General features: G+C 47.0%; 43 protein-coding genes and 3 pseudogenes (1 of these 46 running past the window's edge). 18 read left to right on the top strand and 28 right to left on the bottom strand.

Going from position 1 to position 52,045, the window contains the following annotated elements; translation table 11 throughout:
- Window positions 1-457 (bottom strand): acyl-CoA dehydrogenase family protein (locus tag FTT63_RS05265; RefSeq protein WP_373684886.1); only part of this gene is annotated, 457 nt, incomplete at its 3' end.
- A gap of 24 nt (window positions 458-481) precedes the next feature.
- The gene (locus FTT63_RS05260) at window positions 482-1,636 is read right to left on the bottom strand and encodes an acyl-CoA dehydrogenase family protein (RefSeq protein ID WP_180192063.1); all 1,155 of its coding nucleotides are present in this window, start codon (window positions 1,634-1,636) and stop codon (window positions 482-484) included.
- A 482-nt stretch (window positions 1,637-2,118) separates the two neighbouring features.
- Here FTT63_RS05260 and FTT63_RS05255 point away from each other — a divergent pair, with 482 nt between their 5' ends.
- Entirely contained in the window at window positions 2,119-2,955 is an 837-nt protein-coding gene (locus tag FTT63_RS05255) for an IclR family transcriptional regulator (RefSeq protein WP_180192062.1), read from the top strand.
- Between the two features lie 225 nt (window positions 2,956-3,180).
- Complete coding sequence (locus tag FTT63_RS05250; protein WP_180192061.1) at window positions 3,181-4,893, top strand: electron transfer flavoprotein-ubiquinone oxidoreductase; 1,713 nt, start codon at window positions 3,181-3,183, stop codon at window positions 4,891-4,893.
- Between the two features lie 235 nt (window positions 4,894-5,128).
- Here FTT63_RS05250 and FTT63_RS05245 read toward each other — a convergent pair whose 3' ends face one another.
- A complete protein-coding gene (locus FTT63_RS05245) occupies window positions 5,129-6,883 on the bottom strand; it encodes a bifunctional protein-serine/threonine kinase/phosphatase (protein WP_180192060.1) in 1,755 nt (584 codons plus the stop codon).
- 62 nt (window positions 6,884-6,945) lie between these two features.
- Complete coding sequence (locus FTT63_RS05240) at window positions 6,946-7,755, bottom strand: formate/nitrite transporter family protein (RefSeq protein ID WP_005178046.1); 810 nt, start codon at window positions 7,753-7,755, stop codon at window positions 6,946-6,948.
- A gap of 292 nt (window positions 7,756-8,047) precedes the next feature.
- Between FTT63_RS05240 and cynS the strand changes: the two genes are divergently transcribed.
- Window positions 8,048-8,497 carry a cyanase gene (gene cynS, locus FTT63_RS05235; protein ID WP_005178047.1) on the top strand — a complete coding sequence of 150 codons (450 nt, stop codon included), beginning with the start codon at window positions 8,048-8,050 and terminating at the stop codon, window positions 8,495-8,497.
- Window positions 8,498-8,706: 209 nt separating this feature from the next.
- On the opposite strand, the pseudogene FTT63_RS05230 reads toward cynS, so the two are convergent.
- Window positions 8,707-8,970: pseudogene (locus FTT63_RS05230) on the bottom strand (KGG domain-containing protein); the annotation flags it as partial.
- A 438-nt stretch (window positions 8,971-9,408) separates the two neighbouring features.
- Entirely contained in the window at window positions 9,409-10,650 is a 1,242-nt protein-coding gene (locus FTT63_RS05225) for an MFS transporter (RefSeq protein WP_168384807.1), read from the bottom strand.
- A gap of 658 nt (window positions 10,651-11,308) precedes the next feature.
- Between FTT63_RS05225 and FTT63_RS05220 the strand changes: the two genes are divergently transcribed.
- The 3 genes from FTT63_RS05220 to FTT63_RS05210 all read left to right on the top strand — a co-directional run bounded on the left by FTT63_RS05220 (window position 11,309) and on the right by FTT63_RS05210 (window position 12,766).
- Window positions 11,309-11,548 (top strand): DUF2171 domain-containing protein, encoded by a 240-nt coding sequence (locus FTT63_RS05220; RefSeq protein WP_104471337.1) that lies wholly within the window; start codon window positions 11,309-11,311, stop codon window positions 11,546-11,548.
- Window positions 11,549-11,638: 90 nt separating this feature from the next.
- Window positions 11,639-12,520 (top strand): SDR family oxidoreductase, encoded by an 882-nt coding sequence (locus FTT63_RS05215; RefSeq protein ID WP_227554653.1) that lies wholly within the window; start codon window positions 11,639-11,641, stop codon window positions 12,518-12,520.
- An 81-nt stretch (window positions 12,521-12,601) separates the two neighbouring features.
- Window positions 12,602-12,766: a hypothetical protein gene (locus FTT63_RS05210; RefSeq protein WP_016658124.1), complete on the top strand. Its 165-nt coding sequence runs from the start codon at window positions 12,602-12,604 to the stop codon at window positions 12,764-12,766.
- A 99-nt stretch (window positions 12,767-12,865) separates the two neighbouring features.
- Here the strand turns inward: FTT63_RS05210 and FTT63_RS05205 are convergent, their stop codons facing one another.
- The 6 genes from FTT63_RS05205 to FTT63_RS05180 form a co-directional block, all read right to left on the bottom strand.
- Window positions 12,866-14,269, bottom strand: a complete 1,404-nt coding sequence (locus tag FTT63_RS05205) for an iron-containing redox enzyme family protein (RefSeq protein ID WP_227554652.1) — start codon at window positions 14,267-14,269, stop codon at window positions 12,866-12,868.
- 316 nt (window positions 14,270-14,585) lie between these two features.
- The gene (locus FTT63_RS05200) at window positions 14,586-15,749 is read right to left on the bottom strand and encodes an acyl-CoA desaturase (RefSeq protein ID WP_005178063.1); all 1,164 of its coding nucleotides are present in this window, start codon (window positions 15,747-15,749) and stop codon (window positions 14,586-14,588) included.
- Between the two features lie 17 nt (window positions 15,750-15,766).
- Complete coding sequence (locus tag FTT63_RS05195) at window positions 15,767-16,789, bottom strand: ferredoxin reductase (protein ID WP_168399243.1); 1,023 nt, start codon at window positions 16,787-16,789, stop codon at window positions 15,767-15,769.
- A 371-nt stretch (window positions 16,790-17,160) separates the two neighbouring features.
- Window positions 17,161-18,480 carry a DcaP family trimeric outer membrane transporter gene (locus FTT63_RS05190; protein ID WP_180192057.1) on the bottom strand — a complete coding sequence of 440 codons (1,320 nt, stop codon included), beginning with the start codon at window positions 18,478-18,480 and terminating at the stop codon, window positions 17,161-17,163.
- Between the two features lie 106 nt (window positions 18,481-18,586).
- On the bottom strand, window positions 18,587-19,969 hold the full coding sequence (locus FTT63_RS05185) for an aromatic acid/H+ symport family MFS transporter (protein ID WP_005178072.1): 1,383 nt from the start codon (window positions 19,967-19,969) through the stop codon (window positions 18,587-18,589).
- 291 nt (window positions 19,970-20,260) lie between these two features.
- The gene (locus FTT63_RS05180; RefSeq protein WP_104473128.1) at window positions 20,261-21,175 is read right to left on the bottom strand and encodes a LysR family transcriptional regulator; all 915 of its coding nucleotides are present in this window, start codon (window positions 21,173-21,175) and stop codon (window positions 20,261-20,263) included.
- 118 nt (window positions 21,176-21,293) lie between these two features.
- Between FTT63_RS05180 and FTT63_RS05175 the strand changes: the two are divergent.
- The 5 genes and pseudogenes from FTT63_RS05175 to pcaD form a co-directional block, all read left to right on the top strand.
- Window positions 21,294-21,638, top strand: a pseudogene (locus FTT63_RS05175) (muconate cycloisomerase); the annotation flags it as partial.
- A 5-nt stretch (window positions 21,639-21,643) separates the two neighbouring features.
- A complete protein-coding gene (locus FTT63_RS05170; RefSeq protein WP_016658116.1) occupies window positions 21,644-22,330 on the top strand; it encodes a 3-oxoacid CoA-transferase subunit A in 687 nt (228 codons plus the stop codon).
- 19 nt (window positions 22,331-22,349) lie between these two features.
- Window positions 22,350-23,003: a 3-oxoacid CoA-transferase subunit B gene (locus FTT63_RS05165; RefSeq protein ID WP_016658115.1), complete on the top strand. Its 654-nt coding sequence runs from the start codon at window positions 22,350-22,352 to the stop codon at window positions 23,001-23,003.
- A 134-nt stretch (window positions 23,004-23,137) separates the two neighbouring features.
- Window positions 23,138-24,343 (top strand): 3-oxoadipyl-CoA thiolase, encoded by a 1,206-nt coding sequence (gene pcaF / locus FTT63_RS05160; protein WP_016658114.1) that lies wholly within the window; start codon window positions 23,138-23,140, stop codon window positions 24,341-24,343.
- A 60-nt stretch (window positions 24,344-24,403) separates the two neighbouring features.
- Window positions 24,404-25,183, top strand: coding sequence for a 3-oxoadipate enol-lactonase (gene pcaD / locus FTT63_RS05155; protein WP_180192056.1), 780 nt, complete (start codon window positions 24,404-24,406; stop codon window positions 25,181-25,183).
- A 120-nt stretch (window positions 25,184-25,303) separates the two neighbouring features.
- Here pcaD and FTT63_RS05150 read toward each other — a convergent pair whose 3' ends face one another.
- A complete protein-coding gene (locus FTT63_RS05150; protein ID WP_180192055.1) occupies window positions 25,304-26,191 on the bottom strand; it encodes a DMT family transporter in 888 nt (295 codons plus the stop codon).
- A gap of 338 nt (window positions 26,192-26,529) precedes the next feature.
- Between FTT63_RS05150 and FTT63_RS05145 the strand changes: the two genes are divergently transcribed.
- Entirely contained in the window at window positions 26,530-27,621 is a 1,092-nt protein-coding gene (locus FTT63_RS05145) for a putative zinc-binding metallopeptidase (protein ID WP_180192054.1), read from the top strand.
- Between the two features lie 40 nt (window positions 27,622-27,661).
- Here the strand turns inward: FTT63_RS05145 and FTT63_RS05140 are convergent, their stop codons facing one another.
- Window positions 27,662-28,717, bottom strand: a complete 1,056-nt coding sequence (locus tag FTT63_RS05140) for an aromatic ring-hydroxylating dioxygenase subunit alpha (protein ID WP_180192053.1) — start codon at window positions 28,715-28,717, stop codon at window positions 27,662-27,664.
- A gap of 238 nt (window positions 28,718-28,955) precedes the next feature.
- Here FTT63_RS05140 and FTT63_RS05135 point away from each other — a divergent pair, with 238 nt between their 5' ends.
- Window positions 28,956-29,879 carry a LysR family transcriptional regulator gene (locus FTT63_RS05135; RefSeq protein ID WP_180192052.1) on the top strand — a complete coding sequence of 308 codons (924 nt, stop codon included), beginning with the start codon at window positions 28,956-28,958 and terminating at the stop codon, window positions 29,877-29,879.
- Here FTT63_RS05135 and FTT63_RS05130 read toward each other — a convergent pair.
- From FTT63_RS05130 to FTT63_RS05070, 13 genes and pseudogenes are all read right to left on the bottom strand, one after another.
- Window positions 29,876-30,559, bottom strand: a complete 684-nt coding sequence (locus tag FTT63_RS05130) for an ATP-binding cassette domain-containing protein (RefSeq protein WP_180192051.1) — start codon at window positions 30,557-30,559, stop codon at window positions 29,876-29,878. The genes FTT63_RS05135 and FTT63_RS05130 overlap by 4 nt on opposite strands.
- Window positions 30,559-31,245, bottom strand: a complete 687-nt coding sequence (gene modB / locus FTT63_RS05125) for a molybdate ABC transporter permease subunit (protein ID WP_180192050.1) — start codon at window positions 31,243-31,245, stop codon at window positions 30,559-30,561. The genes FTT63_RS05130 and modB overlap by 1 nt, the downstream gene beginning before the upstream one ends.
- A 12-nt stretch (window positions 31,246-31,257) precedes the next feature.
- The gene (gene modA / locus FTT63_RS05120; RefSeq protein WP_180192049.1) at window positions 31,258-32,013 is read right to left on the bottom strand and encodes a molybdate ABC transporter substrate-binding protein; all 756 of its coding nucleotides are present in this window, start codon (window positions 32,011-32,013) and stop codon (window positions 31,258-31,260) included.
- 11 nt (window positions 32,014-32,024) lie between these two features.
- Window positions 32,025-33,257 (bottom strand): annotated as a pseudogene (locus FTT63_RS05115) (molybdopterin molybdotransferase MoeA).
- Complete coding sequence (moaCB, locus tag FTT63_RS05110) at window positions 33,257-34,180, bottom strand: bifunctional molybdenum cofactor biosynthesis protein MoaC/MoaB (RefSeq protein WP_180192048.1); 924 nt, start codon at window positions 34,178-34,180, stop codon at window positions 33,257-33,259. The pseudogene FTT63_RS05115 and the gene moaCB overlap by 1 nt, the downstream one beginning before the upstream one ends.
- Before the next feature lie 49 nt (window positions 34,181-34,229).
- Window positions 34,230-34,754: a molybdenum cofactor biosynthesis protein MoaE gene (locus FTT63_RS05105; RefSeq protein ID WP_160243143.1), complete on the bottom strand. Its 525-nt coding sequence runs from the start codon at window positions 34,752-34,754 to the stop codon at window positions 34,230-34,232.
- Window positions 34,755-34,757: 3 nt separating this feature from the next.
- Window positions 34,758-35,009 carry a MoaD/ThiS family protein gene (locus tag FTT63_RS05100; RefSeq protein ID WP_180192047.1) on the bottom strand — a complete coding sequence of 84 codons (252 nt, stop codon included), beginning with the start codon at window positions 35,007-35,009 and terminating at the stop codon, window positions 34,758-34,760.
- Window positions 35,010-35,011: 2 nt separating this feature from the next.
- A complete protein-coding gene (gene moaA, locus FTT63_RS05095; RefSeq protein ID WP_373685669.1) occupies window positions 35,012-36,046 on the bottom strand; it encodes a GTP 3',8-cyclase MoaA in 1,035 nt (344 codons plus the stop codon).
- 180 nt (window positions 36,047-36,226) lie between these two features.
- A complete protein-coding gene (locus tag FTT63_RS05090) occupies window positions 36,227-36,856 on the bottom strand; it encodes a molybdenum cofactor guanylyltransferase (RefSeq protein WP_180192045.1) in 630 nt (209 codons plus the stop codon).
- Window positions 36,853-39,618 carry a nitrate reductase gene (locus FTT63_RS05085; RefSeq protein WP_180192044.1) on the bottom strand — a complete coding sequence of 922 codons (2,766 nt, stop codon included), beginning with the start codon at window positions 39,616-39,618 and terminating at the stop codon, window positions 36,853-36,855. The genes FTT63_RS05090 and FTT63_RS05085 overlap by 4 nt, the downstream gene beginning before the upstream one ends.
- Before the next feature lie 274 nt (window positions 39,619-39,892).
- Entirely contained in the window at window positions 39,893-41,503 is a 1,611-nt protein-coding gene (nirD, locus tag FTT63_RS05080) for a nitrite reductase small subunit NirD (protein ID WP_168389978.1), read from the bottom strand.
- 93 nt (window positions 41,504-41,596) lie between these two features.
- On the bottom strand, window positions 41,597-44,140 hold the full coding sequence (gene nirB, locus FTT63_RS05075) for a nitrite reductase large subunit NirB (protein WP_194088143.1): 2,544 nt from the start codon (window positions 44,138-44,140) through the stop codon (window positions 41,597-41,599).
- A gap of 31 nt (window positions 44,141-44,171) precedes the next feature.
- Window positions 44,172-45,512: an MFS transporter gene (locus FTT63_RS05070; RefSeq protein WP_005178146.1), complete on the bottom strand. Its 1,341-nt coding sequence runs from the start codon at window positions 45,510-45,512 to the stop codon at window positions 44,172-44,174.
- 444 nt (window positions 45,513-45,956) lie between these two features.
- Here FTT63_RS05070 and FTT63_RS05065 point away from each other — a divergent pair, with 444 nt between their 5' ends.
- Window positions 45,957-46,544: an ANTAR domain-containing response regulator gene (locus tag FTT63_RS05065; protein ID WP_180036371.1), complete on the top strand. Its 588-nt coding sequence runs from the start codon at window positions 45,957-45,959 to the stop codon at window positions 46,542-46,544.
- A gap of 2 nt (window positions 46,545-46,546) precedes the next feature.
- Window positions 46,547-47,554, top strand: a complete 1,008-nt coding sequence (locus FTT63_RS05060; protein ID WP_180192043.1) for an ABC transporter substrate-binding protein — start codon at window positions 46,547-46,549, stop codon at window positions 47,552-47,554.
- 55 nt (window positions 47,555-47,609) lie between these two features.
- Here the strand turns inward: FTT63_RS05060 and cysK are convergent, their stop codons facing one another.
- Window positions 47,610-48,608 (bottom strand): cysteine synthase A, encoded by a 999-nt coding sequence (gene cysK, locus FTT63_RS05055; RefSeq protein WP_016658093.1) that lies wholly within the window; start codon window positions 48,606-48,608, stop codon window positions 47,610-47,612.
- Between the two features lie 298 nt (window positions 48,609-48,906).
- Between cysK and plsB the strand changes: the two genes are divergently transcribed.
- The 3 genes from plsB to FTT63_RS05040 form a co-directional block, all read left to right on the top strand.
- Entirely contained in the window at window positions 48,907-51,402 is a 2,496-nt protein-coding gene (gene plsB / locus FTT63_RS05050; protein WP_180192042.1) for a glycerol-3-phosphate 1-O-acyltransferase PlsB, read from the top strand.
- Window positions 51,403-51,562: 160 nt separating this feature from the next.
- On the top strand, window positions 51,563-51,880 hold the full coding sequence (locus FTT63_RS05045) for a helix-turn-helix transcriptional regulator (RefSeq protein WP_005178157.1): 318 nt from the start codon (window positions 51,563-51,565) through the stop codon (window positions 51,878-51,880).
- Between the two features lie 73 nt (window positions 51,881-51,953).
- Window positions 51,954-52,045, top strand: the start of a protein-coding gene (locus tag FTT63_RS05040) for a SulP family inorganic anion transporter (protein ID WP_104471368.1). 1,633 nt of this gene lie beyond the right edge of the window; only the first 92 of its 1,725 coding nucleotides appear in the window; it begins with the start codon at window positions 51,954-51,956; its stop codon lies off the right edge, out of view.

Genomic DNA, 52,045 nt, shown 5'->3' with positions numbered 1-52,045 from the left:
GGGTAATCATGCTGCCCGGGTCAGAACCATGATCCGGTTCGGTCAGACCAAAGCAGCCAATATATTCACCCGTAGCTAATTTTGGTAAATACTTCTGTTTTTGTTCTTCCGAGCCAAATTCATTAATCGGTACCATCACCAGCGAACTTTGTACACTGGCCATAGAACGGTAGCCTGAATCAACACGCTCAACTTCACGGGCAATCAGACCATAGCTGACATAATTTAAACCGGCACCGCCGTATTGCTCAGGAATGGTCGGGCCCAGCAAACCGAGCTCGCCCATTTCACGGAAAATGGTCGGATCGGTTTTTTCATGACGGAACTGTTCTAATACACGTGGCATCAGCTTGTCTTGACAATAGGCCGCAGCAGTATCACGGATCATGCGTTCTTCTGCAGTCAGCTGCTGCTCCAGCAGGAATGGGTCTTGCCAGTCAAATCTAATTTTTGTCATGTCTATCATCCTTTCTTATTTCGATTAAGCAGTCGCTTGTTTAATCATTTCACGTGCAATGATAATTTGCTGAATCTGGGTCGTTCCTTCATATAAACGGAATAAACGCACATCACGATAGAAACGTTCAATTGAATATTCGCTGATATAGCCGGCACCACCATGAATCTGCAAGCAGCGGTCAGCAACGCGGCCACACATTTCAGTGGCAAACATTTTGGCACATGAGGCTTCAACCGTGACATTCAGACCGGCATCACGCTTACGTGCTGCATCTAGCACCATACATTTGGCTGCATAAATTTCAGCTTTTGAGTCGGCTAACATACCCTGAATCAGCTGGAAATTTGCAATTGGCTGACCAAACTGTTTACGTTCCACCGCATAATTTAAGGCATCTTCCAGCATACGTTCTGCCATACCGACGCTATAGCCGGCAATATGCAAACGACCTTTGTCGAGTACACGCATGGCTGTCTTAAAGCCAACGCCTTCAACTCCACCAATCAGCTGATCTTTATGAACGCGGCAATTATCAAAAATTACGTCACAGGTATATGAACCATGCTGACCCATTTTTTTATCAATTTTGCCCAGACTTAAACCTGGCGTACCTGCTTCAACCAAGAAAGCTGAAATACCGCTGGCGCCTTTAATTTCCGGATTGGTACGCGCCATGACCGTGAAAGTGGTGGCACGTGGTGCATTGGTAATAAAACGTTTGGTTCCATTTAAAACGTAGTAATCACCATCTTTTACCGCACTGGTTTTTAAAGATGCTGCATCTGAACCAGAATCTGGCTCAGTCAAACAGAACGAGCCAATGATTTCACCCGTTGCATAACGTGGTAAATACTTTTGCTTTTGCTCTTCTGTACCATCAATTACGATACCGCTTGAACCAATACCATTGTTGGTACCAATTAAAGAGCGGAAAGCAGCAGAAGTCCGGCCCAGCTCCATCGCCACCAGAATTTCTTCTTCCATGGTGATGCCTAAACCGCCGTATTCTTCAGGAATGGTCAGACCGAACAGCCCCAGTTCTTTCATCTGATCAACAATGTGTTCAGGAATGGCATTATTTTCTTCTACTTCATGCTCGAGTGGAACGAGCTCGTTTTTCACAAAATCGCGAATCGTTGATAGAAGTTGATCAAGCATTTCTGGATCACGAATCATAGGAATCTCCGTTTTATCTGGTTTGGGTAAATTCCTTCACCCTTATTTTCATTTCGCAATACGAAATAAATAATCACAAAATTAAGATTTCAGCAAGAAATTTTATGAAAAAATTTATTTTTTCTATAAATAAGCAAATTTTTACTGAATTTCTGTTTTGATTAATATAGAATAAAATTTCATAATACGAAATTATTTCTTTAAAAATTTAAATTTAAGGATGAATATTAATCAGAAATGATTAAGGGACCATAAAATTAGGCACTAAACAATAAAATTCATTGCTTTATTGGAGGTTTTACTCTAAAAGTACAAACGTTACTTTTATCGTGTTATAAAAATTTATCGCAACCTGTTTGGCCGCGATACAGAATAAAAATCATTTATTTTTTGTGCAATTTATCAATATTTTATGTGTTTTATTTTGTATCGTGAAACTAAGTTGCTATCATATTCATTAATTTACTCTATTTATGCTGAACATGACAAAAAATAAAACAGGTGAAATCCTTAACTTTGATGAAATTCGCTTGGATCCGATTTCGCATATTCACCGCGAAAATAATCCGCAGTTCATTGCCTCTATTGCACGTGGACTTGAGATTTTAAGATGCTTCTCGGCGACCAATCAGTTGTTAGGTAATCAGGAAATTGCGCAAATGACCAATTTGCCCAAACCGACCGTGGCGCGTATTACCAGCACCCTAGTTTCTCTGGGCTATTTAAAACAGTTGCCAAATACGACCAAATATCTACTTGATGTAGGCGTACTGGCATTGGGTTATTCGGCATTAAGCAATATTTCTGCGCGAACGCAGGCTCATCCGTTCATGGAAGAAATGTCACGCTATGCCCAGGCGCCGGTCGCCATGGCCACCCGTGACCGTCTGAATATGATTTATCTGGAAGTAGTCCATACTGACACGACCCTGACCATGCGCCGTTCGGTCGGTTCAACATTACCGATTCATTCCAGTGCCATGGGACGTGCCTGCCTAGCCGCTATGGACGTGAAAGAACGTGAATATCTGTTTGACGCGATCAAGAAAAGACACGAAGAGCAATGGACGACCATTAAACGTAATCTGGAACGTGCGATCCGCGACTATCAGGATTATGGCTACTGTCTGTCTTTAGGTGATTGGGCCAAAGATGTCAACTCTGTGGCGGTGCCATTGATTCATCCTAAACATGGTATTTTGACCTTTAACTGCGGCGCGCCTAGTTATCTGTTAAATCAGGAAAAACTGGAAAACGAGATTGGCCCGCGTCTGATTCATATGGTCAACAATATTGCGATGAATCTCAATAATATCTAAGCACATCATAATCAGGGCGACACAGGTCGCTCTTTTTATTTCGTTCGATATAACCTAATTCCAACACCGCCCTTCCCATGCAAAGCAGCTTTTCTCCTGCGCAACAAAGCTCACAATTCTAAACGTTGAATACAGTCCTATTTCAAATAAAAAGTTAAAAAATAAACTTCAAAACCGATTTATATAATGATATAAATATCGTATAGCGAAACAGGATTTCTTATTATGGAAGATATTAACCGAGAAGCCATGGAGTTTGATGTCGTTATCGTAGGTGCTGGCCCTGCGGGTCTGTCTGCGGCGATTAAAATCCGTCAACTTGCAATTGAAAATAACCTGAATGATCTGTCCGTTTGTGTCGTAGAAAAAGGCTCCGAAGTCGGTGCGCACATCTTGTCAGGTGCGGTGCTGGAACCACGTGCCATCAATGAGCTGTTCCCGAACTGGAAAGAAGAAGGTGCACCGTTAAATGTACCGGTGACAGAAGATAAAACGTTCTTCCTGCTGTCTGAAACCACTTCGAAAGAAGCGCCACACTGGATGGTACCAAAAACCATGCACAACAATGGCAACTATGTCATTTCACTCGGTAACGTGGTGCGCTGGTTAGGCCAGAAAGCCGAAGAGCTGGAAGTGTCTATTTTCCCGGGCTTTGCGGCGTCTGAAATCCTGTACCATGAAGATGGCACAGTAAAAGGTATTCAAACCGGTGATATGGGCATTGGTAAAGATGGTGAACCGACCCACAACTTTGCCCCAGGTTATGAACTGCATGCCAAATATACCCTGTTTGCTGAAGGCTGTCGTGGTCACTTAGGCAAACGCCTGATCCAGAAATTTAATCTGGATAAAGATGCCGACCCTCAACACTACGGTATCGGCATTAAAGAGCTGTGGGAAATTGATCCGGCCAAACATAAACCAGGTCTGGTGATGCACGGTGCCGGCTGGCCATTGTCTGAAACCGGTTCTTCCGGCGGCTGGTGGCTCTACCACGCGGAAAACAACCAGGTCACGCTGGGGATGATCGTCGATCTGTCTTATGAAAATCCGCATATGTATCCATTTATGGAAATGCAGCGCTGGAAGACTCATCCTCTGATTAAGCAATACTTGGAAGGCGGTAAGCGTATTTCTTATGGTGCACGTGCCGTAACCAAAGGTGGCTTTAACTCGCTGCCTAAATTCACTTTCCCGGGTGGTTCTTTAATTGGTGATGATGCGGGCTTCCTGAACTTTGCCAAAATCAAAGGTTCTCATACCGCAATGAAATCCGGCATGCTCTGTGGTGAGGCAGTCTTTGAAGCAATTGCTGCCGGTGTCGAAAAAGGTGGTGATCTGGCGATTGCCCGCGTGACTGAAGGTGAAGATTTCTTTGCAAAAGAATTAACCTCTTATACCGAGAAGTTCAACAACAGCTGGCTGAAAGAAGAGCTTTACAACGCGCGTAACTTTGGCCCGGCGATGCACAAGTTTGGTCAATGGTTTGGTGGTGCGTTTAACTTTATCGACCAGAACATCTTTAAAGTGCCATTTACCCTGCATGACTTGGTGCCTGACTTCAGCGCACTGAAAACCGTAGATGCGGTAAGCTTTAAGCCGAACTATCCAAAACCGGATGGCAAGCTGACCTTTGACCGTTTGTCTTCGGTGTTTGTATCCAATACCGTACACGAAGAAAACCAGCCAGCGCACCTGAAACTAACCAATGCGTCGATTCCAGTCGATGTGAACTTGCCTAAATGGGATGAGCCGGCACAGCGTTACTGCCCTGCGGGTGTGTATGAAATTATGGAAAATGATGATGGTTCCAAGCGCTTCCAGATTAACGCAGCCAACTGCGTACACTGCAAGACCTGTGACATTAAAGATCCATCACAGAACATCACCTGGGTAACACCGGAAGGTGGTGGTGGTCCGAATTACCCGAATATGTAAGGTAATTCCGATGAGTCAGAACGAAGCTTCTGGCTCATTTACCCAATCCTGAAGACGTTATGAATAACTCTTCACTTTAATTTTGTAGGTAATCCCAGTTCCTTCGGGAGCTGGGATTAATACATTTTAAGCGCGGATTTCATCATCAAAATGGGGCTGTATTGAAACGACAATCGCTGAGCCAAGTGGCTCTGATTTTATAATCAGTCCAGCATTTAAAAATCACTGATTTAATTTAAACACTAAACATCAACGCCAAAGACAACAGCAAGCATAAAAATAACATAGCTGAAACCGCCTGCCAGAATCTAACAGGATTTTTATCCAGCAAGGAAGAATGAACCGGCTTTAAAAAATACCGGTTAGGATGCTTAAGGTCATACAGAAATTCTGACAATACCTCATAACGTTCATTTGGCATCAGGGCCAAGGCCTTATGCAAGGCTCCATCAATCCACACCGGAATATCTGGCCGATATTCTAAAATTGAATGATAACGCACCGTTTTTAGCTGTTTTAACGTCTGACAACGCGCCAGTTCGGTGCCATAGGGTAACTGTTTGCTGAGTACATAATACAGTACCACGGCCAGTGAAAACTGGTCTGAACGGGTGGAAACCGGCCGCGAACAAAAATATTCTGGTGCCATAAAGGCCAAGGTGCCCAAAGCCGCGGCATGTTGCGGCTGTGATTCGGAAATCCCCTTGACCAGGGTCGCACCAAAATCAATCAGTTTTAGCTCTAACTGTGCATTCAGCATGATATTTTCAGGGCGAATATCCTGATGCAGCATGTCCAGCCGGTGAAAAGCCTGCAAACCTTTAATGATCTGTTCCGTAATCTGGATGGCGGTTTCAAGCACAATCGGCTGGCGTTGCTGATGCAGCCAGGTATTTAAGGTCTGGCCAGATAAATATTCATAGGTTTGAAAATAATAAGATTTACTGCGCTGATGCGGATAGGCCGCTAACACCTGTGGATGCTGAATCCTTTTCGCCACCCACTCTTCCAGTAGAAAACGCTCCAGCGCTTGTGCATTCTGAGTTAAGTCCAGTGACGGAATTTTAATGACCAGTTGCTGCTGCCGCGTCTCATCCCAGGCCAGATATAAACGGCTACGATGGTTCTGGTGCAGCACGTTTTGAATCCGGTAGCCTTCAAACTGCTGACCTATGCTTAAATCCGGGGCCAGACTTAGCTGGTTGTGACTTGGCTGAAATTGTGACTGGGCCTGTTGTGGCAGCTGCTGTACCTGCACAATTTGCAGGGTTAAATTGTCAGGACTGCCCTGCGCATCGGCCAGATGGACCAGCATTTCTGCTACCTGGTCAAGATCTAAAGTTTCGGGGCTGTGAAGTGCCTCGATAATTTGGCTGTCCGACAGATATTCATATACACCATCGGTCATCAACAGGAAAATATCATCCTGTGCCAACGGCAGACTTAAATAATCCACCTCTACTTTCTGCGCCACGCCCAAAGCCCGGCTTAAATAGCTTTCCCGGGAAGATAACCAGACCCGATGGTCAACACTGAGCTGTTCCAGCTGCTGCTCACGCAAGCGGTAAATACGGGCATCACCAATATGAAACAGATGTGCGGTCTCATGTTTGAATACCAGCGCGCTAAAAGTGCAGACATAGCCGCGGTCTTTATCGACACGGCTCTGACTTTGCTGGGTCTGGGCATAAAGCCAGGAATTGGTGGCACGAATCACCCGGTCGACCGAAGTTTTGACACTCCAGGAATCGGGCGTCGAAAAGTAATCGGCCAGAAAACTGGACACTGCGGTTTCACTGGCGATATGACTGACATTGCTGCTGCTGATACCATCGGCAATGGCACAGGCAATGCCCTTTTGCTGTGCCAGATAGCCCTCCGGAACGGCCGCGCCGTGAAAATCCTGATTGCTCTCTTTGCGGCCGGCAGCACTATATTGCCCAAGCCGAATTTGAAGTGAAGTCTGGTGTGAAGATGGCAAAGTGGACATGCGCTGTTCTCAACTGGCTGGAATCTTCCCTGATTCCTGAATTCATCCTGTGTGCTTAAAACTTAGAACTCACGTTTTGGTGCAGTGCGGACATGCGTGGTATAAAGCGCAAGACCAGTTAAAGCCAAACCACCTACCAGGTTCCCCAGCGCTACCGGTAACTCATTCCAGATAAAGTAGTCCATCACCGAGAAATCGCCGCCCATCATCATCGCGAACGGGAACAGGAACATATTCACCACCGAATGTTCAAAGCCCATGGCAAAGAACAGCATGATCGGCATCCACATCGCAATAAACTTGCCACTAACGGTGGTCGACATCATCGCGCCAATCACGCCAAGCGACACCATCCAGTTACAGAGCATGCCGCGAATGAAAATTGTGATCCAGCCAGCTACGCCATATTCTTTGTAGCCTAGCGTCCGGTCTTCACCAATATGTGCAATCGCCAGACCGACCTTGTTTGGTTCGGTCGAAAAGCCGTAGGTATAGACCGCTGCCATCATCACCGCCACAATCAGCGCACCAGTGAAGTTACCGACAAAGACCACGCCCCAGTTTTTCAGGATTCTGGCCCAGGTCACGCCCGGACGTTTATCCAGCCAGGCCAATGGCGTCAGGACAAATACCCCGGTCAGCAGGTCATAGCCCAGCAGATACAGCATACAAAAGCCGACCGGGAATAATAATGCACCAATTAAAGGCACGCCGGTTTGCACTGCAATGGTGACCGCAAAAACCGCTGCCAGCGCCAGAATAGCCCCGGCCATGGTGGCGCGGATCAGCACATCACGGTTTGCCATATGTAGTTTCGATTCACCGGCATCCACAACTTTGGTTGCAAATTCGGAAGGTGCAAGATAAGCCATTGCGAGTACCCCTCAACGATTGAAATTTAGCGGTGGGATGATTTGCAAATAAAAAGCGCCCAAGACGACTTTCACGTCTTAGGCGCCATTGCCTGAATCATCCAGCATGTTTTAAAAATTTATGGCGTCGTTGCCATCAGTTCAGTGGAGATACAGCAAGGAACGTACCAACTTTGTGTGAAAGATAAATTTACGCCATGGTCAGATTCAAGATCTGAGCTGATTTTAAGCTGGCATACATTGTGCTTTTCCCTTCTCAGTGTTTTAGCCATAAGCAGTTGAGGAAATAGATATGATTAGCCACCGCCAACAAGTGACAGACATGATTTTATCTGCCAAGGTACTGAACAATATTCAGTGGTCCAGTGTGGCGCAGGAAATTGGTTTATCCAAAGAATGGGTGACGGCAGCCTGTTTGGGGCAAATGGCTTTGAATAAGGAACAGGCCGAAAAAATTGGTCAGATATTTAACCTGAGTGATGAAGCCGTGGCCTGGCTACAGATTGTGCCGTATAAAGGCTCTCTGCCAACCAGCGTTCCGACCGATCCTTTAATTTACCGCTGGTATGAAGTGGTAAATGTCTATGGTTCTACCATTAAAGAGCTGATTCATGAAGAATTTGGCGACGGGATTATGAGCGCAATTGATTTTAGTATGGATATTCAACGGGAAAGCCATGAAAATGGCGACCGGGTAAATGTGGTGCTATCCGGGAAATTTTTGCCCTATAAATCCTATTAAGATGAGTTTGTGTTGAGCTTAAAACTCTAAGCAATCACAAAAATCTGCGCTTACCTTATTCATAAAGATGATCAAGTAAAGAGCAAAACCACATTCATTCCCCCATAAAAATAGGCTTAATCTTCCCGGACAAAAACGATTGCTGTTTTATCCGGTCAGATTAAGCCTATGTTTTTTAGCAAGCTGTACTAGTCCGAGGTAAAGCGTCCATAACGGTCGCGTTTACGCGTGCTGGAAGATGAGCTGCGGCCACGGCGATCGTCATCATCATCGTCGCGGTTGCGACCACGGCGATTGTCATCGTTTATATGACTTCTGGCGCCGGCACGGCGTGCTTCTTCTGACGTAAACTCATGCGCATTGCCGCTGGCATGGGCTGCGCGCCCACCACCACTGGCAATTTCTCTTTGTTCATCTGGATCCATACTCGCAAATCCACGATTTGAAGTACCCTCATTACGTGTATTGGCCATGATTCACCCTTCCTGTTATTTATTTTGATTGTCTATGTTGCGACTCTTTTAAGATAAGAGTGAAAATTAAGATAAACAGCCGCGCTTTGTTTCAGATCATTGGAATGTAGCAGGTCTTTTTTATTTTAAAAAATTAACAGGCTGTATTTAAAATAGTAAAATTTTATTCTTTTAAATATCTTTTTTAATTTTTTACCATCTTTATATTTCAGCTGTTTTTATTTACAAAATGAAAATAATAGACGCGTTAAGATGAAGTGGTTTATTTTCTTAATAATAAAAAATATTTAAATAGAGTCCATAATTTTTAAATATATTCTTTAGTCCCTTGATTTCACTTTCATTGTCTTATGAATTGTGGCTTAAATATAAAAAAAGCCAGTCAGTGAGCGCTGACTGGCGAAAAGGAAGACACAGATAAGTAAGTGAATGTCCGATTTAGTCGACCTGGGTAAAGCGATTTAAGACAGCAATCGACAGCAGCAATAAGGCCACCAGCGCAAAGACGGTGCTCAGGCCAATGGCTTCACTTAGGAAACCGACCAGCGCCGGGCCACTTAATGAACCGCTATAGGCAATGGTCGATACCAGCGATAAAGCAGCCGCTTTAGGCATAATATTCTGACGTCCGACACGAGAGAACATCACTGGTACAATATTGGAACAGCCAAAACCGAGTAAAGCATAGCCCAGCAGGACCACCGCCCAGTGCGGCGCCATCACAATAATGCCTAGACCCAAGGCTGCACATAGCGCGCTATAGGTGATGATGTTTTTCTCGCCCCACATTCTTAATAAGCGACGTCCAGAAAAACGGCCGATGGTCATGGTAATGGCAAAGAAGGTATAGGCCAGACCGGCAAAAGAAGCGTCCATCCCAAAGTTGCTGACCAGATAAATCCCGCTCCAGTCCATTGCCGATCCTTCCGATAAAAAGGCAATAAAACAGACCAGACCAATTAACAGGATCATCGGACTTGGACGAAATTTCTGCTTCGCTGGTGGTGCGGTGTCTTCTGTGGCTGTGTCTGATTTTTTCTCAATTTCAGACAGGCTGTTGGGAACGGCCAGAATGGCAATAAAGGCCAGCACCGCGCTCATGATTAAAGCGCTCATTAGCGGTGAAACACCCAATGACAGCAGCACAGTCACAGTCAGCACACCAAGTAAACCGCCCAGACTGCACATACCATGGAAGCTGGACATCATATTTTTCAGGCTGTTCTTTTCAACAATCACCGCCTGTAAATTAATGGCCACACCAAATGCACCCACCGCGGTCCCAAAGATAAACAGCACAATTGCCATGCTTAAGGCAGTACCAAATACCGTCAGTAACGGCAAAATGATCATCGCTGCAACCAGCGCAATCCCGATTAAAATACGGCAGCCAATACGCTGGATTAACAGACCAGCCGCAGGCATGGCCAGCATCGATCCAATCCCCATACAGAGTAGCAACAGGCCAAAGTCTGCATGGTTTAAAGAAAGACGTTGTTGTGCAAATGGAATGAGCGGTGCCCAAGATGCCGTACTTAAACCCAGACCAAAAAAGCTGAGTTTGGTTGCCAGACCTTGTGCATTGAGCTGGGCAGATGCATCGACGACTGTGGTTTTGGAAAACAACATGTATGTGCCACCTTCTAAAAACAGGGCATCCCATTCCAAAAAATTGTCCATAGAAAAACCCCTGCACACTTATAGGAAAATCTATAAACTTGCAGGGGCTTTTGTTGGCGGAATTATACACAATTCACAGCGCTGTACAGCCCTTTTTTGTCTATTTTACAAACAATTTTGTAATGACAAAAAGTACTTCATTTTTCTCGTTTTTTTGAAAAATTCCAGCTGTAATATTTTTATATAATTATTAAGAAACAAACATTTAATACACTTATTGTTTTATTCAATCAGTTTAATGAGTTTTAGTGATTGCCTGAAAATTAGTTTATATACAGAAACACAGCACTACCCCTTCAGTTTTGATTATTCCGACCACTCAACCATCTAGCTGATGCAGGATTAAGCGTTTAAACCAATAAGTAGCTAGAGATCTTCTGTAGTTTATAATTTTTATTTAAAAATAATAAAATGAGATTTATAAATATATGATTTTTGATTATCTCAACTCATCTATTTCAATATAACAATAGCTTTAATTATTTAAATTTAGCCTCAATCATTTAGATATTTCATAATGTGTAATATATATCGGCATGTAGTGAATTGTTATACTCCATGGCGGAGTTGTTTCGATTTTAAATAAAGCTATTTTTATCTCTTTGAGGCGATTAAATTAAATAGAGATATTTATTTCATCTGAATTGGAGTAATAAAAATGGCTGATATTAATTTAAATAACATTCAGAAACATAGCGAAGTTATTGCCTCATGCGGCACCCATGTCGGTACGGTCGATCATCTGGAAGGCAGCGATAAAATCAAACTGACCAAGCAGGATTCTGGCGATGGGATGCACCATTACATTCCGATCTCTTGGGTGGAAGAAATTCGTGGCAACCAGATTATCCTGAACAAGAATTCTGAAGAAGTCACCCGTCAGTGGGAAGCGGTATAACTTCTAAAAAGCACGATCTGCCCAGACTCGTGCTTTTTTATCGCTAACGATTTCATCTGATTGAGCAAAATAATAAATCGACCCAAAAATTTGGAGAACCCCATGCATCATTATCCTGACAGCCCATCTCCGCAAGAGAAACAGGAGCATCAGCCTGGTGTGCAATATAAAATGACGCCCGAACCTGAAATTATTAAAAGCAATTATCAGGGCAGTCAAAAACTCAAAGACAAGGTGGCTTTAATTACCGGCGGTGACAGCGGCATCGGCCGATCTGTGGCGGTGCTGTTTGCCCGCGAAGGTGCCAATATTATTATTCCCTATTTAGAAGAAGATCAGGATGCGCAAGACACCAAGCGACTGGTTGAGCAGGAAGGTCGTCAATGTCTGCTGATTCAGTGTGACCTGCGCCAACATGCGGCAGTACAGCAGATGGTCGATCTGGCTTTGCAGCAGTTTCCGCATATTAATATTCTGGTCAATAATGCTGCTGTGCAATATCCACAAAAAACCATTGAAGATATTAATCCCGAACAGCTGCATAAAACCTTTGAAACCAACCTCTACCCGCTGTTTTATGTGACCCAGCTGCTGATTCCTCAAATGCAGGCCGGTGACAGTATTATCAATACCACCAGTATCACCAGCTATCAGGGCCATAATGAGCTGATTGATTATGCCAGCACCAAAGGGGCAATTACCGCTTTTACCCGTAGCCTGTCGACCAACCTGCTAAAAAATAAAACCGGGATTCGGGTGAATGGTGTCGCACCCGGCCCAATCTGGACGCCGTTAATTCCAAGCAGTTTTGATGAAGAACAGCTAAAAGGTTTTGGTGAAGATACCCCCATGGGCCGCATGGGTCAGCCAAGTGAAGTTGCGCCGGCTTATCTGTTTTTAGCCTCCGATGAAGCCAGCTATATTTCCGGTCAGGTGATTCATGTTAATGGCGGTACTATTGTCAATGGTTAACGGCATTTAAAGGCACACAAGCAATGTAGATAACATTTTGAGTTTTATTGAAACATGCAGATCTATACAGGAGTGAAACTGATGTCTAGAGGTGATAAGTCGGCCTATACCGACAAGCAGAAACGTCAGGCCCGCCATATTATTGAATCGGAAAAAGAGCGAGGCCATTCCGAAGAAGAAGCAGAACGCATTGGCTGGTCTACCGTCAATAAACAGGATGGCGGCGGTAAAAAGAAATCCCACTAAATGCCCTTCTGTTCTGCTGGAACTCTTTTAAACTTCTATAAAAATGCCAATCCTTAGGATTGGCATTTTGTTAGGTGATGACAAGTAGATCATCAGATTTTATTGAATCTGCTGCAGCGCCTGCGGGAATAAAAACTGGGTCAGTTGACGCGTGGCCCATAAACCAGTGGGATTATGATGCTGATGCGGCGCCAAGTAAGGCAATAGCAGATTGATTTTTTCTTCCGCGCTACGCGCCAGTTTTAATTGCTGCTGCAAGGCCTGCTGTTCGCTTGAATTGAAATAATTGACAATATAATCATCGACCTGCTGCACCGGGGTTACTGCCTTAAACGGCGCACGGCGTTCGGTATAGGCTTGAGCAATCCAGTCATAAATAATCTGCTGTTCAGCGACTGAAAATACACCGAACATTTTGCCTTCTTCATTGTGAATCAGCTGCCAGAAGCGGCTTTCACTCGGATGCTGGCCGCGTTTAATCCACTGTTTATCCTGTAATACCTGAAGGAACTCGACCACTTTCTGGTCATTGCTGAGCCATTCATTCACCGATGCTTGAGCAAAGCGGCAGCGGTTATTATGAATCAGCTTGCCGACCACGGCTTTTTTCTTGAAAATCTTTTCAATCAGCGGGGTTAAATCACTGTTTTTAATAATTTCAGTCGAGCCTAGGCCAACATCATTCAGAGCATAGCCGCGTTTCAGTTTGTCAATAAACTCTGTTTTATTGGCGGCCTGACTATAGCCATATTCCAGTGCGGCGACTGAACGATGCGCGTGACCATTGTCCAGGTTATCAATGGTAATGTGCACATTAAAATACTGATGATCCAGCCCCAGTTCAGCCAGTTCATAATTACTGATCAGCAAATGCAACGGCAACTGTTCATAGCCTAAATTAAAACCAATCACTTCCGGCAGATATTGCTGCGGCGCATAGGCCAATGCCAATTGCACCACAGGTTGATAATAGTATTCATCTTCCAGTCCTTCGACCAGATCTTGCAGATTCAGACTGCTCAGCAATTGCTGATACATCGACACGTGATTGGCTTTGGCTGAACCGAGGCCCAGCTCTTCCAGATAAATCATGATCAGATGCTGAAAATTCGGATCAGGCCAATGTTTTAAGCTGCTATACAGCCAGGAACCATCGACATATTTTACTGGCGCGACTTTCACCAGAAAGTCATAGGCGGCGGCTACATGCTGAAAGTATTCACGCTGACCACCAGCCTGACGCCGGCTTAAATACTGCTGATAGCGTTCACAATTCTGCATATTCTGCTGAAAAAGCCAGTCTTTGATCTGGACTGGCTCATCGGGTAAAGGAATAGATGGGGGATCTATCTGGTGAAGCTCGCGCTGTAAAAGCTGGGCCGAAAGCTTTTCTTTTTCTGGTGCTGGCGTGCTTTCATCCAGAAAGAAATGAAACAGCTCCCGATAGCTTTTTTGTCGTTCGAGTTTTAAGGGACGATAACTGTTCTGAGAGACAACTGACATCTTGTTATTTTCCATTATTTTTCACTCAAACCAGCTTAGGAGATTCGCCAAAATCACCATAGTTCAGTTTTGTTAAACCACGTTAACTTGCCAGCTGCTCAAAAATAAAGCGCAGAGATATCAGAAACTTATAAAGATAATTCAGTTACATAATCGGCAAGACCGGGCGTTCTTTCTGTAAAAATAGCTCATGCTCCTGTAGCGCTGTTGCACTCAAGTTTGAGTCTTGAGTAAAAAATGCAGCAGTTATGCAAAATAAAAAAGACCAAAAGACATCTTATCTTCTGGTCTTATAAAAGCTGGCTAAAATCTGCTGTTACTGGAATTTGGCTTTCAGCTGGGCCAGACAGGTACGAATCAGGTGACCGCCCTGCCCGATTTTGTCCTGCCAGTGATTTGGCACCGAACACTTGGCCAGACGCACCCAGACACTGGAAAACTGCTGGATAAAATTGGCTTCATTATAATGAATACCATATTCTGCACACAGCGCTTTAATTTTTGGCGCTACTTCGGCATAACGGTTGGCCGGCATATCCGGAAATAAATGGTGCTCAATCTGATGGCTTAAATTTCCACTTAAAATATGCAGCCACTGGGTGCCACTAAAATTACTCGAACCGCGAATCTGGCGGATATACCATTCAGCCCGGCTTTCATTTTCGGTGTTGTCGGCTTCAAAATTTTCCGCATCTTCAGTGAAATGGCCGTTAAAGATCACCGCGGATGCCCACAGGCTGCGAATCACATTGGCGACAGCATTGCCGGCAAAAACCGGAATGGCATTTGGCCCGGCAAGCAGCGGGAAAAAGACATAATCTTTGACCACCTGACGGCGCATTTTCTTTCTTAAACCGGCCGCTTCATCCCAGACCTGTTTCCAGGTTTTGGTTTTATAAACCAGTACATCTTCTAAATGCAGACGTTGCAGCCCCACATACCATTCAAAAAATACCATCAGCTGAATGGCCAGCGGAATATTCATCAAAAAACGCGGTTCCCATTTTTGTGCTTCGCTAACCCGTAGCAAGCCATAGCCGACATCGTGGTCTTTGTCGACAATATTGGTATAGGTGTGATGAATATAGTTATGGGTATATTTCCAGTCGTCTCCGGTGGCAATGGTGTCCCAGTCATAACTGGCACCGTTCAGGGTCGGATCATTCATCCAGTCAAACTGGCCATGCATGACGTTATGACCCAGCTCCATATTTTCAACAATTTTGGATAATCCTAGTAAACCAGTCCCCAATAACCATACTGGCGGAATCCAGCCGCCAAACATCAGCATCCCACGTGAGGCAATTTCACTATAGCGGACAAAATTACGGATTTTATAAATATACTGGGCATCTTTCTCGCCCAGATCGTCCATGACTTCACGGCGGATGGCTTCCACTTTGGCACCAAATTCCTGAATCTGAGCCTCGGTTAAATATTTTGACTTGCTGTTCGGATGTAACGCGGCAGGCATATTCATGTGATGTTCCCTCCAGATTATAAGTTAATCACGACAGGACTGATTGCCTGCGTCACGCAAAGTTTGATTTGGGTATTATGGTTATGGTCAATTTCACCGGTCAGCAGATTACGCACGCTGCCGCTGACTTTGGTACAGGAACAGGTATTGCAGATTCCCATGCGACAGCCATGGGCCGGTCTTAACCCGGCGGCTTCGGCACTGTCCAGCAAATTGCTGTTGGCCTGAAAATCCTGCTGCGAGCGCAAGAACTGCACCGGCTGCGCCTCCAGAGTTTCATCTGCGGTCATTTGAAAATACTCGGAATGAAACTGCTCGCTTAAATCCAGCTGCTGACAAATCTGCTGGGCGGCCTGCATCATCGAGGCTGAACCACAAGCATAAATATGTCGCTCACCCAGTTGCTCGACCGTGTTTTGCAGTAAGGCCAAAGACAAATGCTGACGCTGTTCTACGGTATTAAAATGATGATATTTAAAATGCGGATACATCAGCGCCAGGGTTTTAATTTCGGCATGGAAGGCATCATCCCGGGTGAAATACAGCAGGTCTATCGGCTGGGTCGAGCTGACCACGGCTTTTTGTAATAAGGAATAAATGGCGGTAATCCCACTGCCCGATGCAATAAAACATAAGGATGGAACTGGTGCCGGCAGTACAAAATTGCCCTGCGGCTGGGACAGCTCCACCACAGCCCCTGCCGGTAACCGGGTCAAAGCATTGGACATTTTACCTTGTCGTTTGATGGCCAGAATCACATCGCCGTTATCGAGCAAAGTGACAATGGAATAGCTGCGCTGCTGGCGTACCCCATTCATCGCCAGCGTGACCAGAATACTTTGTCCGGCCTGAAAACGCTGTGCCTGAAAATTCTGGTTGGGACGTAAATGAATTTTATAAAAGTCTGGACTTAATGCCTGAATTTCAACAACGCAGGCTTTGACCTTTTTCAATGCCCAGACTGGATTTATTTTTTCTGCAATAAAATCAATAAAATCTTCTCGAATCCACTCGGGTTTATACTCTACAGAAGTGCTCATAGCGGCCTCATGATTTTTTCAGTGAACGGATGTTCTTTTTTTAATGTTCATGCCCACTATATAGATTCATGATCTCGATTCCATGTGAATGCAGGACAAAACTTGTCTTTTCCTTATGTTTTAGCTGGTTTTGTCTGACAAGATTCTGCACTTTTTCGGTCCCAACTTCGATGGGAGAAGTTTTATTGTTCTGATTTGCTTTTGTGCAGGCGCAGGATTTTTCATGAAAATGTCGTATGCTTTTGTCAGACTCGGTGAAAATGCCTGATATTTTTGCTGTAATTGCCCCCACATTAGACTTAAGTCCAAAAAAGTCTAAAAACAAAAAAGCCAGAAGTGTCCTTCCGGCTTTTTTAATGTATAGCGTGTAATTAGAAGTTATAGATGGCCACCATATTAATACGGTTGTCTTCACCTGTTTTGCTGCCATTAGCTGCAGGGACTACTGCTTCACGCTCACCATAGACATATTCCAGACCTAAGCTAACCGGCTTGATCGGGCTATAGAAGACATTGGCCCATGCCTGCCATAAGTCTTTGTTAACGCCAGTTAGTTTATCTGCTGGAGTCGCTGCCAGATAATCAGCATCCTGATCAAAGCTCATATAGCCATAACCCACTGTGCCACGCAGTTTTTCATTAAACTTCTGGGTCAGACCGACAGTAATCGAATCAAACTCGCTTTGGGCTGCGATAGCGCTCGTTGCAGTAATCACACCTTTGTCATCAAGGTTGGTTACAGCAACACCTTTATTGGCAAATGATACAAAGCTGCTATCACCTTTCACATGGTAGTAGTCTGCTTTTAAAGTCGTGCTTGGGGTCACATCATATTTAGCGCCCAAGCCCACGCCCCACGCCATTTCTTCATCAGAATTGATGCGTTTTTCATGGCCCATGGCACGTGCACTCACGCTCATGTTATCGGCGAACTGATGATTTAAGCGCGCAGTCAAAGCCGGTAAACGCTGGGTGATGCTGTTATCTTTTGGATCTTCAGCAGCCACCACCAGATTGGTTTGCGGGCTGAATTTCGCGGTATAACGCACTTGCGGGGTACGTTTAACTGCGCCACCGGCATAGGCCAAAGCATCGACTGTTTCCGGCATATAATCCGGTACCGCAAAGTTAGACCAGGTTTGACCAATTAACCAGTCAGCATAAGTTAAATACGCATGGCGAATACGCAGGCTGTCTAAATTACCGCCTAGGAAGTCGACTTCCAGCTTACCTTTGACATCTTCTGCACCCACCTGGGTTTTAAAGTCTAAACCTAAGCGGGTTGCCGCCAGCGTTGATCTGAAACGGTCGCTATTTTCTGCATTACCTTCCAGTGCGACCCCATTAATCTGGTTGTAAGGCATGTCTTTGGCGCCACCTTCAATCTGATAAGAACCATCCATACGGACGTTTCCATACAGGTTAAATTCAGCATTACCCAGCGTCATACCCAAGCCGCGCTTTTCAGTGCTGGCTTTTTGTGCAACAGGTGGTTGTACCGCAGTATTGGCAAGTTGGTTTAAATTCGCTTGAACCGTTTGATTTTGTTGAGCATATTGATGAACAAGTGCTTTCAGTTGTTGCACTTCCTGACGAAGCTGCTCAACTTCCTGGCTGCTTTGCGCATTGGCCATTACACTCATTGTTAAACCGACAGCAATTACTAAAGGTTTGATCATCATTGTTTTCATGGGCACACTTATCCTGTGACTATCCGTTTTTGTCGTTCCTGACAAAGTTTCATTGTTTTAAAGTTTGGCTAGCCTGAAGAACTCAAGCTAGCGGTTTGCTCAGAGATTAATGTGCAGAGCTTTTGACTGCTTTGACATTGCTGTTGGCGAAGCTTTCCTGCTTGGCTTTGGCACCATCTACCGAGACTTTCAGATTTACCATAAAGATCGCTACGGCTGCAATTAGACCAGGGATGGCAATCATCATGAAATTCATTTGGTGTGGCAGGTTTAAAGTCAGCAGTGCACCAGTCAGCACAGGCCCGACAATCGCGCCGATCCGGCCAATTCCCGAGGCCCAACCCATACCGGTTGAACGTACTGTAGTCGGGTAAAACTGTGCGACGAAAGTATATAGTAAAATTTGTGATCCAATGGTAGCTGCACCGGCAATGGCAATTAAGGTATACAGCACTGGCTGTGGACTGTTAAAGCCAAGCAGGATTAGCGCAATTGCCCCCACGGTGAACATAATGGTCAATACCGGTTTCAGATGGAAACGATCTGACAAGGCACCGCCACCAATTGCACCGACCATACCGCCAATATTCAGCGCGAACAGGAACAGCATACTTGCACCGAGTGAATAACCGGCCTGAATCATCAGTTTTGGTAACCAGCTGCCCAATGCATAGACCATTAACAGACACATGAAGAACGCAACCCAGAACATTAAGGTACTGAAGGTACGACCTTGCTGGAACAGTGCACGTAATGGGGCTTCATCACCGGCCATCACTTCATTCAGCACAAACTGGGTATTTGGCGCAATATTCTGTTCTGGAGCAATTTTCTGTACAAAGGTGCGGACCTGTTCTGTTTCACCTTTTTTGGTGAGGAACATCAGGGATTCTGGCAAGAATTTCCACAGCAGCGGTAACAGCAATAATGGTGTACCTGCTAGGTAGAACATGATTTTCCAGCCATAATCTGCCACCAGCCATGCACCTAACAAGGCAGAGGTCATCCCGCCAATGGCATAGCCACTGAACATCACGGCAACCAGAGTACTCCGAATCCGTTTTGGTGCGTATTCGGTCATCAGTGCCACCACGTTTGGCATCACACCACCAATGCCTAAACCGGCAAGGAAACGTAAAATACCAAACTCAATCGGGTTACTGGCAAAAGCACCGAGGAAGGTAAAGCCACTGAAAATGGCCACACAGATCATAATGGTCTTTTTCCGGCCCAGTTTATCGGAGAGCGTTCCGAAACTCATGGCACCGAACATCATCCCGAACAGCGCGGTACTGGCCAATAGCCCTGCCTCTACCGCACCAAGTGACCATTCCTGCATCAATAGTGGTAAAGCCACCCCGTAAATAACCAGGTCATAGCCGTCGAAGATAATAATTAATAAACACCATAAAAGTACGCCCCAGTGAAATGGCGTAAATTTCGCGTTATCAACCACCGTATTGATGTTTACTGAATCTGTTGTATTCACGATAAGCCTCCTGCTTGTGAAACCGTCCAAATTTTTGTAAACAATGACCCAATGCGTTATTTTTGTCCAAAACCGATTGCATATATATTCATACCTAAAAAGTTAGGCGGAAAAATTAGTTTTATAAACAATTGTTTATGTTTTAAACAATCTATCTTCATATAAGAAATATAAATTAAAGTTTATTTTTAAGCTGTGAAACATAAAAAAAGGTCTGAACAAAAGCGCGCCGTTCAGACCTGTTGCAACTTTATCTATATAAAGGATGGAAAGAGCTAAACTTCAACGCCCTTAAATTACAGTACGATCATATTTAATCGCTTCCAGATCATAGACCTGATAAATACTGTCAAACAGCGAGCGGATATCTTCGCTTTCATCCATACTGCGAATCGCCAGGAAAATCGGGCTTTTAGCAGCATCATCGAGTAAAGGAATATAGTTCAAATGCGGCAACTGAATGGTACGCGCGCTTTCCGGGACTATGCACATGCCTTCACCAGCAGCCACCAGCCCCAAAGCCAGCTGAATTTCACGCACTTCTTTTAAACTGCGTGGCTCCAGACTGTATTCGGAAAACAGGCCGCGCACCTGGGTCGAAAAATTAGGTTTGGGATGGTTTGGATAGAGAAAAATATTTTCTTCGACAATATCTGAAAGGTATATACCCTGCCGCTTTGTTGCAAATATATGACTGTCATGCACCGCCACCATGAGCGGTTCTTCACGTAATAAAATACGTCGAATGGCCGGATCGGAAATGCGTAAACGACCAAATCCGACATCTATACGACCTTCCTTTAAGGCCTGAATCTGGTTGGTGGTGGTCATTTCAACCAGTTCTATCTTTAAATTAGGATGTTGTTGGCGGAATAAATAGACTATTCTGGGGAGTAAACCATAAAGTAAAGAGCCCACAAAACCAATGGTCACGGTTTTCTCGACCATTCCCACCCGCTTGGTCATGGTTTTGATCTCTTCCGCATTAGACAAAAGTTTTACGGCATGCTGATAGAAAAATTGGCCTGCCGGAGTGGTCTGTAATGGGCGGCTACCGCGCTCAAATAGCTGAATTCCAAGCTCACTTTCCAGATTTTGGATCTGACGGCTTAAAGGTGGTTGCGCAATAAACAGTTTTTCAGCTGCTTTGGTAAAACTCTGTTCTTCTACCACAGCAACAAAGTATCTGAGATGTCTAAGTTCCATACCCTTTCCATACCTTTAGAATATAATAAAATGCCAAAATGATCTTCGACAGTGCGTTTCTATTCTTTTAAGGTATATCACATCAGATACACAACGCAAGATTGCGAAGAGTAAAGTGATGTATAAATCCATTGAAACCATGCTTGTCGAGATTCCTACCATTCGTCCACACAAAATGGCGGTGGCGACAATGCAGACGCAAACCCTGGTATTGGTAAAGATCTCCACAGACGATGGTTTTGTGGGCTGGGGCGAAGCAACCACAATTGGTGGATTAGGCTACGGTGAAGAAAGCCCAGAAAGCGTAAAAACCAATATTGATACTTACTTCGCACCTTTACTAAAAACATTGGCAGGTTTGAACTTTGCACAAACCATACGCGCCCTGAAAAAGAATATTAACGGCAACCGTTTTGCCAAATGTGCCATCCAGACTGCTTTACTGGACATTCAGGCTAGGAAACAACTATGATTGATAAAAGCTCAGCATCTTTAAAAGATGTGCTCTCTCAAATTAAAGATGGTTCAACCATCATGATTGGTGGTTTCGGTACAGCAGGTCAGCCTGCTGAACTGATTGATGGCCTGATTGAACTGGGCATCAAGGATTTGGTCATCGTCAATAACAATGCCGGTAATGGCGACTACGGTTTGGCCAAATTACTCAAAGCAGGCGCTGTACGTAAAATCATCTGCTCGTTCCCTCGTCAGTCTGACTCTTATATTTTTGATGAACTGTATCGTGCTGGCAAAATCGAGCTGGAACTGGTGCCGCAAGGTAACCTGGCTTGCCGTATTCAGGCTGCAGGTATGGGTTTAGGCCCAATCTACACCCCAACTGGCTTTGGTACTTTACTGGCTGAAGGTAAACCGACCTTAAATTACGAAGGCAAAGAATTCGTTCTGGAAAACCCGATTAAAGCCGATTTTGCTTTAATTAAAGCCTACAAAGGCGACCGTTGGGGCAACCTGGTGTACCGTAAATCTGCTCGTAACTTTGGCCCGATTATGGCCATGGCGGCAGATGTCACCATTGCACAGGTCGCAGAAGTGGTTGAACTGGGTGAGCTTGATCCTGAGCACATCATCACTCCGGGTATTTTTGTACAGCATGTGGTGTCAGTTGCTGCCAAACAGCCTGAACAATCAGCATAAATACGTGAAGGAGAACACGATGAGCTATACCAAATTAACACGTGACCAGATTGCTGAACGCGTTGCCCAAGACATTCCAGATGGTGCCTATGTCAACCTCGGGATTGGCCTGCCAACCAAAATTTCAAACTACCTGCCTGCAGATAAAGATGTATTCCTGCATTCTGAAAACGGTTTATTGGCCTTTGGTCCAAAACCTGCGCCAGGTGAAGAAGATCCGGAACTGATCAATGCCGGTAAAGAATATGTGACCATGCTAACCGGCGGCTGTTTCTTCCATCATGGGGATTCTTTCGCGATGATGCGTGGCGGTCACTTGGACATCGCTGTACTCGGCGCGTTCCAGATTGCAGAAAATGGTGACTTGGCCAACTGGCATACCGGTGCCCCAGATGCGATTCCTGCGGTGGGTGGAGCAATGGACCTTGCAGTCGGTGCCAAAAAAGTCTTTATCACCACCGATCACGTCACCAAAAAAGGCGAGCCGAAAATTGTAGCAGAGCTGAGTTATCCGGCGACTGGCCTGAAATGTGTAGACCGTATTTACACTGACCTGTGCGTGATTGACGTGACTGCCGAAGGCATGAAAGTGATTGAGAAAGTTGACGGTCTGTCATTTGAAGAGCTGCAATCCTTGACCGGTGCGAAGCTGATTGATGCGACACAGGGTTAAGTAATCCCTCCCAACCTCCCTGAGCGAGTTTTAAAAGCACGGCTTTAAAAACTCAGCGCAAGCAAGGGAGGAAAAGTCCGCCTTTTCTAAAGGAGGATTTAGGGGGATTAAAAAGAATTTAGGAAACAGAAAAAATGAAAAACGCATATATCATCGATGCTATTCGTACCCCATTCGGTCGCTATGCAGGTGGACTTGCTCCTGTACGTGCAGATGACCTGGGTGCCATTCCCATTCAGGCGCTGATGGAGCGTAACCCAAGTGTTAACTGGGAAAAAGTAGATGACGTGATTTACGGCTGTGCCAACCAGGCCGGTGAAGACAACCGTAACGTCGGCCGTATGTCTGCGCTATTGGCGGGTGTGCCGCATCAGGTGCCTGCAACAACCTTAAACCGTTTATGCGGTTCATCACTGGATGCGGTTGCCATGGCAGCGCGTACCATTAAAGCTGGTGAAGCACATCTGATTGTGGCGGGTGGCGTAGAAAGCATGTCACGTGCGCCATTTGTGATGGGTAAATCTGAATCTGCCTATGGCCGTAGCCAGAAAATTGAAGACACCACCATGGGCTGGCGCTTCATTAACCCGAAACTGAAAGAAATGTATGGTGTTGAAACCATGCCTCAAACTGCTGAAAACGTGGCAGAACAGTTCAACATTAACCGTGAAGATCAGGACAAGTTTGCGTTTGAAAGCCAGCAACGTACTGCTGCTGCTCAAGCCAAAGGTTTCTTTAAAAATGAAATCGTACCTGTAGTGATTCCACAGCGTAAAGGCGAACCAGTTGTGGTCGATACCGATGAGCATCCACGTGCATCAACCACGTTAGAAGGTTTGGCCAAGCTAAAACCTGTGGTCAAAGCCGATGGTACTGTGACTGCCGGTAATGCCTCAGGTATTAACGATGGTGCAGCAGCATTATTAATTGCCTCTGATGAAGCTGTAGCGGAATACGGTTTAAAACCACGTGCCAAAATTATTGGTGCAACTGTGGTGGGTGTGGAACCACGCATTATGGGCTTTGGTCCAGCGCCAGCCATTAAAAAACTGTTGGCCCAAACCGGTCTGACGTTAGAGCAGATGGATGTGATTGAGCTAAACGAAGCTTTTGCTGCTCAAGCACTGGCGTGTACCCGTGACCTTGGTCTGGAAGATGGTGCCGCGAAAGTGAACCCGAATGGCGGCGCCATTTCACTGGGTCATCCACTCGGTGCATCAGGTGCGCGTCTGGTCACCACGGCCCTAAACCAGCTGGAAGCCACTGGCGGCAAATATGGCCTGTGCTCAATGTGTATTGGTGTCGGTCAAGGCATCGCTTTGATTATTGAACGCGTTTAAAGATACGATCACAAATTAAATTTCCCCTCCCTTTTTTAAAGGGAGGTCGGGAGGGATTCAATGCCAACATTTACATCTCAAGATGCTGAAATTAATTACCAAACCTTTGGTGATGCGACAAAACCTGCGCTGGTATTTTCTAACTCGCTAGGTACCAACTTTAAAATGTGGCAACCGCAAATTGACCACTTCCAGCAGGACTTTTTTGTCATTTGCTATGACTCCCGTGGTCACGGCGCATCTTCTGCTCCACAAGGTCCATATACGCTTGACCAGCTCGGCCAAGACGTGGTGAATCTGCTCGATCATTTAAATATTGAAAAAGCAGCCTTCTGTGGTATTTCGATGGGTGGTTTGACCGGTCAGTGGCTGGCAATTAACAAGCCTGAACGTTTTAGCCATGTTGTGGTCTGTAATACGGCCGCTAAAATTGGTCAGGAACAGGCTTGGCAAGATCGTGCCGCGCTGGTCCGTGAACAAGGTTTGACCCCTATTGCATCAACGGCGGCCGGTCGTTGGTTTACCGAACCCTTTATCCAAAGTAACGCAGCAACTGTAACGACTCTTTCAAACGACCTGGGAGCTGGCAGCCCTGAGGGTTATGCAAGCTGCTGCGAAGCTTTGGCTAAAGCGGATGTACGTGAACAGTTAAAAGACATTCAGGTACCGGTATTCATTGTTGCTGGTCAGCAAGACCCGGTAACAACTGTAGCCGATGGTGAATTTATGCAACAACGCATTGCCAATGCTGAACTGTTTGAAATTAATGCTTCGCATATTTCCAATATTGAACAGCCAGAAGCCTTTAATCAGGCGGTGCAGGCGTTTATTCAACGCTAAACCCAGCTCGGTTGAAAGCATTTAAAAAAAGATAATCTCCGGATTATCTTTTTTTGTTTTTAGGCAATTTTTAAAAAGATTGATGATTCTACTGAGATGCCCTGCCCATCTACTTCAACTTTAAGCCCAGATCACCAGCATCGCGGCAATCACCACCAGTACCAAGCCCAGATGATCGGTTCGGGCCAGTTTTTCCTTAAAGAAAAAGGCAGAAATCAGCAAGCTAAATAGAATTTCAATCTGTCCCAAAGTTTTGACCAAGGCCACAGTCTGCATACTCATGGCACTAAACCAGCCAAGGGAGGCCAAAAAACTGCAAATACTCACCTTAAAGGTCAGTCCCAGCCGCTGCCACATGGCCTGTAAGGTATGCCGGCTAAACAGCCCCAAATACAACAACATGCTGATACATTGCAGCCCGATCACAAAACATAATACCCAGCCGGCACGATGTAAAAAGGGTAAATTCTCCAGTTCCAGACTCGCTTCACGCACCAGCAGTGAGGTAATGGCAAAACTGAGACCACTGCCCACCCCAATCGCCAACGTGCTGACAGAAAGCTTGGTATTGGCCGGCCCTTTACTGAGTAAAAAGACCGCCACGCCGCCTAATACAACGCCAACCCAGCCCAGCAGACTTAAATATTCGCCCAGTAGTGCCACGCCAATTAGAGCCGCCAGAATCGCCTCGCTTTTGGCCAGTCCGACCCCAATGGCATAGTTTTTCTGCTTGAACAGCTGCACCATGAGAATGGTGGCCAGAATCTGGCAAAAAGCCGCCACAGCAATATACAGCCAGAATTTCCCGCTAAAGCGAACCGACGTTGCGGCAGGCTGCTGCAGATATAAAAAACTCAAATAACCGACCGCAAACGGCAAGGCAAAAATAAAGCGTGCCAGCGTGACGCCATAAACATCGACCGTCATGCTGAGCTGTTTTTGAAAGGCATTGCGCCAGGCCTGCATAAATGCAGCCATCAGGGTAAAAAGAATCCAGGTACTGGCCATGCGAGTATGAAAAATATGATCGGGAATAAGGTTTAATCTACTCCTTTCATGGCGCATATTCGACCATTTTTCATTCATTTACCGTGGCTTTGCTGAATAAATCTCCAATTCTGTCTATTTGCAGCTTTTATGTTCCTTTTAATCCGGAATGCAATGACTGCAAGGCACATGCTTGCCGTTTGCATCCACATGGTTTTTCGACTCAAAATGAGGCTAAGCGACTGATCGCATCAGGCAACTTTGTAAATCTGCTACAATTTTATAGCGGGTTTCAAATACCCTCCTGACTCAATCTATGTTTAGATAAATGGACGTATCCTGCAGGCTGAGGATCAAGAATGAAGTATTTTGAATGTGCGGTATGCCATCAGCAGATTTTTTTTGGTGCCTCATTTTGTGAATATTGCAAGGCACCCATTGGCTTTGTTGCCTCCGAAAAAGATATGAGCACCTTTCGTAAGGATAGCGAAAATGAATGGGTCAGCCTGAATGAGAGCTATCGTAATCAGAAATTTAAGCCCTGTTTTAATTATAGCCACTATCAGGTCTGCAACTGGATGATTCCCGTCGATGATGAAAATATCTATTGCGAATCCTGCCAGCTTACCCACACCATCCCCAATTTAGATGAACCGGAAAATATCCAGTACTGGCGTTATCTGGAACAGGCTAAACGGCGGTTTTTATATCTGGCGCAGCGCATGAATATTATGCCGCGGCCAAAACGTTCTGAAGATGACCGCTATGGCCTGCGCTATGAATTTTTAATGCCCATGGAAGGCCAACCGGTGCTGACCGGCCACGCCAATGGTCTGATTACCCTCAATGCCATTGAAGCCGATGTGGTGTACCGGGAAACCACGCGCGTAACCATGGGAGAAAACTACCGCACCCTGCTTGGCCATTTTCGCCATGAAAGCGGCCATTATTATTTTGATGTGATGCAAAACCGCCATCCGGAACTGGTCGATGAATTCCGCTACTATTTTGGTGATGAACGTCAGGATTATGGCATGGCACTCAAACGCCATTATGAACAAGGCCCGCCCTCCGACTGGCAAGACAGCTATATCAGCACCTATGCCACCACCCATCCCTGGGAAGACTGGGCTGAAACCTGGGCGCATTATCTGCACATGATGGATACTTTGGAAACCGCCTATTTTGCCGGAATCCGGGTGCAAGGTAACGGCCGTACCCTGTCCAATCTGTACTTTACCGAATGCCCGATTGGCGGCAAGGATATTGAACACATTTTAGAAAACTGGATTGCCCTGACCTTTAATCTGAATGCGCTGAATCGTAGTATCGGGCTGGATGATGCCTATCCGTTTAAACTGACCGAGCCGGTAAAAGACAAACTGCGTTTTATTCACCGGCATGTGCTGGATAAAGCCTTTAAATCCAATCAGGCCAGTCATCCTGCTTAAGCTCGCTTTCAATTCCTCGCTTTCAATTCAATGAGATTTGCTACACGATATAGCGTTTACTTAGGCCCCATTCGGCCAGAATCCGGCGGTATAAGGCCGATGCGCGATCTGCTTCAAAATGGGCTTCCATGCTTAAATCCAGCGGCAGTTCTTCCGGTTTCTGGCTTTCTACCATGTCCTGATCTTCGGCAAAAATCTGCGCATTAAAATCGTAAACTGCTTGCAGGTCGCCGGTGGTATCAAAATTCCGGGTTAAAGGCACAAATAACCGGGTCTGATGGGCCGATACCGGACAACAGGCATTTAAGATTTTTAAGATGCCATCATTCGGAAAATAAATGGTCAAGGTCGCTGCAAAAGGTGGATAAACATCAAATTCACGCGTCCATAAAAAGCCTTCGGGTGCTAAATGCTGCATACCATGCGGATAATTGCTGACATTGGAAATATAGATACTTTTCAGGCCATAGTCAGTGCGTTCGGTATGATATATCGGTACCACCGGATTGTCCCGATCAGCAAAGGCCTGATGATGCACCCAGGCAAAATGTGCAACATCAATAAAACCTTCTAACTGACGGCCGCTAGAACCGGCAATATCCACACTGGGTGGTAAAATGGATTGATGCTCAGCATCTTCCCAAGTATCCAGCACCGGAAAATTGGCTGCCTGTTCATCGCGCCCGAACAGGCTGGTCCAGACCAGACCATATTTCAGCACCACCGGAAACGTGGTCAGGCTAAAACGCTCCGAAATCTGGGTCAGGTCGGGCTGGGCCGGAATTTTGGTGCATTTGCCGGCACGGTTATAGTGCAGCCCATGATAAGGACAGACAATTTCCTCGCCCTCTACCCAGCCTTTGCTTAAAGGCACACCGCGATGTGGGCAAATATCCCGCACCAGCTGGATGTCACCACTTTCTGTCCGGTACAGCGCCATTTTCACATCCAGTAAAGTCACCTGTTGCGGCTGGCTGCTGACATCCTGAATTCGCGCCACCGGATACCAATGCTGCGCCAGAATATGCCAGTCACTGGCATCAAAGCGGCTGTCATGGGGTTGGGCAAACAGTTTGATTACAGGAATCGCATTCATAGGCTGGCTCACTTTTAAGCTATACAGGTGCAAGAAAAAACGGAAATCAGCCGGTTTTCTCATGTCGTTTATTGTTAATTTCCTGTTTTAAATTAAGAGCTTCTGCTTTTTCTGTCTATTAGAATGTTTTTGATGATCTGTTCTAAATATTCGAACACTTTAGTCAAAATTGGCCTGAACTGGCGCAGATCTTGCTCTTTTAAAACCTGTCGATATCACGCTGGCCAGGTCTTAAATGGTGAATACCCCATTTTCGCGTTTTTCAGAATATTTTATTGCGGTGGCGCAAACCGGCAGCTTGCGTAAGGCAGCCGAACAGCTGTTTATTTCGGTATCTGCCGTGCATCGACAAATTGTACTGGCCGAGCAGGAACTTAGGATTGCACTATTTGAACGTCTGAATCATGGGCTACGGCTGACTTTGGCCGGAGAGTTACTGTATGCCGATCTGTTAAAATGGCAAAAGGAATTTCAGCAGACCCGCATCCGTTTTGATGAAATTCAGGGCCTGCATCGTGGCAGCATTGAATTTGGCTTAATTTCAGCGCTCAGCGAAAGTTTTGTGCTGCAGTCGATGCAACACATGAGCCAGCATTATCCCTGGATTGATTTTCACGTGCATGTGCTGGACAGTGAAAAAGTCGCGCAGATGATTCAGGCCGCGGAGCTGGATTTTGGTCTGCTGCTGAATCCGCAAGCGCATCCGCATTTAGAAGTGGTGGCTTTTGTGGAAATTCCGCTGGGTTTTGTGATTCCCGTTGAGCATCCTCTGGCAGAACAAACACCGCTGTATTTTTCCGATACCTTGCCTTATGCCCATTTAATGCCAGCACCACCGCTGATTATTCATGAATATGTCAGCGCGCTGTATAAGCACCATCAGTTTAGTCCGCGTAGCCGCATCGAATGTAATGACATTCGCATGTTAATGTCATTGTTAAAGCAGAATTTGGGGCTGGGGCTAATGAGTTATTTAGATGCTCTGCCGCTCCTGGAGCATCAAACAGCCATCTTTAAACCGGTTCAGGACAAAGGTTTATATCCACTGACGCTGGCCCTGTGTGTGGCACCGAAACGGCAACTTTCCCGGATTGCGCAAATCATGATGAAACAGTTAACCGAGCAGATGGAGCAGCTACAACAGCAGATTGCCCAGCTTTAAAAAACGGGCTGAATCAAAGGTACTACATTGTCCCGTTGCAAACGGCTGATACCCTGCACTTTTTGCACCTGATATACCGTGGCCTGAAGTTCCCTCAATTCTTCCGGATGATGGGTCACATAAATCATGCCCAGCTGCAGTTCGCGCTGAATGCATTTTAAAAATGGCAGTATCTGCTGTTTTAACTGCTGATCCAGTCCGCTTAAGGGTTCATCCAGCAGCAATAACTGCGGTGCAGACAATAAAGCCCGGCCAATCGAAACGCGCTGCGCTTCCCCACCGGATAATTGATGCGCTTTGCGTCGAATCAGCCTGGACAGTTCTAACAGCTCAACAATCTGCTCAAACTCAAATTTACGCTGTGCCAGCGGCTGTAAACCTTCTGCATATCTTAAATTCTGCTCAACATTCAAATGCGGAAATAACAGGGCTTTCTGAAAAATCAGGGCAATTTTACGTTGATGCACAGGCACAAATACCTGCTGCTGGGTATCGAGCAATAAACGGTGATTCAGCACAATCCGGCCCTGTTGCGGCCGTAACAGTCCAGCCAGCAGATGCAAAAAGCTGGTTTTACCAGAACCGGAGGGCCCCAGAATGCCAACAATCTGCTCTGCACAGGCCAGCTGCAGCTGTAATTTGAACTGCGCATTCTGATAATCGATCTGACAATCCAGCATCAGCTTTGCCCCAATTTACGTTGATATCTGTGCAAAATAAAATAATTGGCCAACAAGGCGGCAAAGGCCAAGCCGGTAGACAATAGCACCAGGCGTATGGCAGCGGCTTCGCCATCAGGCTGTTGAATGAGTGTATAAATAGCGATGGGAATGGTGCGGGTTTCATCCGGGATATTGCCAACAAAGGTAATGGTGGCGCCAAATTCACCCAGACTGCGGCTAAAGCCCAGAATACTGCCCATAAGAATCCCGGGCAGCACCAGCGGTAAGCTAATACTGAAAAAGACTTTCAGCGGCGCAGCCCCAAGTGAGGCTGCCACCTGTTCCAGCTGTGGATTTAACATTTGAAAAGACAAACGAATCGGTTGAACCAGCAAGGGAAACGCCACCAGCATGGCGGCCAGTACTGCACCTTTCCAGTTAAATGCCAGCTCAATACCCAAGTACGCCAGCACCTGTCCAATCCAGCCTTGCGGGCTAAACAGCACCAGCAATGCATAGCCCAACACTACCGGCGGTAAGACCATCGGCAGTTGTAACATGGCTTCAAGCAAAAACTTGCTGCGAAATTCATAACGTGCCAGCATCCAGCCCAGACAAATTGCAAATGGCAGGCAAAACAAGGTCGCGACGCTGGCCACTTTGGCAGACAGATACAAGGCACTTAGTTCTTCGGGACTGAGCATCAAAGCAGCAACCTAGGGGCGAAAACCATGTTGAACAAAAATCTTGTGAGCCGCGGCGCTACCCAGATAGCGCCGGAACTTGACCGCCTGACGATTCTTTTCACCCTGTTTGGTTAAAGCCGCGGTATAGACAATGTCCGGATGGGTCTGCACCGGAAACGCACCCAGCACTTTTACTTTATCGCTACTGACGGCATCGCTGCGATAAACAATGCCGACCTGACAGGCACCGCGCTCGACAAAGGCCAAAGCAGCCCGGGCATCCGACGCGCCAATAATGCGTTTTTCCAGCCGTTTATACCAGCCCAGCTTGGTCAGACTATGTTTGGCATATTTTCCAACCGCCACCGAATCGACCTGTCCGGTACACAGCCGGCCCGTAAAGGCCTGAGGAAAATTAAAGGTAGGATGCGCCCGAAACGGAATCCGCGCATCTTTCAGGGCAATTGCCACCAGCTGGTTATAAATAATTGGTTTGACCTGACTGGCTTTGACCTTGTTGCGTTTCACCAGATAGGTCATCCAGTCCTGATCGGCGGGGAAATAAAGATCGACTTTTGCACCGCGGACAATATGTTTGGCCAGGGTCGATGAAGTGCCAAAAACCGGTACAATCTTGGCTTCAGGATGTTGCAGCTGATAATGCCGAATCACATCCGTCAATGCCGGGCCCAGACTTGCAGCTGCATACACCTGAACGGAATTGGCTCGACTGAATGTGCTTAAGCACAAGGCGACACAGATTAAAACAAGTTGGATGGTCTTCAAAACGCACTCCCTCAATGCTGTATGAATATTCCCTTTAAGCATTGGCCTTTTTGAATCGGCTGATGGGCCGGCACACGCACCAGACAGTTGGCTTACATCAGATTACTGAGCATATGCGACTGCTGCTTGGCTAAACTGTGCAGTTTCAACACCCCATCTTCAAAACAGGCGGCCATTCTTAAAATCCTTTCTCTCGCATCGGGCTTTAAGTCATGTTGTATTTGCCCTGTCCACCACGCGGGCGGCTGACTTTTCCCTTGTAATACTTCTAATAAAGTTTGCGTATAGATCGAGATTCCAACATATACCGCCGCAGGATTGCCCGGCAATGCCAATAAATGACAAAATTTGTTAGCCGATTTTCGGTATCTGGCAAAAAAAACCGGTTTCCCCGGCTTCTGTTTCACTTTCCAGAACACCTGCTCAAAGCCTACATTTAAAGCCACCGGACGGATAAAATCATAATCACCAACCGAAATTCCGCCAGTGCTGATGATGACATCATACTCCTCCTGAAGTTGCTGAAAGTATCGGATTAAGGCAATTTCATTATCTTCCACATGCACAATATGCACAGGTTGATGCCGTGCCTGACACCAGGATGCAATTAAAGGCGCATTGGCATCAAAAATTTTTCCTGCTTGCAGATCTGCAGCCGACTGCGCGACTTCATCGCCGGTAATCAGCACGGCAACTTTAGGCTGCTGATAGACCTGTACCTGATCAATACCGGCCATGCTTAAGGCGGCAATTGCGCCGATATTTAAATATTGTCCGGCTGATGCCAGTAACTGACCTTGGGTAATTTCTTCGCCCACATTCCGGATATCGGCATGCAGTTTGAGCGCAGTCTCTAGCTGAACCAGATGGCTCGACATCCGCTGCACAATTTCCTGACGTGCCACCGTGGTGGTACCGGCAGGAATGGGCGCGCCGGTAAAAATACGCATCGCCTGTCCACGCTGCAGCGTCACATCGGCTGATTGACCTGCCCGGATTTCACCGACCAGCTGGAACTGCGCGCCTGGCGCTATCTCTCCATCGCTACACAGGGCATAACCATCGACTGCACTTTGGGAAAATAAAGGCAGATCAATCCCCGCATAAATATCTTCAGCTAAATAACGATGCAGGCCCTGTTGTAGTTGCAGGGTTTCCACCTCCAGACAGGGTGTTGCCGCAATCATCTTATCTAGTGCTTGATCCAGACTGATCAACCCGCTTTCTACACCACAACCTGACATTATTGATAGCCTCCTGCATGTGGAATATTTTTCTGCACATCAAAGACATGCACCAAGGCCGGTAATACCGCCAGCAAGGATTCCTTCGCCCCCTGACGACTGCCCGGTAAAGTCATCACCAGACTATTTTCGATATAGCCGGCGACTCCACGGCTTAAAGCCGCATACAGCGTGCGTTTCTGGCCAAAACTGCGCGAGGCTTCCATCAGCCCTGGAATTTCCCGTTCTAATAGCGGAGCCAGGGTTTCTACGGTTAAATCTTTAGGGCCAAGACCAGTGCCGCCAACCGTTAAAATCAGCGGATACTGATTTTTCTGCTGTTCAATTAAGGCCAGCAGCTGTTCCGGGCTATCCGGAATCACCTGATACTGAACCTGCTGGAAATTGGCCTCTGCCAATAGCTCCAGGACATTCTGGCCGGCGGTATCCGGTTTTTTACCAGCGGCGACGGTATCGGACAGCACAATCACCGAAGCCGGCATCGGCTGCGCCAAGACCCGGCTAAAATGGGATTTACCGCCTTTTTTCTGCTGCAGTTTGCATTGATCCAGACACAAATCTTCCGGTTCACAGTGCGGTTTCAGCATGTCGTATAAGGTCAGTCCGGCCAGACTGGCTGCGGTTAAGGCTTCCATCTCGACACCGGTCGGACCAATAGTTTCTACCGTGGCAATAATCTCGACATGCTGTTCATGCAGTTCATAATCCACATCGGCCCGGTAAATGGGTAAAGGATGGCACAGCGGAATCAGCTCATCGGTACGTTTGGCTGCCAGAATACCGGCAATACGCGCAGTTTTCAGCGCATCGCCTTTTTCGGTATTGCCCTGACGCAGCAGCTCGATACAGTGCGGCGGCGCATATAAAATGGCACTGGCCACCGCAGTACGATAGGTTTCGGCTTTCATGCCTACATTTTTCATGACTTTATTCCGGAATTATTGATTTAAAAAATTAGGCTTAACATCAAATTTAAAGCGGCCATTGATAGGCGTTTTCGCCTGCATGGGGGTGATTGCAGCACTCGGTATGCGTATTCGCTTCCACTGGCGGATGATCTTTACGAATACAGCAGCCTTCGACATACTGGCTGCTGCCATCGCAATAAAATTCTTCTTTCCAGACCGGGACTTCATGTTTGACCCGCTCTACCGCCACCTCGCAGGCCTGAAAGGCTTCACGGCGATGCGGCGCATACGCCATGGCAATAATTGCGGTTTCACCAATGGCTAAATCCCCAATCCGGTGGATGACCCGCACATACGACACGCCATATTGCTGCTGAATTTCCTGCTCAATCTGCCGGATCATTTTTTCTGCCACCGGTGCATAGGCGGTATATTTCAGCGACTGCACCGCTTTACCTTCATGATGATTGCGGACTGTGCCCACAAAAATGCCAATGCCACCACATTCGGGAAAGTGCTGAATCTCATCGAAGCTGGACTGGCTGAGTGGCATATCCTGAATCCGGGCAAACTGTTTTAGATGTTGCATCGTTTAACCTCCTGCCACCGGTGACAGCAACACCAGCGTGGTACTGTGCTGCAAAGTCTGCTGGCGTGGCACAATATCTTCACCAATCGCGCAGGCACACCGCTCGACCAGAGCTGCCGCCGCCGGATAACTGTGGTTTAACTGCAGCAACAAGTCCGCAATGGCGGTACCGGGCAGACACTGCATCTGAATGGTTTCTGGCAGCGCCTGTTTTACAGCGCCAAAGGATTCAATCTGAATCAGGATATCGTGCATACTTAACCTCCAATCATATACATGCTGATTTTCCGGGCGCTCCCGGCAGTGGTTGTGGCTTGAGAATGAATGGCATGAAAGCCGGCTTTTTTCTGCCAGATATAGCTTTGTAATTGCTGCAGTAACTGCTCACGTGCCGCGGGCGCCATGTGAGTCTGCAGCTGTTCAATCAATGCTTTTAAGGGTACAGGCTGTTCGGCAAACAGACAGTTATACAGTTCACCCTGGGCGCTTAAACGCAACCGGTCACACTGGCCACAAAAGGCATGGCTGATGGTGGAAATAATCCCCACCGGATGGCCATCGACCCGATATTCCCGTGCCGGATTCGCGCCTTGGCTGTGGATGGCTTCGACCGGAAAATGCTGGCTTAAGCGCTGCAAAATTTCCTGCTCGGTGACTACATGCGCGGCGCTCCAGCGTCCATCACCATCCAGCGGCATAAATTCAATAAAACGCAGCGCAATCTGCTCGGCTTTGCTCCACTGCAAAAGTGGCACCATCTGGTCGTCATTAATGCCTTTAATGAGCACGCTATTTAGTTTGACAGGCAAATGCGCCTGCTGCGCGGCCTGAATCCCGTCGAGTACCGGCTGTAGCTGTTTTTGGGTTAGCGTAAAAAACTGCTGTGGATCTAAACTGTCCAGGCTGATATTTAAATCATCCAGACCAGCCTGTTTTAATTCCTGCGCATAGCGGCTTAAATAATGGCCATTTGTGGTCATGGAAATTCGCGCCAGCCCCAATTGGCGTAAGGGCTGTAAATCCCGGATAAAATGCACCACACCCTGGCGCATCAGCGGTTCGCCGTCGGTAATGCGGATATGCTGAATACCGTGCTCAACCATCAACTGGCAAAACTGCAGCAAGGCCTCAAAACTCAGCAGCTGATGTTTCTTCATCCATTCAGGATGTTCAGGCATACAGTAGACACATTTAAAATTGCAGCGATCGGTCACAGAAATCCGCAGCTTGCGTTTGCTCCGGCCAAACTGATCCTGAAAATATGCGGGTCTCACGGGAATCTGGGGATTGATCACGCCTGTTATCCTCTGGGCAATTGCTTCATGGCTGTGCAATAGGCAATAGGTTTGCACGGATCACATGCCGCGCTTTAGGCTTGAATTTGCAATTAATGTTCCAACTTTGGGCTTTTGATAAAGAGAGTGTTTAAATTCTGCCCAGCACATGTTAGAAGCGAAGAAATGAGATGATTTTTAAAGAAATTTCAGCTGACGATACTGTTGCAGTTCATCCAGCGAGTTAATACTGTGAAAAAATAGCGCACGATTTTTAAATTTTGCCACCTGAGCATGCATTTCTGCGAAACAATGCTTTAAACTGCACTGATGTTGTGCAAGATGCGCGCGAAGTGTGGGCAAACTGCTGCGTTTCATCAGACAAAATGGATACAGCGCCTGCCCGTTCATCATCACATAGGCCACGTCGGCCTGCGGCTGTCTGGCCAGACGCTGATGCAACCGTGGCAGCACATCGGGCGGAATATAGGTCACATCACAGGGAACAAACAGCACATAGTTGGCCTGCACATGGCCCCAGGCGCTTTTCATGCCCATCAACGGGCCTAGAAAACCGCCTTCATCATCATGATAACACTGCAGATGCGGCAGCAATCTGGCATAAATAGAACGATCGCGATGGCTATTGATCCACAATTGCTGAATTTCCGTTTTAAAGCGCCGCTGGATTTTGAGCAGCTGGATATCATCATCAAACTTTTGTAGCAGCTTGTTCATGCCATTCATGCGGCGGGCTTGTCCGCCCGCCAGAATGACCAGATCCGTGGCAGGATAATCCATCTGAATGGTGGCATAGTTGCGATTCATGGCATTTCCTCCATCTGACAGGCTTTAATCAGGCCACGAATTTCCGGTAAACATGAACCGCAATTGCCGCCAGCTTTTAAACAGGCCGTGACCTGTTTTTCATGGCTTAACTGCTGCTCCCGAATGGTCTGGATGATGCGGTTTTTGCCGACTTTAAAGCAGCTACATACCAGCGGTCCTTCATTGTTCTGTACCGACATGGCCTGTCCGGCCAGCAAGGCTTTACGATGCGTGGCACTTAAACGCTCACGTTTAAACAGGCTGGCGACCCAGTCCCGATCGGGCAATAAAGCGTTGGGCGCAATATACAGACTGGCGATTAAAATCCCGTCCTGTAACACCACACTATGGCTGATGAATGCCGATGGATCTTCCAGCTGCAGCCATTCAAAGCAGCTATCTTCCAGTTGTAGCAGCTGTTTAATCTGTGCGGCGGTATGTTTAAATTTTTTCCGGTCGGCCAGTTCATAACGAACCGCTTTGGCGGTCTGAATCTTGCTCCACCACGCTACCTGCGCCAAAGTAATCTGAACTGCCGCTTCATGCCCATGGCGAATATACAACACCCCCTGCCAGTCGGTATAAAATGGCTGGATGCTGACCGGGGTATGTTTAAATTCCGGTTCACCAGAAATGACATCCACCACCGGATTGACCACTTTTCCAATTCGCGCATCGGAAGCGACCTGATCATTCCAGTGAATAGGCGCAAACAGCTGACCACGACGAATACCAGTCGAGACTTCAACCCGCAATACACAGCTGCCCCAGCGGGATTTCAGCTCCACCAGTTCCCCATCTTTCAGCGCATCATTCGGATGAATTTCACAATAGGGCTCGGCTTTGTGAGTGCTTAAATTGGCCGATAAACCGGTACGGCTCATGGTGTGCCACTGGTCACGAATCCGGCCGGTATTCAGAATGAGAGGATAATCGTCACAAGCGCCATGCACCGGGTCGATGGCCGGAGTGGCAATAAAACGGGCTTTGCCATTCGGAAAGCTAAACTGCCCCTGGGTAAACAGCTGTTCCACCGGTGAATTCTGCTGAGGTGTTAATACTGGCCATTGCAGCGGCTGTAGCTGTTCATACTGTTGCAGGCTTAGCTGGCTCAGACCGCTTAAATTAAAGTAGCGAAATAGCGGATAGTCCTGACGCTGTGTCACCGGACCATTTTCACAGGCCGATAAAGCCGCATGTTCCAGAAAAATCTCATGCACATGCTGATAATCGAAACCGTGAAAGCCCATAGCCTTGGCTACCTGACTGATCGCCCACCAGTCGGCCTTGGCCTGACCCGGTGCGGGCAAAAAGGCACGCTGTCTGGAAATGCGCCGTTCGGAATTGGTAACACTGCCCTCTTTTTCGCCCCAACCCAAAGCCGGTAATAAAATATCGGCATAGGCGGTGCTATCGGTATCCTGACAGATATCCGACACCACCACAAAATCACACTGCGCCAAGGCGCGTTTGACCTGATCGGCATTGGGTAAACTCACCACCGGATTGGTGGCCATAATCCACAGTGCCTTGATTTTCCCGGCTTCTACCGCTTCAAACAGATCGACCGCTTTTAACCCCGCTTGGATGGCAATTTTTGGACTGTTCCAGAACTGTTGTACCAGCTGCTGATGGGCCGGCTGATCCAGATCCAGATGCGCGGCCAGCATATTGGCCAGTCCACCCACTTCACGGCCGCCCATGGCATTCGGTTGTCCGGTCATGGAAAACGGTGCTGCGCCCGGCTTGCCAATTTTGCCTGTTAACAGATGACAATTAATAATACTATTGGCTTTATTCACGCCTTGTGAAGACTGGTTCACCCCCATCGAAAACAGGGTCATGACTTTGTCAGTCTGGGCAAACTTTTCAAAAAACAGCTGTAATTTCTCGGCAGAAATCCCCGTACGCACTGCCACATTTTCCAGCTGCTGCTCTGCCGCACTGGCTTCTAGCGCCTGCTGCAAGCCTTCGGTATAGGCAGCGGTAAAACTGTGGTCCTGATGACCATTTTGCTGTAAGTACTGCAGCAAGCCGTTAAATAATGCAACATCTTGCCCGAGCATAATCGGCAAATGTAAATCGGCCGCTTCACAGGTTGCGGTAAAGCGTGGGTCGACCACCACCACAAACAGATTGCGCTGTTCTTTGGCCTGCATCATGCGCTGATACAGAACCGGATGGCACCAGGCAGTATTGGAACCGACCAGCACCACCATCTCGGTCTGTTCAAAATCTGCATAGCTAGCAGGCACCAGATCTTCACCAAAGGCCCGTTTATGCGCCGCCACCGCAGAGGACATACACAGCCGCGAGTTGGTATCAATATTGGCCGTGCCCAGATAGCCTTTGACGAATTTATTGACCACATAATAGTCTTCGGTCAGCAATTGCCCCGAAACATAAAAAGCAATACTTTCCGGGCCATACTGCTCGATACAGTGCTGGAATTTTTGCGCAATTTTGGTGGTGGCAGTGTGCCAGTCGGTTGGCTGACGGTTGTCCTTGCGGCCCAGCATTGGGGTTAATACCCGTGTCTCTAGCCCCAAGGTATCGGCCAGATTGCTGCCTTTAATACACAGTTTGCCAAAGTTGGCTGGATGCTGCACATCGCCTTCGACTTTCACCTGCACGCCCTGTGGTGAATGGCTGACATGGGCCTTAACCCCACAACCAACCCCACAATAAGGACAGGTGGTTTGCGTAGTCATCGTTTTTAATTCTGTGGAGCTATGCAGTTCCACCACTGGGATACTATTCATTGCTGCTGTGCTCCTTAATTATCTAAATTCACGTAATTCCGATTTTTATCTTGGCTTTATTTGAAATACGAAATTTGTGTAAGCATTCACTATCGTGAGGTGGCATGGATGCCACCGATTCCCATCATTACAGGACGTAATGTATGGGAATCTAAGATTATTGTTACTTTTGATCTTTCAAAAGTAAGGGAGTGCCTACACGTAAACAGTTGTTTTAGCACTCCATTTGAGGCTATGACATCCTTCTTATGAAGTACTAATTACAGAGATCTAATTACCCCGCTTTCTTTAATGCAAAATCTTTACCAAACAGCAGTTTGTTGCGGATTTGATGAATTGGGGTCTGATCTGCAATCAGCTCGGCATACCAGGCGCCATCTTCGGTATCGCCAAACAGTACTGCACCAATGACTTTGTCTTTCTGGATGATGATACGTTTATAAATCTGACGTTTTTCATCCTTCAGGACAATGTCTTCAAAATCATCTTCCGGTTCAAAATTACCGGCCGAGAACACATCACAACCACTGACTTTGAGCTGGGTCGGAACAGTAGGTGCCTTAAAGGTCAGGCTGCCGTGCTCTGCTAGATGCGAGGCACAAATGAAGGCCTGTCCCCACAGTGGCTCTACCAGACCAAAAGTTTGACCACGGTGTTCGATACACTCACCGACTGCATAAATACTCGGGTCATAACTTTGCATGGTGTCATTGACCAGCACCCCACGCTGACAGCGCAGGCCGGCACTTTGCGCCAGTGCAATATTCGGACGGATTCCCACCGCAAACACCACCAGATCGGCATCGAGCAGCGTGCCATCGTTTAGCCGGACTTGTGTGACATGGCCATTTTCACCAAGCAGCATTTCGGTATTGGCTTCGGTCAGGATACGAATACCTTTTTCTTCAATACTGTTTTTCAACATTAAGCTGGCTTTGCTATCCAGCTGACGATCCATAATACGGTCCATCAGATGCAGCACGGTAACGTTCATGCCACGCTGTTTCAAACCATAGGCCGCTTCAAGTCCAAGTAAACCACCACCAATAACCACAGCATTTCGTTTCTGTTCGCAATATTCCAGCATCCGGTTCACATCATAGATATCGCGGAAGCTGAGCACACCGTCCAGCTCTGTGCCCGGAATTGGTGGAATAAAGGGCTGCGAGCCAGTGGCTAAAATCAGCCGGTCATAATTCACCACCTGCCCCGACTGGGTGAAGACTTGCTTGCGTGGACGATCAATTTTCACCGCAGCATCACCGGCAATCAGCTGAATACCTTTTTCGGCATACCAGGCATGCGGATGCAGCATGATATCGTCCACCGTTTTATCACCGGCCAAGACCGGGGACAGCATAATCCGGTTGTAGTTGCCCCACGGTTCTTCGCCAATCACGGTAATCTCGTAACGATCAGGTGCCATATCCAGCAAATCTTCCAGACAGCGCATGCCCGCCAGACCATTACCCACCAGCACCAGCTTCATTTTTTCCTGTTGCACGCCATTATTGGTGATATAGGTTTTTTGTGCGGTCGGACTGACAAAAACCCGGCCCTGTTCAATTTTGCTTGGAAACACCAGTAATTTCTGGTCTTTATCTTCCAGACAGCGGCCGGTGGCCAGACTGAAATGCTGTTTATAGATTGGTGATGCCACCACACGCTCACCTTGCAAATCACCCAGAATGCCGCGCGACATCACATTGGCGCCGCTAAACGGGTCCTGATTACTCAGGGCATAAACACGCTGTTCCTGCCCCACACGGAAAATTGCAATCTGCTGGCCTTCCACCAAGGCTGCCACGCCGGTATGTGGTGTAATCTCCTCCAGATGACAGACCTCTACCCAATCCAATTCATTCATATCTTTTAAAATTGTCATCATCGTTATCCTGTGCTTTGGCATCTTCTGCTGCATATCCCATTTGGTTTTTCTGGCGGATTTGCTTTAGAAGATGCGTCTTGATCTTGAAGGTTATGCCTGCATCACCGGAATCCGGCTTTCATCACGCTCGGCTGCCGTTTTCGGGCGAATCTGCCCACGCTCGGTGGCAAACTGGATGTGCGGATCGTGCTGCTCGGCTTTGGCATTGATAAAGGTTTTAAAGCGTTTGCGTACTTCCGGATCTTCAATCGCGGTGCGCCATTCATCCTGATAAGTACCCACCACATGCTGCATGCGGCGTTCTAGTTCTTCGGCCAGACCTAAGGAATCGTGCACAATCACGTCTTTCAGATAATCCAGCCCGCCCTCCAGGTTGTCGCGCCAAACCGAAGTACGTTGTAAACGGTCTGCGGTTTGAATGTAGAACATAAAGAAGCGGTCGATGTATTTGATTAAGGTGCTGGTATCCAGATCGGAAGCCAGCAGCTCGGCATGACGCGGTTTCATGCCACCATTACCGCAAACATACAGGTTCCAGCCTTTTTCAGTGGCAATCACGCCCACATCTTTACTTTGTGCTTCGGCACATTCACGGGTACAGCCCGATACGGCCATTTTCAGTTTGTGTGGAGAGCGCAGGCCTTTGTAACGGTTTTCCAGGAAAATCGCCAAGCCAACTGAATCATCCACGCCATAACGGCACCAGGTGCTACCCACGCAAGATTTTACGGTACGCAGTGACTTGCCATAGGCATGACCCGATTCAAAACCGGCATCAATCAGTTTTTGCCAGATTTCCGGTAACTGATGTACCTGCGCCCCAAACATATCCACGCGCTGACCACCGGTCAGTTTGGTGTACAGGCCGTATTCCTTGGCAATCTGGCCAATGGCAATCAGGCCATCTGGAGTCACTTCACCACCGGCCATTCGTGGGACCACCGAATAAGAACCATCTTTCTGGATATTGCCCAGATAGTAGTCATTGCTATCTTGCAGGCCGGCATGACTTGGTTTTAGCACAAAGTCATTCCAGCAGGAGGCCAGAATATTGGCCACAGTTGGTTTACAGATATCACAGCCCAGACCGTGACCATGTTGCTGGATTAAATCTTCAAAAGTCTTGATCTCGTTCACACGCACCAGGTGATACAGTTCCTGACGCGAATAGGCAAAGTGTTCACAAAGATAGTTATTGACCGTCACCCCTTGACGCTGCAATTCGGCTTTTAATACCTGAGTCACTAAAGGTGCACAGCCTCCACAAGCAGTTGCGGCCTGGGTACATTTCTTCAGTGCACCGAGTGAAGTTGAACCGGCTTCAATCGCCTGGCAGATATCGGCTTTAGACACGTTATTACAGGAACAGATGGTGGCGCTGTCTGGCAGCAAATCGACACCGCTGCCACCGGCTTTGGCACCTGACTCGGCAAAGCCCGGCATGATCAGGCTTTCTGGCTGTTCTGGAACAGCCAGACCATTCAGCATCATTTGCAGTAGATCGTTATATTCTTTGGCACAGCCAACCAGCACCGCACCCAGCAATCTTTTTTTTTCCGCATTAACCACAATTTTCTTGTAGATCAGTGCATCTTCATCGGCATAAAAATAGCTGAGTGAATTTGGAGTCATGGCATGTGCATCACCAATAGATGCCACATCCACACCCATCAGCTTTAATTTAGTGCTCATGTCGGCGCCAGCAAAGCAGTTCGGGTTTTGCTGCATCACATGCTTGGCGGCAATTCGAGCCATGTCATAGCCCGGTGCGACCAGACCGTAAATCTTGTTTTGCCACAGCGCACATTCCCCAATCGCATAAATATCCGGATTGGAAGTCTGACAGTAATCATTAATCACAATCCCGCCGCGCTCGCCAATGCTGAGTCCGCTTTGGCGCGCCAGTTCATCACGTGGACGAATCCCGGCAGAAAACAGGATGATATCGGTTTCCAGTTCAGCGCCATCACCAAACTTCATCACATGCTTGGCCGACGCGCCATCTTCAATTGAGGAGGTGGCTTTCTGGGTATGGACTCTCACGCCCAGATCTTCAATTTTGCTGCGCAGCACCTTACCGCCCAGGTCATCAACCTGCACCGCCATCAGACGCGGCGCAAACTCGACTACATGGGTTTCCAGATTTAGGTCTTTTAAGGCTTTGGCTGCTTCCAGACCAAGTAAACCGCCACCAATCACGACACCAGATTTGGCATTCAGACTAGCGGCTTTAATTGCATCCAGATCTTCAATAGTGCGGTAAACAAAGCAGTTTTCACGGTCATTGCCCGGAATAGGTGGCACAAAGGCATAAGAGCCCGTCGCCAGTACCAGTTTGTCATAGGCAATCACATCACCCTGATTGGTGGTGACCAGTTTATGTACCGGGTCAATATCCGTGGCTTTGGTATTGAGGCGCAGATCAATGCCATAGGCATCGGCGAAGTCACTGCGGCATAGACTTAGGTCTTTGGCAGACTTGCCGGTGAAGTATTCAGTTAAATGTACGCGATCATAAGCCAAACGCGGTTCTTCTGCCAAAATGGTGATTTCAACCTCATCGCCCGCAGTTTCCAAAACCGATTCGATAAATTTGTGGCCGACCATACCGTGGCCAATCATGACAAGTTTCATACAGTTCTCCTCAATAATATTCTGTGTTGGCTTAGGCTGCGTTATTGCGTTCAACAATGGCCTGTTCGAACAGGCGTTGTTCTTTTTCTTTATGCTCCACCGAGAAGCGAATCATCAGGACAAAACTTGCGGCAATCACCACCAGTCCGCCCAGAACCATCAGGCAGGTCTGAATATCCAGTACGCCTTTTAACAGGAAGCCTGCAGCGACTGCACCGACGTTCCCACCAGCCCCAATAATGCCGGCCACGCCGCCCAGTGCATCGCGGTCAATAAATGGCACCAGTGCATAGGTCGCGCCGCAGGCCATGTGGGTAAACAGGGCAAAAATGGTCATCACTAAAATGGCCAGCATGGCGCTGTTCATTTGCGAGAACAGAATCAGGAACAAGCCTTCCATTAAAATCATGGCAAACAGCACTTTGGTACGCCCATCCAGACCACTTTTTAGTGCGACCTTGTCAGAGACAATGCCGCCCAGTGCACGGGCAAACAGGGCCAGCAAACCGAAAATGCCCGCCGCCATGCCAGCTTCTTTCAGGCCAAAGCTGAAGTGTTCGACGTAATACATCGCCACAATGTTGTGAATAAAGATTTCAATCCCGAAACAGGCGGCATAGGCACCAAATAAAATCCAGACGCGGTAGTTACGTGCAGCATGCAGCAGAATCGCCATACCGCCTTTTTTGTCGCTGCCGACCTGAATGCCCTGTTCGCGTAATTCTTTAAAGTTGCCTTGGGTACAGTCCTGAGTCAGTTTCCAGTACAGGATGCCGACAATAATCATCATGATGCCCGGTACCAGCAAAGCAATACGCCAACCCATGGCCTGCTCGACCCCAAACATCACCAAGGCAGATAACAGCAAAGGCATCAGCGCCTGGGTAGCGCCGCCGCCGGCATTGCCCCAGCCTGCTGTAGTGGCATTGGCTGTTCCCACCACATTCGGTGCAAACATGATGCTGGTGTGATATTGGGTAATCACGAAGCTGGCACCAATGGCGCCAATCAGCAAACGGAAAAACAGGAAGGATTCATAACTGTTGGAAGCTGCCACCCCAAACACCGGAATACTGCCGATAATTAGCAAGGCGGTATAGGTTTTGCGCGGGCCGTATTTATCACACAGCGGCCCGACAATTAAGCGGACCAGAATGGTGATGGCCACCGCGGCAATATTGATATTGGCGATCTGATCTTTGGTTAGGTTGAACTCGCCGGCAATGACTGGCATTAACGGTGCGCAGGCAAACCAGGCAAAGAAACAGACAAAAAATGCGAGCCAACTCATATGGAAGGCTCTCATCGCTGAAGTTTTAAAGTTAAATAGACTTATTTTTGTCGCTTTATTCGCTTGCAAATTTGAAGACATGACCATCTCCTACCTGAACTGAACGTGTGGGTTAACCTGCTATACGGATAGCTGCATAACAGATTCGAACAGAGCGGACGTCGTTGGCCGTCTTTCAAATTTTGGGAGTCTTCTTTGACTCAGCTGGAATAATGCAGATAGTGTGCCAACTTTTTAGAAAAGCTCAGCAGCTTGCTGTTTTTTATTGGGTTTTGAGGGTTATTTATTCTGAGTGAAGGTATTCAGATGCTGTCTACCTCCCGATTTCACGGTTCTGGCAGCCTCCTGTTTTATTTTTTAAAGCTCGCTGCCTTATCTTGGTGCGTTTTGTTTCATGCAAGTGCATCTTCCTGTTAAGTTCAGATTTAATTTTTGATTTTAAAGGTTTTATTTCAATAAATTTGGGTTTGGCACCATCTTTGCATTATTAAAAGCACTCGTTGTACAGACTCTATTGAGAGTTGCATGCCAAAACTGAAAATCGCGTTAATTGATGATGATCTCGAGCGCGCAGAGTTCATCAAAGCCTCCTTGATTCAGCATGAATTTGAGGTGGTTGCCTGTTTAATTATCAATCATTCCAATATGTTCCATTTACAGCAATTGCATGCCGATGTAATTCTGCTGGATATGGACCATCCGCATCGGGACATTATTGAAAGCTGCGTCAGCCAGTTTGATTTACCGACCGTGCTGTTCACCAAAAACAGCCACAAAGACACCATCAAAAATGCCATTGATGCCGGTGTTACTGCCTATATTGTCGATGGGATTGATCCGGCCAAGCTGGACAGCATTCTGGAAATTTCCATCGAGCAGTTTAAAAAACACAAAAAGCTGCTGCACGATCTGGAAGAAACCAAAGGCAAACTGGCCGACCGTAAAGATGTCGAAAAAGCCAAGGTCTTGCTGATGCAGATGCATGCCTTAAGCGAAGAAGATGCCTTTGGCCTGCTACGCAAAAATGCCATGAGCCACCGGATGACCATTGGTGAAATGGCACGGCGCCTGCTCGATGCCCAGCAACTCCTGCAAAAACAATTTAAGGATTAGCCATGCATAACTTAGAAAAAACCAAACTTCAGATTGGCTATATTCCTTTGCTCGACTGCGTCGCCATTTTATGGGCCAAACAGCGTGGCTTTTTTGCCGATGCCGGCCTCAATGTCGAACTGCTAAAAGAACCGTCCTGGGCCAGTTTAAGAGACCGGCTGGCCTTTGGTTTTATGGATGCCGCGCATTGCCTGTCGGCCATGTTACCGGCGGCGGCGCTCGGCACCGACCAACTGGGGATTCCGCTGCAAACGCCGCTGGTGCTAAGTACCAATCAGGCTTACATCAGCCTGAGTCAATCGCTGTGTTTTGAACTGGGCATCCAGTCGGAAGATGATGCCGCACACATCGCCACAAAACTGATAAATGCCCATCAGCAACGCCCGATACAACTGGCGCATGTGTTTCACGCCTCGATTCATCATTACTGTTTAAGAGAATGGCTGGCCTTGGCCGACCCGATCCTGGCGAAAAATATTCAGCTCAGTACGCTGCCACCGCCATATATGGTCGAAGCGATTTCCCAGCAGCAGATTGATGGCTTTTGTGTTGGCGAACCCTGGAATACCCAGGCCGAATTACAAGGCTATTCTAAAATCCTGCTCTCGGGTCAGCAGGTTATTCCGCAAGTGGCCGATAAAGTACTGGCGGTAACCGCAGAATGGGCCGCCCAGCATCCGAATACCTTAAATGCCATGACCTCTGCCATTCAGCGCGCGCAAGCCGAATTGCAACAGCTGGAAGATGTACAAGCGGTCTGGCAAATGCTAAATGAGGCCGGCATCATCCAGTTCCCTTGCTCCGCACAGATCCATGTCGAGCGCTATTATTTTATTCAGAATATTATTCGCAGTTTGGTGGATGAATCGTCAACTCAGCCGCAAGTACAGGATTTTGTCTGGCTTACCGAGCAAATGCTAAAATGGGACACGCTGGATATGCCCGAGGTGGAGAGTGCCACAGTCAGTCAACGCTGTATTTATCCGCTACCCTCAGGTCACGCCGAATAAAAAAAGCCCGCAACGATGGCGAGCTTTTTTATGGCTATTTTTGCAGTCGACAGACTTAGTCGGCAGAAATATCTTCAAACAGCACTGAAGATAAATAGCGCTCGCCACCATCTGGCAAAATCACCACAATATTTTTACCGGCATTTTCCGGACGTGCAGCCAGCTGTGCCGCAGCCGCCATTGCGGCACCACTGGAAATTCCAACCAGAATACCTTCCTGCGTTGCTGTCTTACGCGCAAAATCAATTGCTTCCTGGCTTGGAATGGCAATGACTTCATCAACCAGGTCTAAATCGAGGTTTTTAGGAATAAAGTTGGCGCCAATACCCTGAATTTTGTGTGGTGCCGGGCTAATCGCTTCACCACGTTTGGCCTGACCAATAATGGCTGATTCTGCCGGCTCAACCGCCACCGAATACAACGGCTGGTTCTGCACTTTTTCGAAATAACGCGAAATACCGGTAAGCGTACCGCCTGTGCCCACGCCGGCAACCAGAATATCGACCTGACCGCCAGTCGCCTGCCAGATTTCAACCCCAGTGGTTTTTTCATGAATGTCCGGGTTGGCCGGGTTTTCAAACTGCTGCGGCATAAAATAGACATCCGGTTGCTCCGCCACCAAACGCTCGGCTTCTTCAATCGCGCCTTTCATGCCTTTGGCTGGTTCGGTCAATACCAGATTGGCGCCCAGCGCTTTTAATACTTTACGGCGTTCAATACTCATGCTGGCCGGCATGGTTAAAGTAATCGGATAACCTTTGGCTGCTGCTACAAAAGCCAGCGCAATACCGGTGTTGCCGCTGGTTGGCTCAACAATATGCATGCCAGCTTTAAGCGCGCCACGCTGTTCTGCATCGGCCACCATTGCCGCACCAATCCGGCACTTGACGGAAAATGCCGGATTACGGCTTTCCACTTTGGCAAATACATTGGCTCCCCCGCCAATGACACGATTAATGCGCACCAGTGGCGTATTGCCAATGGCTTCGGCATTGTTGGCATAAACCGCAATCCCCAAATTGTCCGGGGCGGTAAAAGCTGTATCTGTTGTCATCATGTTTTCCTTAAGTCTTTTTTCATTTACCTCACCTTCTATCATACAGGCTTCTTTAAATTTTAAAATTCGATTTCTCTAAGATTGGTTACAATAAAAACTGAATAAGTTTCACACAAATACGGCCAGTTTTTCGTTAAATTAGGTGATCACCCCATGAAATCTATTCAGTCCAGCCTATAAATCGCTGTAAACTTAGTTCAATTTTGATCTTGACTGACGACCGTGTCAGCCCACCGGCCTCAGGTTCTACTGTAAAAACAGCCCATCCGGCCCATGAAAATATTTAGGGAATGCAATGTCTAACAAGAGTTACAGCCGACTTTATCGTAACCTGACGCAAAAAATTTTAGATAAGATTGTGACCCCGCAAGTCCTGGGCAGCACCAGCGAACTGGAACAGAATCTGGCGCAGAATCAGCTACATACCCGTATCTGCTATGTACTGCAAGATGCCTCTTTAAGTAATACTGTACTGATTGATAAAGAAGCGCAAGCGCGTGGCCTGCCTTCGGTGTTTTCACCACTGATTTTAGGCCAGTACAATGAAGATAACTCGATGCTGGCACTGAATGAGCAGGATCATCCGCATGACAGCTATCATTATTCAGCCCGCCTGATTCGTCTAATTGAGGCCTTGCAGCAGCATCCGGATCAGGATGTGCAGCTAGTACCGGTAACTGTGCTGTGGGGTCGTGCGCCGGAATATGAAGATTCCTGGTTTAAAGCGCTGTTTGCCGATGCCTGGGCCAAACCGAACAAGCTGAAACAAACCCTGAATATTTCCTTATATGGCCGTGAAAACTATATTGAGTTTCACAAGCCGGTATCGTTAAGAGCTTTGCTGGAAACCGCGCAGACCGAGCGCCCGAACTTTTCTCCGGCGCATTTTGTGGTGCAAACCCTGGACCAGAACTTTAACCAGTATAAAGAAGCCATTTTAGGCCCTGACCTGTCCGACCGCCGCAACCTGATCAATAAACTAATGAAAACCGAGGCGGTGCAACAGGCGATTCGTAAAGAAAGTATTGATAAAAAAGTCAGCATGTTTGAGGCAGAAAACCGTGCCAAAAGCTATCTGACCGAAATTGTATCGGACTTTTCCTATTCGACTTTACGCTTTGCCGAGCTGGCACTGACCAAACTCTGGACCCAGCTCTATGACGGGATTGAAGTGCATCATTTCGATACCGTGCGTGAACTGGCCAAAGACTATGAAATTGTCTATACGCCGTGTCATCGCAGTCATATTGACTATCTGCTGCTGTCCTATGTGATTTTTAACCGTGGCCTGATGGTGCCGCATATTGCTGCCGGCATTAACCTGAATTTACCGGTGGTTGGGCAAATTTTACGTGGTGGCGGTGCCTATTTTATTCGCCGTACCTTTAGTGGTAATGCACTATATACATCGGTATTTAAGGAATATCTGCACAGCCTGCTGTCACGCAATACCCCGCTGGAATATTTTATTGAAGGTGGCCGTTCCCGTACCGGCTTATTGCTGCCACCGAAAAAAGGCATGCTGTCGATGACGGTGCAAAGCCATTTACGTGGTGCCACCAAACCGATTGCCTTTATTCCGACCTATTTCGGCTATGAAAAGCTGATGGAAGGCACCTCTTATTTAAATGAGCTGAATGGCAAGCCCAAAGAAGCTGAATCGTTATGGGGCATTTTGAACTCGGCGCGGAAAATTGAAAAAGTATTTGGCCAGGTCTATGTCAACTTCGGCGAACCGGTGTTCCTGGACAATATTCTGCAACAGAATCAGGCCGATCAGATTCAGCTTTCAATTCATGATGAATTGCCACGTCCAGTCATCAACACGGTTGATCAGGCAGCACGGGAGATTCTGGAAAATATCAATAAAGCGGTGGTCATTAACCCGATTTCGCTGATTTCCACCATCTTGCTGAATGCACCGCAACACGCCTTAAGCCAGGATGATTTACTGCGCCAGATTGAACAGTATCGTGAGCTGCTTAAAGCGACGCATTATGATGATCGCATGATTATCACCCAGCTGTCGGCACCGGAAATTATTGAATATGCGCTGAAACTGAAACAGGTTGAGCATTATCAGCAGGATAACCAGACCTGGATTCGTGTGGCCGAGAGTCAGCGTATTTTACTCAGCTACTTTAGCAATAATATTCTGCACTGCTTAAGCTTACCGGCACTGATTGCCCTGCTCGTGCAGGATATGCCGGCGATCACCACAGCGCAGCTTAAGCAGCACGTCAGCCGCTTATATCCATTCTTGAAATCGGAGCTGTTTTTAAAATGGTCGGCCACAGAACTTCCTGCACAGATTGACCGTATTCTCGACAGCATGCAGCAACTGGGCTGGATTGACATGTCGGAGAACATTCAGCTGCTTGAACTCCAAGCAACACATCCAATGCACAGTCTGTCAACGCTGGCACACAGCAACCTGAACAACTTTGTGCTGATTAGCCAGTTATTGCAGGAATATGCCGAGCCCTATCAGTTAGATTTAAAAGCGCTGGAAAAAATGGCCAAAACTGTGTTTAAACGGCTGGCAGAATCTGGCAATTTAAACAGTGGTTATTACTTCGACAGTGCCACGTTAAAGAGCTTTATGGGCAGTTTACAACAGCTTGGACTGCTGGAGATGCAAGGTCAGCAGTTACAACTGAAACCACAATTTGATACAGAAATATCAGATTATCTGGGCTGGTATGCCCCTGAGCTGCAACAGCAGATTGCAGATAAGCTGCTGTTCTCTGAGAAAGAAATCAAACAGTTTAAAGAGTATAGTAAAAAATAAAGTATCAGATTCTCAGATATTATTGTGATACTAATCACACGATCTTATCAGTTAATTTGATATATTTATTCACAAAAAAAATGGGGTTTTGGCGCTTTTATTCAGCGCTTTGCCCCGACTCGCTCTATACTAGCAGCAACGTGTTTTAGAGAAATTAACTATGAGTGATGGTCTTGAAATAGACGTAATGCGTGATTCTGCTGAAACTGTCGTGACGATTTTAAAATCGCTTGCCAATACCGACCGTCTATTGATTCTTTGCCATCTTTCCCAACAAGAGTTGAATGTATCGCAAATTGAGGAAATTACTCAAATTCGCCAGCCGACCCTGTCGCAACAGCTGATGATGTTGCGTAAAAGTGATGTGGTGAACACCCGCCGAGACGGTAAACAGATTTATTACACCATTAAAGATCCGAAACTGGTTGAAGTTCTCAGCACGCTCTATCGACTGTATTGCCCGGCTACCCCACTTTAATAAATTTTGCATAGGCAGATTTCTTAGCATTTTTTATGCATAATATATCTAAATTTATGATTTAGATTTTTATATGTCAGATTTTAAGTCACGCCTGCTCGATCGTTTACCCGCCTGGCAATGGTTAAAACATTATAATACCGTGACCCTGAAATCTGACCTGCT

It is taken from the genome of Acinetobacter sp. C15 (assembly GCF_013420645.1).
In the GTDB taxonomy this organism is placed as follows: domain Bacteria; phylum Pseudomonadota; class Gammaproteobacteria; order Pseudomonadales; family Moraxellaceae; genus Acinetobacter; species Acinetobacter indicus.
Note: the sequence above shows the minus strand (reverse complement) of the source record. Positions and strands in the feature narration are given on the sequence as shown.

Bases quoted from the DNA above. Each gene is read 5' to 3' on its own strand.
- plsB (WP_180192042.1), top strand. From the start codon at position 48,907: ATGTCTAACAAGAGTTACAGCCGACTTTATCGTAACCTGACGCAAAAA.
- FTT63_RS05195 (WP_168399243.1), bottom strand. From the start codon at position 16,789: ATGAGCACTTCTGTAGAGTATAAACCCGAGTGGATTCGAGAAGATTTT.
- pcaD (WP_180192056.1), top strand. From the start codon at position 24,404: ATGCCAACATTTACATCTCAAGATGCTGAAATTAATTACCAAACCTTT.
- FTT63_RS05145 (WP_180192054.1), top strand. From the start codon at position 26,530: ATGAAGTATTTTGAATGTGCGGTATGCCATCAGCAGATTTTTTTTGGT.
- nirD (WP_168389978.1), bottom strand. From the start codon at position 41,503: ATGACAATTTTAAAAGATATGAATGAATTGGATTGGGTAGAGGTCTGT.
- FTT63_RS05070 (WP_005178146.1), bottom strand. From the start codon at position 45,512: ATGTCTTCAAATTTGCAAGCGAATAAAGCGACAAAAATAAGTCTATTT.
- FTT63_RS05100 (WP_180192047.1), bottom strand. From the start codon at position 35,009: ATGCACGATATCCTGATTCAGATTGAATCCTTTGGCGCTGTAAAACAG.
- FTT63_RS05090 (WP_180192045.1), bottom strand. From the start codon at position 36,856: ATGAATCGCAACTATGCCACCATTCAGATGGATTATCCTGCCACGGAT.
- FTT63_RS05225 (WP_168384807.1), bottom strand. From the start codon at position 10,650: ATGGACAATTTTTTGGAATGGGATGCCCTGTTTTTAGAAGGTGGCACA.
- FTT63_RS05260 (WP_180192063.1), bottom strand. From the start codon at position 1,636: ATGATTCGTGATCCAGAAATGCTTGATCAACTTCTATCAACGATTCGC.
- FTT63_RS05240 (WP_005178046.1), bottom strand. From the start codon at position 7,755: ATGGCTTATCTTGCACCTTCCGAATTTGCAACCAAAGTTGTGGATGCC.
- FTT63_RS05220 (WP_104471337.1), top strand. From the start codon at position 11,309: ATGGCTGATATTAATTTAAATAACATTCAGAAACATAGCGAAGTTATT.
- FTT63_RS05255 (WP_180192062.1), top strand. From the start codon at position 2,119: ATGACAAAAAATAAAACAGGTGAAATCCTTAACTTTGATGAAATTCGC.
- FTT63_RS05170 (WP_016658116.1), top strand. From the start codon at position 21,644: ATGATTGATAAAAGCTCAGCATCTTTAAAAGATGTGCTCTCTCAAATT.
- nirB (WP_194088143.1), bottom strand. From the start codon at position 44,140: ATGAAACTTGTCATGATTGGCCACGGTATGGTCGGCCACAAATTTATC.
- cynS (WP_005178047.1), top strand. From the start codon at position 8,048: ATGATTAGCCACCGCCAACAAGTGACAGACATGATTTTATCTGCCAAG.
- FTT63_RS05205 (WP_227554652.1), bottom strand. From the start codon at position 14,269: ATGTCAGTTGTCTCTCAGAACAGTTATCGTCCCTTAAAACTCGAACGA.
- FTT63_RS05210 (WP_016658124.1), top strand. From the start codon at position 12,602: ATGTCTAGAGGTGATAAGTCGGCCTATACCGACAAGCAGAAACGTCAG.
- FTT63_RS05200 (WP_005178063.1), bottom strand. From the start codon at position 15,749: ATGAATATGCCTGCCGCGTTACATCCGAACAGCAAGTCAAAATATTTA.
- moaCB (WP_180192048.1), bottom strand. From the start codon at position 34,180: ATGAAAAATGTAGGCATGAAAGCCGAAACCTATCGTACTGCGGTGGCC.
- FTT63_RS05150 (WP_180192055.1), bottom strand. From the start codon at position 26,191: ATGGCCAGTACCTGGATTCTTTTTACCCTGATGGCTGCATTTATGCAG.
- FTT63_RS05060 (WP_180192043.1), top strand. From the start codon at position 46,547: ATGCATAACTTAGAAAAAACCAAACTTCAGATTGGCTATATTCCTTTG.
- FTT63_RS05180 (WP_104473128.1), bottom strand. From the start codon at position 21,175: ATGGAACTTAGACATCTCAGATACTTTGTTGCTGTGGTAGAAGAACAG.
- pcaF (WP_016658114.1), top strand. From the start codon at position 23,138: ATGAAAAACGCATATATCATCGATGCTATTCGTACCCCATTCGGTCGC.
- FTT63_RS05085 (WP_180192044.1), bottom strand. From the start codon at position 39,618: ATGAATAGTATCCCAGTGGTGGAACTGCATAGCTCCACAGAATTAAAA.
- FTT63_RS05065 (WP_180036371.1), top strand. From the start codon at position 45,957: ATGCCAAAACTGAAAATCGCGTTAATTGATGATGATCTCGAGCGCGCA.
- FTT63_RS05105 (WP_160243143.1), bottom strand. From the start codon at position 34,754: ATGCAACATCTAAAACAGTTTGCCCGGATTCAGGATATGCCACTCAGC.
- modB (WP_180192050.1), bottom strand. From the start codon at position 31,245: ATGCTCAGTCCCGAAGAACTAAGTGCCTTGTATCTGTCTGCCAAAGTG.
- FTT63_RS05190 (WP_180192057.1), bottom strand. From the start codon at position 18,480: ATGAAAACAATGATGATCAAACCTTTAGTAATTGCTGTCGGTTTAACA.
- FTT63_RS05165 (WP_016658115.1), top strand. From the start codon at position 22,350: ATGAGCTATACCAAATTAACACGTGACCAGATTGCTGAACGCGTTGCC.
- FTT63_RS05245 (WP_180192060.1), bottom strand. From the start codon at position 6,883: ATGTCCACTTTGCCATCTTCACACCAGACTTCACTTCAAATTCGGCTT.
- FTT63_RS05130 (WP_180192051.1), bottom strand. From the start codon at position 30,559: ATGCTGGATTGTCAGATCGATTATCAGAATGCGCAGTTCAAATTACAG.
- cysK (WP_016658093.1), bottom strand. From the start codon at position 48,608: ATGACAACAGATACAGCTTTTACCGCCCCGGACAATTTGGGGATTGCG.
- FTT63_RS05140 (WP_180192053.1), bottom strand. From the start codon at position 28,717: ATGAATGCGATTCCTGTAATCAAACTGTTTGCCCAACCCCATGACAGC.
- FTT63_RS05045 (WP_005178157.1), top strand. From the start codon at position 51,563: ATGAGTGATGGTCTTGAAATAGACGTAATGCGTGATTCTGCTGAAACT.
- FTT63_RS05250 (WP_180192061.1), top strand. From the start codon at position 3,181: ATGGAAGATATTAACCGAGAAGCCATGGAGTTTGATGTCGTTATCGTA.